Raw genomic sequence first — 57,671 nt, forward strand, 5'->3', positions numbered from 1 at the left:
AAAAATAGTTTCACTGTTCCCAGTAAACCTTGCGATTCTATCTATTCTAAAAGTCCGTTTTTCTTCTCTATCAAGACAATAGCCTTCTAAATATTCATCATCGCGATAGTAGGGCATGATTGCGCGCTCTTGTTTTGCGATGACTTTGCTAATATTATTCATTCATAAAATCCTTTATAAATTAATTTCATAATTATTCTTTTAAGTCGTTTAGTATTTGTTCAATAAATAAATTAGCCCCAAAATATGATAGATGAGATCCGCCGTTGTATAGTCCTCCAGCTTCACTAATCGTCATACATTCATTTTGATTGAGACACATTTTATTGTTTAGACTAATAAACTTTACATCGAGCCTATCTAATAAGGTGATAATTTCGTTATCAATATCTTGGGTCGATATAGCATTAAATTCGTTTTGGAATGTTAAATTGCCATGATTAACCTTTTTTTGGAGTTCTAAAGCAACATCTTGTTGTGGGATTGGCGGTTGTAAAATAATTATCGGGTGATGTCCTAGACTTAAGAGTTTTTCTATACTTTTTCGGAAGCTATTCATTACAGTTTCTTTAGGAACTATGTCTTGGATATTGGAATCTCCATCTTTTAAATTATTCACTGACTGTTTTGCTGCTCCAAAAAAATAAAAATTTGTGCCAATAAGAACATTCGCTGGAGGCATTTTTTCGAATTCCATCCATCTTTGTTTATTTATTTCCCAACAATTTTGTTTATCACCAAACCATATAGGCATTGACATGAGTGGGCATTGTTCATATTGAAAGATGCGTAAAGAGATATGTTGTTCCTTTAAAGCTCTTGTAAAAACTCCAGCAAAAGAGTCACCTACTACAATTAGTTCCTTCGTGTTTTTATTGAAAAAACACGCATTCTCTGGATTTCTCGAACTACATGAATTCCCATTTTCATCTGTTAATGCTCTATATTCTGGCTCATTAAAAAAGGTCATAATATCCCTTATCTCTTCTGGTTGTCTTTTAGAGTACCCACCAGTATTTAATGCTCCATTAATAAATGAACCAATGACTATAAAAATTAAAGCCAAAATAATGTATTTTGATTTTTTTTGACTACGACGGATTGGATTTTCAACAAAATAATATGAGCATACAGCTATAACAAGGGTTATTAAAAATAACAGGACAAAGGATTTTCCATTAACTTCAGCGAAAGTTACCCTGTAGAAAACTAAAATAGGCTGATGATATAAATATAATGAATATGAAATTATGCCTAGGAATACAACATATTTATATGACAATACTCTATAAACAATTGTGCCTTTTTGTGTGAAGAGTATAAATAAACTAGTGCCCATAATAGCTAATAAGCTAATCAGACCAGGTATATGATCTGTATCTTTAAAAAAGATAATTGAGTAAATCAGTAATGCTAAACCAAGTAGCGATAGATACTTACCATAATTTTTTTCAGAAAATTGTTTTGATACGGTATATGTAAGACTACCAGCAAATAATTCCCAAATTCGCGAAGGTGTTGAATAAAACGCCTCGGTACTGTCTATACTCATTAAATACAAGCAATAAACGAATGAAAGGCTAAATAGAACAGCGAATATCAAGTTACATTTTTTTATAAAATACTTTTTAATATAGTAAATTATAAAGGGAAATATCATGTAAAATTGCCATTCGATTCCTAATGTCCATGTATGTATTAATGGCTTGTATTTACTGGCATCAGAAATATATGCATCTTCATTCATAAAAATATAATTGGAATAAAACCCTAATGCACCTTTTAAAGAATCGATATAAGTCAATAAGCTTTTAGGAGATAAAAAGGCATATGCGGCAAAACAGGTTAAAAACAGCATTAACAATAACGCGGGATAAATGCGGTCTATACGAGATTTATAAAACGATAAGATAGGGATATTTTTCTCTAATAAAATTCCCGTAATAAGAAATCCTGATAGAACAAAGAAAATATCGACACCGAGAAATCCCCCTGAGAGGATGGGAAATCCTTTCCAGGTTAATTCTGCATGATAAATGAATACAGCAATGACAGCAAAGGCTCTCAAGCCATCAAGTTCAGGTCTATATTTTGACATTTGTACTTCTCTAAAACTGATACTTAAAAGCTCTGTGAACGCCTACTGTAAAGTAGTTGACATCATCCCTCAAATTTCGATATGTAAATGAAATGGCATTGGTACTCATGACTTTCCTTTAGGGGTAATTATTATTTTATTAGTGATGCATATCTTCTGAAATCAGTAAAACTGTAGTTTTCGTTCAAGAATTTTTTGCTGATTTCTTTCTATATATGCGATTAACTCTATATCGATCATTTTTGCGAAAATTTTATAGAGTTTTAGAGAAACGGCAATTGGTACAAAATTTACAATTAAAAGTAATAGAACGAATTCTAAATGGTTTTCAGTAGTTGGAATGGGTCCTATTTCTTTTATAGCCCAAACAGATAAGAGGATGGCTCCTAGCAATAAGAATTGTTTACAAAAGTTAGCAATAGTAATAGCCTTCTTAGAGATGCCTTTTATTTCATTATTTCTTTTTTCCTCTGCTACTCTTTTCTTTTCATCAAACTCCGCTTTTTCTTCTAGAGTTGGGGCCTTGACGTTGTAGTATTCATACTTAGTAATATTATTTTTATTGCTATCTACAGTAATATCACCTATAGAGCCAGCTGCCTTAATATTAGAAACATTATTTGAACTTCTTGATTTTGGCGGATCTTGATCATCTTTCTTTTTGTCGATTCGCCCTTTTGGTTTGTGTAGACTTGCTTTAGCGATTGATTCAAAAGCAGCTTTGTGATCTTCATCAGCATTTTCATAGGCATTAACTATTTCCATTGCTTTTGCTGAAATTAAATTTTCAGGAGTTTTTTCACCTGTTAAAAGGTAATGAATATCAACGCCATTTTTTTTGAGGTTTAGTAGATATTTAACATCTGGATATCGTCTATCTTCTTCATTTTCTCGTTCATAAGCTCCTTGAGTTGTTGCACTAACATCACCTAAGTCGCCAAACTCCCCCATAGTTAGGTTCATGGAAGTACGAATTTCTTTAATTCTTTTAGCAAAATCATTGAGCATAAAAAACCTCGTCAATCAACGAATATGAATTTAGTGGTTGATTATCACCGTTTTCGTTGATATATTTGATACAGTTAAACACTTAAATAGACTCTAAGAGTTTGTATAACCCTTAAAGAACCTATTAAACCCTTGTCAGTATATAAGGAAAGCCTTTGTATTTCATCCTTGTATAGAGGATTTTTAAATAATGAAAAAGAATAATACGAGAAAATATATTCAAGTAAGTATTCATCTAGAGCCGAAAACCCTTGAAAATTTAAAAACGATGGCTGAGCAGTCAGAGCGTAGCTTATCTGCACAAACTCGATTTTATATTGATAAAGGGTTGAGAGATGAACAGCAAAGATCGCAGAAGTAGGCTTAATTGCCACATGTGTGGGAATACGGCACGAATGATCTACAGCCGGCGAATTTCCCCAAAGACCCGAGAGAAAACTTACTACTGCAAACATTGCAATATGTACATCAAATCAATCGAAGAGATCGTACAAATAGCAACATTTAAACTCGCTTAATTCAATCAACATCAACAGTTAGAAAAAATGCAATTTCGGTTGCAGGGATTTTTTTAACCTTAAAAAAGGAGAACAAGTAATGGCAACACTCATTCAAATATCGGAGCGGAGGAATGCAATGCAACAAGAGATGAAGCAAGTCGCCGAGAAATCGGCAATTTCAGGGATGGAAATCCCGTATTCGCTTGCACAACGCTGGATTGAGATAGAGCGCGAATATCAAATCAAACTCGCAAATATCGAATCAGTGAAACAAGCAGCAATCATTAAAGACTTAACAGAACAAGTGAAAGATCTAAAACGAGGAGTAAGAGCATGATGCCCATCAAAAAGACTTTTAAATATCAGAAGATCACCGATGAAGGCTTAGAAACAATTGCGGTGGTCGAAGCACCAACAAAGCGAAGAGCAAATATGGTCGCGAACTTTCATCCGAAAATGAGCAAAGAGTTAAAACTCAAGATCACTGAAATCAAGCGATATCCATTCCACAGATATTCTCGCAAGCTCAACGGATTTAAGTTTCTATTCTTCTAAATAAAAAACGACTTCCGAAGAAGTCGCCACTGCGAGCCTTACACATCTTGGCAGATCGGCTCGCCAACAAAACTATTCTAAAGGATTCGACATGCAAAAGCTATTACAAACACTTAATTTTTCATCATTAGTACGTCAAAACATCTTTGATTTAGATGAACTTCTTAATTATGCAACAGCGCATAGTGATGTATTGCAAGTGAATCGTCGCATTCGTTACTTTCAAGATGAACTCAACATCCGCCGCCGTCAAAAAAATGGTTGGTGGAGCAAAATCGAACTCTATGCACTGCAAAAAGAACTTAACAGATTGCGTCGTAAAGTCGCTTCTTTAACTGTGAAATTCTTAAATGAGGCAGCGTAATGAAAAAGATGGATGAAACAACACGTCGCAATGTGATATCGGTTTTAACGAACCAATATCATATGCGGCCGCAAGGTGGGGGCGAACGCTATAAATATGGTGTTTGCCCAGGATGTGGTAAACGTGAGCTTTGGGCATTTGCGAATGACCCTTGGACGATTCAATGTGATCGTGAATCGAACTGCGGTTATAAGCAATCTGTAAGAGAGCTACATCCCGAGCTTTTTACGACCGTTACTGAACGAGCGTTAAAAATAGAATCAGCAGATCCAAAGATCATTGCTAAAACTTATTTGCAAGAAGAGCGTGGGCTAAACACGACACGTTGCGGTGAGTTTGAACAAGCAACTGCATTTAATCATAATAATAAGAAGAGCTCGGCAACTGTTCGATTTGCTCTTCCAAATGGTGGTTATTGGGAACGGATTATTGAGGATATCGATCTCCCAAAAGCACTTTTCTCAAAAGATTGTCCTTATAAGGGATTTGGTTGGACTTCGCCAGAGTTTGATCCTAAAGCAGAAGAGATATGGATCGTTGAAGGAATCTTTGATGCTTTAGCACTTCAGCAAAATGGGATCAATGCGATCTCGGCAATGACATGTCATAACTTCCCGAAAAAGACTTTGGAAGCTATCTATCAGGATAATCCATTCGCGACCGTTGTTATTGCGTTAGATAGTAATAAGGCCGGCAGAGTTGGCATGCGGAAAATGGCAAAGCAAGTCGAAGAGCTTGGTTTTAAAGTCCGCGCGGCACTCACCAATTCAAATGATGATTGGAATGATAAGCATATTAAAAAGCGCTTAACCGCTGATGATATCCGTACTTATAAATATTACGGAGCGCTTGAAATCGCAAAAACGCCGAGCAAGAAAGCCTTAATTATGTGGGCGAGAAATGGCGGTAGTCAGGGATTTTGGTTGGAACATGGCCACAAAACATATTGGTGCGATATCAATATGGAAGCATTACGAAAAGCAGAATCAGATTTAACGGAAGAAAAACTACTAGCAACAGGTGCTGGCGATGTGACCGAACTACGAGAGGAAGAGCTCGAGGAGATTCGCGAACAGGCATTTACCAAAAGTGGTTCGGTATTTCCGATTGCAACATGCATTATCGACTTTCTCTATGCAGAGAAGTCGATCGTTACTGATGAAACGCAATATTACGTCAAAATCAGTAATCATCGTGGATCAACTATGGGAACATTTAGCGGCCGTCATATTAAGTCAGCATCGGAATTTGGTGCGAGAATTATCGATACATTACCGGGTGCAAACTTCGATGGAACGCCGAAACAGCTCGGTAAAATCTATGATGATAAAACTTTCGATATTACAACTGTTAATACGATTGATTACGTCGGTTATTGTCCGGAAGCCAAAGCCTATATCTATCCAACATTTGCCGTTAAAAATGGCAAAGTGTATGAGAAAAATGAAGAAGATTATTTCACAATTGATGGTTATAGCATTAAATCAACGCTTAATGTTGCACGGTTTGCGCCAGAACTAGAATATCGAAACACTTGGACACAAGATTTTTTAAGCGCATTTGGTCCGCAAGGTTTAATCGTTTTAACGTACTTCTTTGGCTCGCTCTTTGCGGTACAAATTCGGGAGAAGTTTAAATCTTTTCCGTTCTTGGAATTCACAGGTGAAGCAGGATCGGGGAAAACTTCGGTGCTCGATTTCTGTTGGTTGCTCATGGGCCGTGAAAACTACGAAGGGATTAATCCTGTAACTTCAACTAAAGTTGCAAGAATGCGTACATTGCGCCAATTCTCCAATATGCCGACTGTTTACTTAGAGGGGCAAGGTGATGAAAAGGACGCAAAACAGGGACAAGCTGTTTGGTTAAGTGAAGCGAAACAGCTCTTCAATGGTATCTCACCACGAGCAACGGGGGTCATGAACTCCGGTAATGAAACGAGTGATGAGCCTTTCTACGGATCATTGATCGTTTCGCAAAACCGTAAAATATACGGTGAAAAAGCTATTCTCGGACGTTTCATCTATCTGCACATGACAAGAGAGCATCATAATGAAGCAGGGCGATTGGCATCAAAACGCCTAAATAGTTTAGGAGTAGAAGATGTATCGGGCATTTTGCTCCATGCAATTTCGAATGAGCAAGCGATCCTTGAACATCATGCCAATGTGTACGATCAATATCATAATGAAATTATGAATATTGACGGTATTAACACAACACGACTTGCAGACAATCATGCAACATTGCTTGCAATGCTCGATTCGCTCTGCAAATTACTCAATATTAATGATGTCTTTAAACAACAAACAAAAGATTACATCCTAAAAATCACCAAAGAGCGTGAGCAAGATCTCGACCAAGATCCAGAAGATGTGTTTGAGTTCTGGCAACTTTATGAGTTCCTCGAAAATAACACCGCTGCCAAAGTGAACCACAGTACGAATCAAGATCTTATTGCCATTAATCTCAATGAAATCGCCGAGATTGCAAGAAATCGAGGATCTGCATTGGGCGATATCGCACAGCTTCGAAAACTATTACCGCACTCTAAACGCTACAAATTTGTCGATAATAAAAACGTCTATTCACGATATGCCGAGAAAGCCGTTCGTTGTTATGTATTTATGCGGAGTTCAGGACAATGATCGATAAAGAGGACCTTTTTGGATTTCCCAACAACTGGGAGCAAGAGAACAAACCACCAACCTTTAAAGAAACGATCGTAGGTTTCATCATAACGATCACCGCATTATTAGCCTTAGTCAGTATCATCATAGTTATCGGAATAATCATCAAAATAATGAAGGGATAAGCAAATGCACGAACTTATCGAAGAAATAAAAGAAGTTTTAAAAAATGAACGTCGATACAGAGAAGCAAAAATCAAACTTCTATCATCCAACGAAGTTGCAGAAAAGCTCTCAATTTCACGCACTTATCTCGAAAAGAAAGTGATGTATAAAAAAGACTTCCCAAAACCAATCCAACTCGTCGAAGGTGGCCACAAACGTTGGTTAGAGCATGAGGTGGATGAGTATATTATGAGGAAGAAGGGGTAAAGAAAAAGGCTAGTGAGTATAACTAGCCTTTTGGGTTTTGAGCTTTTGTCAATAATAATATTATAATGTTACTAATTTTATGAAAATTATATGGAGAGATTATGCAAATAAAATTAGGGCTTGTAACATCATACAATTTACTCAACAATTCAAAATTCGCATGTAGTCCTATTCGTTTTGGTCGCCCTAGTTACTGGGTTTTGTTAGCTACTTCCTTATTTAATCAAGAAATTGACAAAGCAAAGCTAAATTTAAAAGATGATCAAGTAACGTACTTGCGCACTATAAATTTTTCAAAATATATTTTTAAAGAAGAACTACCATCTATTAATCGTACATATAAACATGGTCGATATTATTCAACTTTAGCCCCTTTAACTAGCGAAGAAGTTGTTAACGAGGCTAATGAAATAATTAATAGTTGTATACGTTTTAATATAGGTGAAATAGCTAAAAAGCCTACAAGTGCAGAAATTATCAGTAATATTGTTGGTGAGTTACATGACAATGTTTGGTCTCATGCTTTTTCTACTGGTTTTTCTTTATTTCAAAAAACACACAGTTGCGGTGAAGATTATTTAGAGTTTGCTATTGCTGATAGGGGATGTGGTTTTTTAAAGGAATTACAGCGAGTACAAATAGCAGTTAAAGATGATCAAGAAGCTATCCTATGGTGTTTAAAAGAAGGTAATACTTCTAAAAAAGCAAAAGAAGATGATGGATGGACGCAACAACTGCCACCAGATGTTATTGGTAATCCAATGGGTGGGAGTGCTGCTTATAATAATGGTAACCACCATCAAGGTTTAGGGTTAGCAAAACTAAAAGAGATGATAATGAATGCAGGAGGCACATTAAATATTGCTAGTGGTAATCAGCTATATACCCTAAATAAAGGCGTAGAGGAATGGGAGGATATTAGTAATTATCCTTGGGAAGGTGTAGCTATAAGTTTTGTTATTCCATTAAATAATCTTGAGAATTTAGAAAAAAAACGTAATATAGATGAAGAAGAGAGCAAATCTTTAGATGAGCTAGAGGAACTCTTCGAATAAATATTGGAGGTAAAAATGTTTACTTTTAATGATACAGATTTGTCATCGAGAAATTCTGCTGCTCAAGAGCGTGCACGCTTGATGGCCAGTATTTCTCAGAAACAAAAGATTGAGATAGATTTAATTAATGTTGAAAGTATGTCAGAGTCTTTTTCTGACGAATTTTTTGGCGTCATAGTTTTATCAAAAGGATATGACTATTTACGTGAAAATATTGTAATTAAAAATGCAAAACCAAATGTGAAAACAAGTATTGGAAGAGCTATTTTAAGACGTAAATAATAATTTAAGTTTTTTTGTTAAAGTAATTATCTTTTATAAGATAATTACTTTTTTTATCCCAAACGATTCGCAATCTCAGTTGCGGTTGGGTTGTAGTAAATCATTAATGATCGTGGATCTCTGTGCCCGATCATCTTTGCTAAATCAAGAACATCCAATTTTCTCGCTAAACGGGTACATGCTTCGTGACGCGTGTCATGAAAAGTTAGATCATTGATATTTGCCTGTTTTACATATTTTTTAAAAAGTGCAGATGCTTTATCAGCAGATGCTCGATAATCTTTATAAAAAACGGGCATAGCGCGGAAAACAGTTTTACGGCCAAACTCATCAATCACTTCTCGCTCATGGACCAGCGTTCTTGAATGGGCTTTCATCATTTCAAGCAATTCGATCGCACGAGTTGAGAGCGGTATATCCCGGGCATCACCATTTTTCGATACCAGGACTTTTAAATAACGTTCGTTGAGATAAATATTATTCCAATCTAAATCACATATTTCACCAATGCGCATTGCTGTTTCAAGTGCCAAGAGAAACATAATGGCAATACGATGCCGAGCCTGTGATGGTGGAATACCTTCTTCATACGTTAATGATTCCAAAATCCGAGCTTGTTCAGATTCGGAAATACGGCGCTTGCGAGATGGTGGCTCTTTCAATCGTTCAATTCCATCAAACGGATTATGATCGATCCATTTTTTCTTTCTGGCCACACGAATGGTCGATCGTAAAATCGAGATCTCTTTATTCACCGTCGATGTCATCACATCTTTTAATCGATATTCCATATACTTCTCGAAAAATTCAGGAGTGAGTGAACGTAGGCGAATATTCTCATTGAGAGCAGGGCAATTCAGAAAATATTTCATCCGTAATTTTTCAGTTCTAGCAGATCGTTTCTTAGGAGTTTCATTTTCAAGATAATATTCGATCGCATCTTTCAATGTTTTGTTATCATCTGTTTTATAAGCACGGCCATCCATGAGTTCTTTCTCACGCTGTGCTCCCCAAACCATTGCTTCAGCTTTTACATCAAAAGATTTGGATTCACGTACACGCTCACCATTTATAGTGAGTTCAATTTCTACAGTCCATTTTTTACCGCGCTTTCTTACATACATGCGCAAATCCTCCTGACGGGAAATTTGACGGGAAGATAGTTACTTTTATTACCTTTAATAACTACTTTTATGGATAGCATTATTAACGAAATAGCCGAAGATTACTAATTTTAACCTTGAAAAACTCAATATATTATTTTTAAAAATAACCAGCTATGTCCACCATATACAAGAATGAAAGCCCGCTAAACAGCGGGCTTTTTGTTTGTCTGAAATCCGATTAGTGAAGTTTGTTGCAGAAGATTCGTAATCTAAATAGTGGATAACGAATGGGGTAATTCGTCAATAACTTACGGATAGGTTATTTCTGTCTGTTTTTTTTCTTAGTTTTTTGATCGAGATAATACTCACTTAAGCAGACAATGAGAATGCCTATTATCACTAATACGAATATTATTAATATAAAAGCATCACTACTTGGGTCATGGGAGCTGTGGTATTTGCGTATTCGTATTGCATAAACAACTGGAGTGAAACTTATTAATATGATACTTATTAACAATCTTTTAATCATGATCTAACTTCATAGTTTTTTTATATAAATATTTGTTCGAAATAGCAGTTATCGAAATCTTTTATCTTAAAAAGTGTAAAGAGGATTCATAGATAAAAAAGTAGTAAACAATAACTAACCCATCAAGTATATAGTTGTTTGATTTAAAAGGAATTTATTTTAATCTTATTTTGATAAACACTTGATCCGACAAAAAGTGAATTGAAAAATCATTGATGATATTAGGCGTTTTAAAGTAATTTACGAAAGGCTTTATAAAATAAATTTACTTTTAAAATTAAATAGTTATAAAGGGCTATTAGAGAGGACAGACGAGAAGATTGTAATTATTAATGAGAGTAATGAAAAACCTAAAGGCTATAACGATACATTGTTAGTTTATATCCTGTATGGGTTAAGTTTGATTATCGGTATTACATGGATTGCAGCACTTATTTATGCGTATATCAAAAGAGATGATTTAAGAGATACAATCTATTACAGCCACATGAATTATGTAATCCGTACATGTTGGTGGTCTTTATTATGGATGGTTATTGGTATTTTAACATTAGCTTTTTTTATCGGTTTTTTTGTCATAATTGGCGCAGCTGTTTGGACAATATATCGTGTAGTTAGAGGCTTTATTAACTTTAAAGATGGTAAAGCAATTAACTAAAGTTTAAGATTTTGGGGAATTATTAACCGCTGATAAAGGCGGGTATTTATTCGTCTATAAGCTGTACGATGTTACACAATTAAAAGCACACTTTATTTTAAGTGTGCTTTGTTGCCTCTTTTAAGTAATTACGCTACTCATAATTACATAATTACATAATTACATAATTAATATTATGCTCACATTACTAAATTAATATTCAGATTGTAGGATTATGTTGAGATAGAACTTTATAGAAAGATCTTAGGCTAATGCTTTCTCCCAAAATGGATCTTTATCCCAGTTTTCAGGTATCCGCATCGCTTTATGAGGAATGTTGGGGTATTTTTCTAATAGAGACCTAAATCTTTTTGCCCATTCAGAACTCGGGCTTATTTGATACATAATAACTTGCAGAGCTACTAAAATACCATATAAACGCCTAGTAATGATCTCATTATCAAATTGTGAAGTTTTTTTAATCCAATTTATTTTTGCAGATGTAGGGATCGCGAGAGATGTTCCCAAAACGCGATTCCATAGCCTAGAGTGGTGGGCAACAATATTTCTAATGTCAGATAGTGATAATACCCAAGATCTTAATAATGGGGCATTAAGACCTAAATTCGTAGCGATAGCTTTTTGAATATTGTTATTTTTTAAATTTCTGTATAGATGACTAATTTGTCCAAATGTAAGTACCTCAAATGTCATCCAAACAGGAGGGTTAGGGTTTGTATAAGTATCTTTAAAATGCTGTATTGGTATTTTGAATATATTAGTTTTAGACTTGCTAGATTCATTGTTAATTTTATTTTGAAGTTTGCTTAATAAATATTGATGACTTTTTTTGTTAAAAAAATAAGATTCTTCAAAAATCCAAAAAGGGTCATTTGTTTCAGCACACATTAAATTGCATATTTGGGATTTTAGTGCGACTTCGATCCTTTCAAGAGCATCTAGTACTAATAATCTCAACTCTCTATCAAAGACATAAGTTTCTAAAATAGCATCGAAGTGAATATCATTGAGAAAGGTATGTGTTGGATCATTTTCAACCTGAAAGGGGATTATGTAGACAGAAAAACGATAGTAATTAATATAATTTAAATATTTGGCCGTTCGTTCTTCATCAGAAATTATAAACCTCTAGATTTCCATTGAGCTATTAAATCAGCTACTGACATCTGAGGTTTAGTAAATATTTTTTTAGTCATAAAAAAAGAGCTTTAAATATGCCAATAAAAAACCCGTCTATTTGTGCATTAAGCTACGAAGACGCAGAGTAAGAGGCATGACGGGCATGATGTTTATTATGACATCAATATTTATTACGAAAGTCTAAGTGAATTTAAAGATGCTCAATTCTAAATCTTTGACTATATAAATGTTCATTCATTATTTAGTATCCTACTAGTTAAAATTTGCATCTAGTTAAAGAGTTTTTTATGCTTTTTTATTTACAAACATGCATGCCTTCATTAATCCAAAATGACAATGATTTGTTAAGCCCCGTCTCCGGATTCTCTAACCATTTAGGAGAGATATCAGTATGTGCCATATTCTTATCAGCATGTGCTTTAGCTAGCCCATTTAGTGCATACCATTGATCTTTCTCAAACTCAACAACATGAAGCTGAGATCCATTTAAGCACCATATTGCAACCTCATCAACAGTAAATGCCCACTGATCAGGATAATCACTCTGTTCAAATGTTTTGGTGGGTACAGCGTAAGACATCGTTGCTATTGAGAATAATAAAATGAATATCTTTTTCATATTTACCTCTAATCTAAATCTGTTTGAACTTCACCAGTCTTTAAAAAATGCAAAAATTAATTATTCATCCATAATCTCAACTTTTATTGCACTAATCACAGCCCTTTCAATTTTTTTGGGCTAACATTGTATCCACATAACAATAGTCGTTAGTAATTATATATTTTATGATGATGTTTCTAGTATATAGATAAAACAAATAACTTCATTGAGCTAGATACTTTTAATAGCATCTAATACCTAGCTGATCAAATCAAAGATTTATTCATACAAGACATAAAATATAAAAAATAAAGAATCTAAACCCTTGGCACCTTACTAAAAACCAATTTACTATTACCGGTGAAGTACTCGATTTTATCAGTTCGGAAACGGCGTTCTGCTTTGCGGTCGAGATCAAAGCATACTAGATATTTATCGTGAATATATTTCCCCCGAACAGCGCGCTCTTGGGTGGTGACGTTGTTGCCGTAAATATCTGTGCGCCGGTAGATAAAGGTAATGATTTCAGGATCATCGCGGTATTTTTCGGCAACAGTTTCAATCTCATCAAAGAGTTCAATATCTTGCAATAATTGACTATTTTTCTTTTCGAGTTCAGCGCGATATTTGACACGATCAGCGTACCGTTTTTGTCGTCTTTGTTCCGATTTTTTTGCGTTTTCTTCTTGCTCATAACTCCATAGAATAAAACTTAGATAAGCAAAGATCGTAAAGAGAAACAAGATGAAAGATGTGGAGTTACCGCCCATATAAATCCTAAAGCTAGTTTTAAGAATTGATAAAGAGTCCTGTTATTGTGCCATATCTCTTTGTTTAGCGGCTAAAATTTTGTCTACATACAAAAGCCCATTCATATGAATGGGCTTTGTTAATTTATATGCATTAATAATGCTTAATTCGCAACGATGTTTACTAAGCGGTTTGGAACAACGATTACTCGGCGAATTTCCCCTTCGATAAACTTCTGGGCATTTTCATTCGCAAGCGCTGCTTTTTCGATTTCATCTTTGCTAGCTGAGGCAGGAAGAATCACTTCACCACGAAGTTTACCATTGACTTGAACCATATATTTCACCTCATCTGAGAGCAATGCTTTTTCATCAACTTTTGGTAGTGCATGTTCAAGGATATTATCCCCGAAAAGGGTACTCCAAATAGTATGAACGATATGCGGAACAATTGGGCTCAATAGGCGAAGAAGGATAGAGAAACCTTCACGCTTAACGGCTGCTTCATCACGAGAATCTCCAAGTTTTCCTAAGGTATTTAGGATGATCATATTCGCGGAAATTACAGTGTTAAAGTGGAAACGTTCGTAATCATAGAGAGCCTTTTTCAACTCTTGATGAATATCACGACGTGCATCCTTTGCGACTTTTTCCTCAATAACTTCTGTGCTTAAGGTTTCATCTTTTAAGATCGTCTGATTTTCATAAGCGAATGTCCAAACGCGGCGAAGGAAACGGTCAGCACCTTCTAAACCTGATGCAGACCATTCTAATGTTTGCTCAGGAGGTGAGGTAAACATCATGAATAAACGTGAGATATCAGCACCATATTCTTTAACGATGGCTTCAGGATCAACCCCGTTATTTTTCGATTTACCCATTTTTAGGATACCGTAATAATTTACAGGTTCACCATCGGCTTTAAGAAGATATGTCTTTTCGCCATTTTTATCAATAACTTCGAGGTCCTTGATGTTATACCACTCATATCCTTTACTGGTATGACGATAAAATGCTGGAGAAACCACCATCCCTTGAGTTAAAAGTGCCTTAAATGGTTCAGGGCCGACTTTCTCTTTATCGCCAAGTAGACCTTCATTACGCATTAATTTATGGAAGAAACGCGAATAGAGAAGATGCAAAATCGCATGCTCAACACCACCGATATATTGATCTACCGGCAACCATGCTTCCGCAGCAGCTGGATCCACCATGCCTTTATCAAAATTATTGCATGTAAAACGTGCGTAGTACCAAGATGATTCCACGAAAGTATCCATGGTGTCTGTCTCACGCTCAGCATCGCCACCACATGTTGGACATTTTACTTTCTTGAATGAATCAAGTTTATTCAGTGGGTTGCCAGATCCATCCGGAATACAATCAGTAGGTAAGACAACAGGCAAATCTTGTTCAGGAACAGGAACTTCGCCACAAGAAGGGCAGTTAATAATAGGAATTGGGCAGCCCCAATAACGTTGACGAGAAATTCCCCAGTCACGAAGACGATATTGTGTTTTCGCTTCGCCAAGGTTTTTAGCTTTGAGAGCCGCACCAATTTTTTCAAATGCTTGCTCAAAATTAAGACCCGTAAATTCTCCTGAATTAATCAGCGTTCCGTGTTCACCTAATGAATCATGCCATTTATCTAAGCTATTGTTGCCATCAATCGGTTCAATGACCATCTTCATAGGAAGGTTATATTTTTTCGCAAATCCAAAGTCGCGAGCATCATGGGCTGGTACTGCCATAACAGCCCCATCGCCGTAAGACATTAAGACGTAGTTTGCGACCCAAATAGGTACTTGTTCGCCCGTTAATGGATGTGTTGCAAATTCGCCAGTATCCATTCCTTTTGCTTCTTGCGTTGCAAAATCAGCTTCACTTGTACCTGTTTTTTGGCACTCTTTAATAAACTCGGTAAGTGCGGGATTATTTTCTGCTGCTTTTGTTGCAATAGGATGTTCAGGTGCAACAGCGACATACGTCACACCCATTAAGGTATCTGGGCGCGTAGTGAACACATTAAATTGCCCATCTTGATGATGGAATGTTACTTGCATTCCTTTCGATTTACCAATCCAATTCGCTTGCATTGTGCGAACTTGTTCCGGCCAATCTTCGAGCAATTCTAGATCATTTAGAAGCTCTTCAGCATAATCAGTGATTTTAAAGTAATACATCGGAATTTCACGACGTTCAACTAATGCATCTGAGCGCCAACCGCGACCATCAATGACTTGCTCATTTGCCAGAACTGTTTGGTCAACAGGATCCCAGTTCACCATCCCTTTTTTGCGATAGATAACCCCTTTTTTGTAGAGTTGTAGGAAGAACCATTGTTCCCAACGATAATATTCAGGATCACAGGTCGAAAACTCACGGGACCAATCAAAACCAAAGCCGAGTTCTTTAAATTGTTTACGCATATAAACAATATTTTTTTGCGTCCAATCGTTCGGTGAAACTTTATTATCAATCGCTGCATTCTCTGCCGGCATGCCGAAAGCATCCCAACCGATGGGTTGCATAACATTGAAACCGCTCATTTTCTTGTAACGAGTAATAACATCGCCGATGGTGTAGTTTCGAACATGCCCCATATGCAATCGTCCTGAAGGATAAGGGAACATGGAGAGGCAGTAGTAGTTCGGTTTACCCGTACTATTTTCAACTTTAAAAGAGTTATTCTTTTCCCAAAATTGTTGTGCAGCTGCTTCGATCACGGCAGCTTCGTAGGTTGGTTTCATCCTAAAAAAATCCTTTGTTTTCGCAAGAAGATTTAACAAATATTTGATTGTTGATTATCTTTTAATCATAGATTGTAATAAGACAGCGTACATTGGCCTATATGGCGAAAATTAGCTGTTTTTTAGCAACGTGATATTTAATAATCGTTTTAACTTCGCTAGTATACACCAACTTTTAGCGGAAATGTCTTATTGCTGTTTCACATTTATAAGAATTGTTCATCCGTTTAAGTGGAATATTGGTATAATGTTCCACTTGCTTTGAGTCACAAACCTGTAGGAATTTTCATATTATGCCAAGTCAGCCCACTCTGGTCGTTAACAATATCCATAAATCATTTGGTGATCGAGAGATTCTAAAAGGAATTTCATTGACCCTCAATAAAGGCGATGTTGTCTCGATGCTTGGAGCATCTGGTTCTGGGAAGAGTACATTCTTGCGCTGTATTAACCTCCTTGAAAACCCTGACCAAGGTGAAATTATCCTCAATGGTAAAAAACTAGAATTAGTGGATGGCGATAAAGGACTTGTGGCGAAGCATCCAAAAGAGCTTCAAAAAATGCGTTCAGAATTAGGGATGGTGTTCCAAAACTTCAATCTCTGGGGGCATATGACTGTTCTTGAGAATATGATTGAAGCGCCGATGCATGTCTTAGGGTTATCCAAAAAAGAAGCGAAAGAGCGTGCCTTAAAATTATTGGCAAAAGTTGGAATGAGTGAGCGTGTGAATGATTACCCTATTTCACTTTCTGGCGGTCAGCAACAACGAGTTGCGATTGCTAGGGCATTAGCGATGGAACCGAGCGTTATTTTATTTGATGAGCCAACCTCAGCACTTGATCCGGAATTAGTTCATGAGGTGTTGACTGTTATGCAAGATCTTGCGAAAGAGGGTATGACAATGATTGTGGTAACTCACGAGATGGATTTTGCCCGTAATGTTTCTAATCGAGTGGTCTTTTTTCATGAAGGGAGAATCGAAGAAGAGGGAGATCCACAAGAGCTCTTTACAAATCCAAAGTCAGAGCGATTTAAACAATTTATTCAACACTATAATCGTTAATTTGTACATCAATTATTCTGTATAAAGAGCTCTTTAGGAGCTCTTTTTCGTTATACTACTACTAATGAACATTAAATTATTAGAGCTTAGAGATGAAATCAATATTGGAAAGTTTAGGAATTGATCCTTTTAGTAATGAAACTGGAAAGAGAGAGGATGCTGAACTAAAACAGCAGCTACCTCAGAAACCACAATTTTCGAATATGATCTATCTCGACTATGCCGCGACAACACCGGTTGCACCGGAAGTGATAGAATCTATGGTGAGTGCAATGGAGAGCGATTGGGCAAATGTAAGTAGTCCACACGAGCTCGGTGTAATGGCAAATCAATCTATTGAAAAATCAATGGCAGAGATTGCCGCACACTTTAATGTGGCACGTGATGAAATTATTATTACGAGCGGTGCAACCGAATCGATTAATCATGCCTTAAAAGGGCTGTTAGCTGCACAAAAGAAAAAAGAGATTATTACAAGTACGATTGAGCATAAAGCAACAATAAATACCGTCCAAGCATTAATGAAAGAAGGATATCGGGGAAAGTTTATTGCACCTAATGAGGATAAAACGATTACACCAGAGATGATCCGAGATGCTATTACGGATGAAACCGCAATTATTTCATTAATATGGGTGAATAATGAAACTGGTGATAAATTGCCTGTTGAAGCAATTGCCAAAATTGCACGCGAGTATAAAATCCCTATCCATATTGATGCAACACAAGCTGCGCCTCATTTTCAGTTTGATGCATCACAATTTGATCTTGTTAGTCTTTCTGCTCATAAATGTTATGGCCCTAAGGGGATTGGTTTGTTATATCGCCGGAATTTCCCTAAATTACCGATGTTACCACTAATTGATGGTAGCGGTGGTCAGTTAGGATTGAGGGCAGGGACGATGGCAAATGAACAGGTCGTCGGTTTTGCTAAATCGCTGGATCTTATTGCTAAAAATTGGTCTGAGGAGCGTCATCGCTTAGTACGTTTAGAAAGTTTATTACTTAAAAGACTCTTACCTTACGGGGTAGAAGTCAATAGTGCAAGCCCCAAGGTAGAGCGAGAACCTGGTGTTTTAAATCTCTATATTCCAAATGTGCATGCTGATGCTTTGATGGCTTTGACCCCAAAACTTGGCATAGCCAAAGGATCTGCTTGCAATAGTGATGAGACGTTGCCGTCGTATGTTTTAACAGAAATGGGATATGATGATCGCCGGGCATTATCATCGATTCGTATTAGCGTTGGCCGCTATACCACTGAAGAACTTATTTTATCAGCTGGCGATCATCTCGCGGCTGCTATTGAGTTTTTGCAAAATATTGCAAATGGTAAAAAAACAGCATGGTATGGTGAATATAATCTTTATGATCGTTATATGGGATCATGTCTTGAGCCTAATTTTACTGAATGCGACCAAACAGAAACGGGGCATAATAAACGATTGTTGACTATTGATGAGCCCCATTTTTCATTTAAATTATGGGGAGAGAAAATAGCTCAAAACCTTGATGATGGAACGGTAACATGTTTTAAGAATTTATCTGTCGCTGCTTTTGGCGCACCTTTTTATCTAGCGCTGTTTAATGACTTAGTGATCGCTTTGAGAGATGAACCTATTAGTAAAGCGGTATCCATTGAAAAGCTTTTAGGTGTAAAAATCCCATCTAGTTATTTACGAGATGTAGTAGCTGTTGAAAAGGGATTAAGATCGTTGGTGTAAAGCGATAATTGAATGCAGTAGTAATCTCATATAAAAAGCCCATTCATCAATAGTATGGGCTTTTTATATGAGTATGTTCTTTTCATTTTTACGTTAGCGAACTTTCAATACTTTCCATGTTGAATAGAGATATTGCACCATTGACCAAAGAGTTAAAATAGTTGCAATTAATAGGAAGATCAGTCCTGTTTCATAAAGGGGTATTCCGAATAGTTTTTTACCATAGAGCAACAAGGTAATTGCAGTCATTTGAAAGGTTGTTTTCCATTTACCAATCCAAGAAACCGCAACAACTCCTCTTTCTCCCATACTAGCCATCCATTCGCGCAGCGCAGAAATTGTGATTTCTCTGGAGATAATAATCATGACAGCCACGGTCAAATACCAACGATGAGGATCATTATCAATAATAGCAATAAGGGCAACGGCAACTAATAATTTATCTGCAACCGGATCCAAAAAAGCCCCAAAACTTGAAGTTTGATTCCATTTCCGTGCTAGATAGCCATCAAGCCAATCTGTAAAAGAAGCTGCCATAAAAAGAAGTGCTAAAACTAAATTTTTATGGGGAGTCGGGAGGAAGTAACAGAGTACAAATACTGGTATCGCGACAACGCGAGCCCAAGTAATAAGGCTTGGAAGATTCATTGTTTGTTATACTCCTCAAGGATTTTTATAGGCGCCGTTGGTTATTATATCAAAAAAAAACAAACTCTCAAATCGCTGATAAAATCTATTCTCTCGAAAAATAAATGTGGTAAAATACAGCTCTTTTAAAATTGCGTTCTTGGAGAGAGATATATGCTTAGAATAATGGAGAAAGGTTTAACCTTTGATGATGTTTTATTAGTACCAGATTACTCTGAAGTTCTTCCTCGGGATGTGTCGCTTAAGACGCAATTAACAAAGAAAATCGCGCTGAATATTCCTCTTTTATCGGCAGCAATGGATACCGTTACAGAAAGTAAGATGGCAATTGCATTAGCACAACTTGGAGGAATGGGAATTATTCATAAAAATCTCACTCCCGCAGAGCAGGCGCGGCAAGTACGTAAAGTAAAAAATTATGAAAGCGGCGTATTGACGGATCCTATTACTGTAACAACAGAGTGCACATTAGAAGAAGTACGCAACATCATGCGTGGACGAAATATCTCAAGTGTCCCAGTTCTGACAACCGATGGAAAAGTGGCGGGAATTATCACGACACGTGACTTGCGATTCCAAACGGATTTATCTCAAAATATAACAAAGGCGATGACGAACCGTGATCGCCTTATTACTATCCATGAAGGAGCGACAAAGGATGAAATTATTGAGCGCCTTCGTGCGCATCGATTAGAACGCCTAGTTGTCGTAAATAGTAATAATGAACTACGTGGATTAATTACCGTAAAGGATCTCTCATTGACAGATGCATATCCCAATGCGATTACAGATGACCAAGATCGTTTATTGTGCGGTGCTGCTGTTGGTGGGGGTGAAGGGACAGAAGAACGTATTGAACAATTGGTTGATGTAGGTGTTGATGTTATTATCGTGGATACAGCGCATGGACATTCAAAGGGTGTGATTGATCGTGTTCGCTGGGTGAAAAAAACGTATCCAGAACTCCAAGTAATTAGTGGCAACATTGCAACCGCAGATGCTGCAAAAGCACTTTTAGCAGTGGGCACGGATGGGGTAAAAGTAGGGATTGGTCCGGGCTCAATCTGTACTACACGTATCGTTGCGGGGATTGGTTTTCCACAAGTAAGTGCCATTGCAAATGTTGCTGATGCGCTTAGAGGCACTGGTGTTCCTGTTATTGCCGATGGTGGTATTCGTTATTCGGGTGATATGGCAAAAGCTTTAGCTGCTGGAGCAAATTCTATTATGGTTGGTTCAATTCTTGCTGGTACAGATGAATCACCTGGCGATATTGAGTTTTACCAAGGTCGTGCCTATAAATCATATCGAGGTATGGGTTCAATTGGTGCAATGAATGCAGGCTCCTCCGATCGTTATTTCCAGGAAGGATCTAGTTCAGATAAGCTTGTTCCTGAAGGAATTGAGGGGCGGGTCGCATACAAAGGATCAGTGGCTCCAATTGTTCATCAATTGATGGGGGGGATTCGAGCTGGTATGGGATATGTTGGTTGTGGCACAATCGAAGAGATGAACACAAAACCACGTTTTGTAGAGATTACAAGCGCTGGCATGAGTGAATCACATGTTCACGATGTAACAATTACGAAAGAAGCGCCTAACTATTCTCGCTAATTTATTAAAAATAAAATTGCGTTATGTTTTATTCAGGAAAATCACTGCAAAATAGTGGATAATGAAGGAAAGTTAACGCTTAGAACGAATTAAAATCTCGGGAACAAGCATCCCGAGATTTTCTAGTTTTTATAAAAATATTGTTATTCAATATGTTATAACAATTATAGGGTAGAGTTTTAAACTCTAATAGTATTTAACAAGCATTTGAAGTAGATATCAATAATGACAAAAGAGACTGTAGTGAACGATCACGATCAAAACGAAAATCATCTTATTACAGAGCGCCGCGAAAAACTTGCAAAGATTCGTGAAGAAAATGAGGTCGCATTCCCAAACCATTTCCGAAAAGATAGTTACGCTAAAGATCTTCATCAAGAGATGGAAGGGTTAGACCGTGATGCACTGAAAGAGAAGGGAAAAATTGTAAAGCTTGCTGGTCGTATCGTTGCTAAGCGTCTCTTTGGTAAAGGTGGCTTTGTAAGCCTTCGTGACCAAACGGGTGATATTCAAATTTTTGTCAATACAGGGCTCATTGGCGTAGAAGCATTTGAGGATTTCACGACATGGGATGTAGGTGATATTATCGCCGTTGAAGGTCAAGTATCGCGTTCGGATAAAGGTGAATTAACAATCAGAGCACAGACACTCATACTTTTAACTAAATCACTTCGTCCTTTACCCGATAAGTTTCATGGATTGACAGATGTTGAAGCGCGCTACCGTCAACGTTATTTAGATCTTATTACTAATCAAGAATCTCGTGAAACATTCCGTAAACGCAATTTAATTGTGCGTACAATTCGTAATTTTATGGATAATCATGGATTTGAAGAAGTTGAAACGCCTATGATGCATTCAATTCCTGGTGGCGCAAATGCAAAGCCATTTATCACGCATCATAATGCGTTGGATATGGAGTTTTATCTTCGTATTGCGCCCGAGCTTTATTTAAAACGTCTTGTAGTTGGTGGCTTTGAACGAGTATATGAAATCAACCGTAATTTCCGTAATGAAGGTGTCTCTACTCGTCATAATCCAGAATTTACAATGATGGAGTGGTATTGGGCTTATGCTGATTATAATGACATGATGGATATGACTGATGCGATGATGAAAGAGATTGCATTGAAAGTTAATGGTTCTACGGAAGTTTCCTATCAAGATTATGTGATTGATTTTGGAAAACCGGCAGAGAGAATGACCGTGCAAGAATCAATTCTTAAGTTCTGTCCTGAGGCAAAAGATTATGATCTTTCAACACGTAAAGGTGTTGCTGCTTTAGCAGACAAGTTTCATATTAAATATGATAAAGAGAATGATTGTTGGGGCAAAATTCTTATGGAAATCTTTGATGAAAAAGTTGAAACAAACCTACTTCATCCAACATTTATTACAGGCTACCCACTAGCGGTGTCGCCACTTGCGCGCAAAAATGATGCAAATCCACTAATTACAGATCGATTTGAGTATTTTATCGGTGGTCGTGAAGTTGGAAATGGTTATTCGGAGTTAAATGATGCTGAGGATCAACATAAGCGCTTTATTGCTCAAGTTGAAGATAAAGATGCGGGTGATGATGAAGCAATGCATTATGATAAAGATTTTGTTACAGCTCTTGAGTTCGGTATGCCACCAACAGCAGGAGAAGGGATTGGCATTGATCGTTTGGTGATGATTTTTACGAATGCACCTTCAATTCGTGATGTACTTCTTTTCCCTCATATGCGCGTTAAAGACTAAGTTGAAAATTTTATTTTTATGAGTGATAAAAAAGGAAGCGATGAGGCTTCCTTTTTTATTGGTCTGACTGAGTAATTAACGATCTATTCTAGTTTTAGCAATCAAAAAAAGCTAAATTATTGTCCAGCTTTTAAGATACATTTGAAAGGAGTCTTATTTGTTACTCTCTTTTGTATTTTTTTCTGTATCGACAAAATCGAGCGGTTTACCACGGAGTATTCTCCAGATCACCATTTTTAGTGACCAGATATTAATTAATCCAACAATTAATAGTGCAATAATAATAAAGTAGAAGAAATAGAGCTCAGACATTTCAGGTACATTAGCTAAAAGACCTTTGAAGTGAATGACGAGAAGTGCAATAACTGAAATTATAAAAATAATTAAAAAGAGTACCAGCCAAAGTTTTTTAACCGATTCTTTCTTTAAACAGAAAAAAGAGACAACATAGCCAATAACTGCAATGGCAAAAAGACCAATAATTAAGACTAATTCCATAATACGCTTTCCTTTAGTAAAAATTTAATTAGGCATTTGTAGTTTTATTTTTTTCAGCAAGGTAATCAACGAGAAAGCTATGAAAGTCTTCTACTTTTTGAGCACCTTGAATCGCAACTTCATTATCAATAACAAAGAAGGGTACGCTTTGGATATTAATTCGATGAGCGATTGCCTCATCATCTCGAACAGCATTAACATATACTTCATCGTCAAGTGCTTTTTTCACATCTGTAAGATCAAGTTTTAGCTTATCTGCTACCTCAATAAGAGCAACCATATCACTGAGATTCAGCCCATCTTGGAAATAGCCTTTGAATAAAAGATCGGCACATGCTTTGATTTTACTAGGTGCTTTATTCGCTACATAATGCAGTAATTGGTGTGCTTTAAACGTATTTGTGGGAACAACTTTATCGTTATTGATTGTTAGTCCTACGGTTGCAGCCATTCCAGCAGAATTAGTCGTTAATTCCTTCGCTTTCTCTAATGATGTCTGGTAGCGCTCAGCTAAGACTTCTGCAAGTGATTGTTCAGTGAACAGTGGTGCATCAGGTGCGAGTTCAAAGCTCCGATATTGAATTGTAATTTGAGCCATTTCTTCTTCGGTCAATCGCATAATTGCTTGTTCGAGATTGTGTTTGCCAATATAGCAAAAAGGGCAGGAAAAATCGGACCAGATTTGAATATTCATAGATATATTTTCCTTTTTATAGGATCAATGAGAAGATTATTTATATCATTGTACCGTAAAAGCACTCAATAATGGAGGAGTTCTCCCCGCTTATTCAGGATAAAGTGGGAAGATCTTTGTAATGATCAAAGGTAATGATTAAATAAGTGTTATTTAAAACACTGAATTTCATAAAAATAAAAAGGAAATCAATATGTTAGGAGAAAGAACGGTTGAACGAATTAATAATTATCAAGACAAAAATTTGCTTCAAACTTTATCTATTAAAATACAGATACTTGATGATCGATATGCACAGGCTACCATGCCAGTAACCGAAAATCATCAGCAGACAATGGGGTATCTTCATGGTGGTGCGACAATAGCCTTAGCCGAAACAATAGCCGGTCTGGGTTCTTATGCAATATTGCCGGAAGATAAAGGATGTGTCGGAATGCAGATTAGCGCAAGCCATATTTCATCAGCTCGATTACATGATACTGTGATAGCAAAGGCAGATCTATTGCATCAAGGAAAACGGACTCATGTTTGGGGTGTTAATATATACTCCATAGAGAGTGAAAAATTAATATCAACAATAACGGTGACAAATGCAATCATTGATCTAAAAAAATAACTATTTTAAATTATACCCAAAACTAACACGGCCATAGACTTGGTTGCTGTAATCATTACGATAATGCATATTGGGGCTTGCAGATGAGCATGCTGTAATAGTAGAGATAATGAATACGATAAAGGTAATTTTTCGGAACATGGAGATCTCCTTTAAAGTTTAAAACAGTACATGTCTTTATATTACTATTAGACTAAGTTTTGGTTCTACTTATATATAATAAATATTATAGTCTTGTAGTTTTTGCTGCGTAAGCTATAACTTTATAGCTAATAAAAAAACCCTAGAAATAAATCTAGGGTTTTTACGTTACTCAATCGCTGAGTAGTTAAAAAACTAAGCAACAATTAGTAATAACGTATTCTACGGTTAGATTCGCGCATTATACGTTTATAATGGCGCTTCTGAGCCGCAGCCTTCTTACGCTTTCTTTCAGTTGTCGGTTTTTCATAGTACTCACGTGCACGCACCTCAGATACGATACCTGCTTTTTCGCAAGCACGTCTAAAACGACGCATAGCAACGTCAAATGGTTCATTCTCACGAATTTTGACGGAAGGCATTGAACATCACCTCAATTTATATAAAGTTTAAAAAATTGCCCTTTGAATAAAAGAGCACCAATCCATAATACTAACCTGTTTTATCTATTTTATCAATGAAAGCAGGTTAGTACTGATGAATAAAAATTATCGTTGAGATTGATTCATCAACTCATCGAAAGATTTCTTCTCTGTAACAATCGCTGCTTTTTCAGCTAAAAGATCGACGATTTGATCTTCTAAAGCGATGTTACGGATATTTTGCATTGTATTTTTGTCTTTTTTAAAGTGCTCAATAACTTCAGCAGGGTCTTCATATGTAGAAGCAATTAGTTCTAAACGTTGATCAACATATTTCTCGTCTGGAGCAACTTTATTGTCTTCAATAAACTGGCTAACAAGAAGGCTCAAGCGCACTTTTTGTTCAGCCTGCTTTGCAAAAATTTGTTTTACAAGTTCCATTAATTGATTCGCTTCTTCTTGCGATTTAGGCTGCGGGAAGTTCGATTGTTGCGCCATAGCTTGTGCTTCAGAAATAACCATCACTTCAGGAACTTCTAACTCATGATTTTTTTCTAATGACTCAAGTATCGATGCTTTAAAACGGCTATGGATAACGCTATTTAATTCACGTTCCATATTTTTGCGAAGTTCTGCGCGAAGTTTTTCAACATCACCACCCTCAATACCAAATCGCTCTGCAAATGTTGCATCAATTTCAGGTAGTTCACCTGTCTCAACACTGTTGACAGTGATATCAAACTCAGCTTCTTTACCTGCAAGATGTTCAGCTTGATATTCTGCTGGAAAAGTAACTTTAATGGTTTTTTTCTCGCCTTTTTTCATACCAACGATTTGGTCTTCAAAACCAGGAATCATTGAATTAGATCCGAGAAGAAGAGGAGTATTTTCAGCTTTACCGCCATCAAACTCTTCACCATCAACGCGACCAACAAAATCAATATTTACACGATCTTCTAATTGCGCAGCTTTGTCGCTCGCTTTCCAAGTTTGGCTCTGCTTTTGAAGTGTTTTGAGCATATTTTCAAGATCTGCCTCTGTAACTTCTGCTTCAAATTTGACAGCTTCTAATTTATCAAGATTATCGAGTTTAACCTCAGGCATTACTTCAAACTCAGCAGTAAATGAGTATTTATTATCATCTTTAGGCATGTCAATTACAGGTTGACCAGCAGGAGATAATTTTAATTCTTCAATGATTGATTGGTATTTTGCGCCAATAGCTTCACCGATTACTTCATTCTCAACTTCTGCACCATGCATACTGCGGACGACTTTCACTGGAACTTTACCAGGGCGGAATCCATCTACGCGGATACGACGAGCAAGGTTTTGAAGACGATTTTCTATATCTTCTTTAACTTTCTTCTCATCAAGTTCAATCACTACACGACGTTTAAGGCCTTCTAATGTTTCTACTGACATAATCTTATACCCGACTTTCATTAAAATTCTAATATTGCAAATATAAAAAAAGGTGCTATTTAGCACCTTCTTAATCTTATTAAGGTGAACGGTTGTCACCATAACTAAATATGGTGCGAGCGGAGAGACTCGAACTCTCACGGATGAACCACTAGATCCTAAGTCTAGCGCGTATACCAATTTCGCCACGCTCGCATAAGTTGTGAATTATACCGAATTATCAATTCTTGTCAAACATTATTCATGCTAGAAGAAAGTGTTTGAATTGTTGAACTCAGTAAAACTATGAATGAAATGATAATTGATTTTCATAAAAAAACAAGCCTTTTTATTGTAGAAATAATGCGCTATTAATTGTGAAGCATTTACCTTACGTAATTAAAGGATAGGTGGATGGGTGTGATATTGTATGGGTGTTTTATATTAATTTCTTGGTTCAAGAATGGTATCGTTATAACTAATTTACAAAGATTGTAATTAAAAATACTTTATACGCTTATAAAATTGTATAATTAGATCACTTATTGCTAATAAAAGTCGATATATGTCATCAGATTATAAAAAGCACCTTACCTATATACATAGCTTTTTAACTTCTCCAAGAAGTGTTGGTACATTAATTCCATCTTCGGTAGCGCTCTGTAAGGCTATGGTATCCGAAATAGATTGGAAGAGGGATAACTTACTTGTTGCAGAACTAGGTGCTGGTGATGGGGTCCTTACTAAACATATTTTGCGAGCGATGCCGAAAGATGCAAAACTTTTCGCTTATGAAATTAATTCCCTTTTTTTTAACTCACTCGAAAAAATCGATGATAAGCGGTTAGAAATTTGTAAAATATCTGCCGAGAAATTAGATAAACCCTTTGATGTAGTCTTTTCATGTTTGCCTTTTTTGTCATTGCCATTACGGATATCTTTGCGAATCCTTAAGGCAATTGTCGCAATTTTGGAACTATCTGGTGGTTCGTTGGTGCTGTTTCAATATACGCAAAAAATGGAACATGTTTTATCGCGTTATTTTGATTGGGAGCGCAAGCGAGTTTTTAAAAATTTACCTCCAGCATATGTTTATCATTGTAGAGTTAAAGGTTAAAGTGTCTTAATGATCTTAATGATGGAATCAATGAAGGTCTCTGGAAGCGTTGTTTTCAGCGGTACAGCCCATATATTCGGATTGTTAAATGTAGTACATTTAACAGCATCTTTTTCAGTCATTAATATAGGTGTCTCAATTGAAGAAAAATCACTTTCTATATATTGATGATGGTCTGGAAAAGCTTTAATTTGAAGTTCGAGTCCGTGAGCCTGAAGCATATCATAAAAATTTTCAGGATATGCAATTCCTGCAATAGCCGTTACTTTGATATTTTTCCAGTTTTGTAATGGTGATATCTCTTTTGTAACTAAGTTATAAGGGCTACCAAGTTGGTTTTTTATAGAGAAAATTGGCTTTTTGCTATATTGCTGAATGGTTTTTATGTCAAAACCATTGTTAATTAGAAAATCGGTGCTATTTAAACGGAATAGAGGTTCTCTTAAGGGGCCAGCAGGGAATAGGTAACCATTACCAAATCCTTGTTTACCAATTACTACAATCTCGATATCTCGTTTCAATTGCTGGTGCTGAAGGGCATCATCGCATATTAAAAGATCTAACTTTGAGAAAGCCTCTAATAGTGAAAGTCCAGCTTCGTAGCGGTTACTATATACCGCCATCGGTGCCTGAGTTTTTTGAAAAATTAACAATGGTTCATCCCCTATCTCGTTGACAGTATGTTCGGTGTTGACAATAATTTTATTATTGCTACTACGACCGAAACCGCGTGATAAAACACCGACATTGAGGCCTTTATTTTGAAGGGATTTAATTAAAGCAATGGTAACGGGGGTTTTCCCTGTTCCACCAATATTAATATTTCCAATGACAATAACAGGAACCGGTAACTGTGATGAGTTTTTACGCTTATGAGCTAGGTTAATAAAAGAGACAAAGTTATAAAGGGCAGAAATTGGAAGTAGTAAACGGGCTAAGAGCGTCTTTTTTTGCCAAAATTTAGGAGTGTGTAGCATTTTTTGTCTTATTTTAAATAGATGTATTTGATAAAAAAGATTGTTCGGCCAGATAGATAAGACCGTAAAAAATTAAATTTTCGTCATAAAAATGCGCATCAGTGACTTTATCTATGTAATAGTGGGCATTCCCTCCCGTAAATAGGATGTGATCTATTGTGTATATTTCACGCATTTTTGAAATTAACCCTTCAATCATATAGTAATGGCCATTGATTGTACCAATGCTCATTGATTCAAATGTATCAAAGCCTAACGGCTTTTCTAAATATTGATACTCCATTTCTGAAAGCAGCGCCGCTTGAGCAAATAAGCCATTTAAACTTGTTTTAATACCCGGTGAGATTGTGGTGCCTATAAAGTTCCCATTTTGAATAATAAAGATTGTCGTTGCGGTGCCTAACGCAATAACAGCGCAGTTTTCAAAACGATATTTCTTTTGTACCCCGTAAAAATTAGCAATAAAATCGGCCCCTAAGAGGTGAACATTCTTTAATTTAAAACGATCCCATTCAATTGGCAGATCTTGTCTAAGGCTATAAACAGGAATTTTAAGTAGGTTGCCTAATTCTCTGATAGTGTCATTAATCTTGGGTACAACTGAAACATAGGCAATAGCATTGAAAGAATAAGGGAATCTGCTAAGTTGCTGGGATATTTCTTGAGAGTTTTGAAGCTTTGTATCTTGGCTAAGAGGGCGAAATAATGGTACTAGAATTTTTGATTCGCTATCATAAAAACGAAAATCTGCGGTTGTATTGCCAATATCGACAAGAAGTAGCTTCATAGTTGTTTGCTCTGTTTCTTTGATTATCATAATTTCGCTATTATACTGTTTTTATTTTATTAGAGCGTAAGATCTATCGTTCGAATAATACAAGGATAGTTTTTAATAAAAATTTTAGTGATTGATGAATCATTTTAGGAGACCTGATGAAAATTTTGATACAACGCGTCACTCAAGCAAATGTGAAGGTCAATAATCAAATAACTGGAGAAATAACGAAGGGGGTTTTGGCATTGATAGGAATTGAACCTCATGATAATAAAGAGCTTGTCGAAAAAGGAATTGATAAGCTGGTTAAATATCGTCTTTTTTCAGATTCTGAAGGAAAGATGAATCTTTCATTGTTAGAAATGGATGCCCAATTATTATTAGTTTCTCAATTCACATTAGCAGCTAATACGGCTAAAGGACTACGTCCTAGTTTTACCAGTGCAGCTCCTCCGGTGTTAGGGCATGAGCTTTTTGAATATGCAGTTAATTATGCTCGAACAAAAGTTAAGAAAGTAGAGACAGGTCAATTTGGGGCAGAGATGCAAGTGACGCTTACCAATGATGGACCTGTAACCTTTCTTTTAGAGTTTTAGTCGTAATTTTTATTAAGCATTAATTTTTTTCATCACTTTGCTCAATAGCTCAAATGAGTAGAGGCGTTTCTCATTGTCGTAAATCATTCCTGAAAACATTAGCTCATCGACTTCGATATCTTCGAGTAATTCACGAATATATTCTTCTGCGTCTTCTTTCGTTCCTACGGTCGAAAGTTTTAACATCGTAGACGCATGGCGTTTTTCAAGAGGATTCCAGAAGCTTTCAATGTCATCAATCGGTGGGGGTGTTAATTTTCGTTCATCACGGATTAGCAATGAAAAACTTTGTTGCATAGTGGTAAAAAGATAATTCGCTTCTTCTCGAGTATCAGCAAGAACAGCATTCATACAGAGCATAGAATAGGGTCTATCAAGATATATAGATGGTTGGAATTTTTCTCGATAAATGCTTAATGCGGTTTTCATCTGAGCTGGCGCAAAATGACCTGCAAATGCATAAGGTAGCCCAAGGTATGCTGCTAGTTGTGCTCCGAAGAGACTAGAACCTAAAATCCATACAGGGATATCTAAATTCATTCCTGGAATAGCCTGAATACGTTGATTGTCTTGTGGATGAAAATAGGTGAGCAGCTCAGCAACTTCATTAGGAAATTGTTCAGCTCGTGAAGGATCGCGGCGAAGCGCGTAAGATGTTGCTTGATCTGTCCCTGGCGCTCGTCCAAGACCGAGATCAATACGGTTAGGGTAGAGTGTTTCTAGCGTACCAAATGCTTCGGCAACCATTAAAGGTGCATGATTAGGAAGCATAATACCTCCAGCACCTATACGAATTTTAGATGTTTTTTCGGCAATATGACCGATTAAAACGGCGGTAGCAGAGCTTGCAATATTAATCATATTATGATGTTCTGCAACCCAAAAACGAGTATAGCCACTGTTTTCGCCTAGTCGAGCAAGATCAACAGCACGATCAAAAGCGGATTTTGCAGTTTCATTTTGATTAATATTGGCTAAATCTAAAATTGAATATTTCATGCATTATCCTTTGATGAGTCTCATCGGTGATTATTAAGGGAGGGGAATTAATACCAAGCTTCTTGCATCTCCTCAATCAATAGAGTAAGTTGAGTGTCATTGAAGTAGAGTGGTCTAAAATTGAGAACAAAGCTTTTGATATCATCAAACTCTCCACGAAGCTCACAACTTTCTTTGTCTGGTTCGTAACTAAATTTTCCTTGAAGATCAGTTAGCTCATTTTCTAAGTAAAATTCGATAATATCGACCCAACTATAACCGCTGTTTTCAAGTTCGAGCTGGTCAAAAATCTCATATCGATCATCTGCTGGGAAGAAAAGACCAAAAAAGTTATTATCATACTTAATCAACTCAAATGGGTGTATTCGCTGAAGATCTTGCATATTGATTCCCTCCTGATAAAAATTGGTATTCTTATTCAGTAACAATATCTTACCAAATAAGTGCTCTAAAAAGTTATTTTACTTAGTGAGTTATATTTATCATATTCATTTAAAATGATTAAAGGCCTCATGATAGAGGCCTTTACATTATAGATTGATGATTCTGTCAACTATTGATCCGGTGTGCGTGAGCGACTTAAGAATTCTTTCGGATATTGCGTGAAGCCTTTAGTCACAAAGGCAAGATAAGCAATACCGATAATTCCCCAAACAAGGCCAATAATCAATGCTTGATATTCTAAGCTATACCAGAGATAGCTGATAAACGCCATGCCTAGCACTGGGAAGATTAAGTACTGTATATTGCTGTTAACGGAATACCGTTTTTTATCACGAATGTAATACTGGACAACAACACATAAATTAACAAAAAAGAATGCTGTTAGTGCCCCAAAGTTAACAAGATGCAAGGCAAAACTAAGATCAAAGAATCCAGCAGTTAGGCAGACAATTCCTACAATAATAATATTGATTGATGGGGTTTTGTATTTTGGATTAATGTATGCAAAAATCTTAGGGGGTAAAACACCATCACGCCCCATTACATACATCATTCGTGAAACTCCGGTGTGAGCAGCAATACCTGAAGCACAAACAGCTAATATTGCTAACCATAATCCTACTGATTGAAAAAATGTTGCTGCAACAAAGCTTGTCAATGAACGTTCACCTACATAGAACAGTACTTCTGGTTGGCTCTCTTCAGGGTTTTGAAAGACATAGCCTTCAAAATAGAGCTGCATAAAGTAAGTCATGCCGATGAAAATCAAACCGCCTATAAATGTGGTTAAAAAGATTGCGCGAGGCACAGTTTTAGCTGCATTTTTTGTTTCTTCAGATAGTGAGCTTAAGCCATCAAATCCTAAGAATGAAAAACATAGGATTGCAGATCCTGCTGCAACTGCACCTAACTGCATATCAGGTGTAAAAAATGGCGATGTACTTGCAATTGTTGCTTGCCCAATTCCATCGACCATAAGTCCTTTAATCACAAGTGCAAGGAAAATACCCATAAGTAACAGCTGACAGAAGACAATTAGTGTATTGACATTAGCCACTAATTCTACGCCACGATAGTTAATATAGGTCATAACAATGGCTAAAGGAACAACATAGAACCAGATGCTAATATCACTGCTAATTAATGTCTTAAGATAGATCGTTGCAAGTAAGATGTTAATCATCGGATTAAATAGATAATCAAGCATCGTACACCAGCCAATCACAAAGCCAAGATTAGGGTTGAGTGAACGTTGTGCATAAGTATATGCTGACCCCGCCGATGGATAATAGCGAACCATTTTTCCATAGCTAAGAGCAGTAAACATCATCGCGATAAGGGTGATGATATAGGCTGTTGGTACATGGCCACCAGATTGTTCGCTAACGATACCAAATGTATCGAAAACAGTCATGGGCTGCATGTATGCTAATCCAATCATAATCAATTGCCAGAGCACAAGTGTCTGTTGCAATTTTGCAGGCGAAGATGGTGTAGAAGTAGCGTTAGGAGATAACGCTCGAGATTTAAATAACATAAGTTTATTTCCCCCAGCCTTTGGGCATGTTAAGAGAGATAAATTAGCCGCGTTAATTCAGATGAATTATTGCCCCCTTGTATCAAATATGGAAATAGTATTTCCATAAAAAAACCCCATTTACTTTTGAGGTTTGGGGAATTTTACACTTTTTTTCAGAGATGGCTATCTTTTTTTAAATTAACTCATGTGAGATTGTCCTTAAATGTGGGAATCCATTCTCTTAAATCAACCATAAATAGCTTAAAATCAAAAAATTAACATTATTGTTATCAGTGGGCGTAAATTTTAGTCAAAGTGTGTTTATGTACTGTGTATCAAAGCTCTCCTAGAATTTTTAGAAATACCTATTTCTTCTTGGGGTAAAACCAGAAATATTATCTTTCCAAAGCTGCTGGGTGTTTTGTCCAAAGCTTCCCATACCATCAAGTTCAAATTCTAAATATAGGCGCCATTGTTTATTATTGTCATGTACGTTGTTACGGTAGTATCGTGCAGCAACACGGGTCGCAACACAACAATCTTGATACTCAAATCCAATGACACTTTCAATCATTTTAGACTCTGATAGTGCATAATTATAGCGTCCGGCAATTGCCCATTTGTTGTTGAGTTGCCAAAAAACAGAGGCATCGATGTAATCATTTTTAGTATCAATGTTCCATCTATCGTAACGATAGCTGATAGTAAACATTTTGCGAGGAGCAGGTCGATATTTAAGATCAATATTTCCATATGAAACGCGTTTAGTCGTAGGTGACCACTGAATATTGCTATCAAAGCGTAAACCAGAAATAATATCAAAGCCTAATTTCCCACTGAGATCAGAACGACGTATTTTTTCACGATTTTCATCTAAATCGTTGCCAAGTGTAATTCGTGGATTCTCAAAGTATTGAGTTTGGCCAATGGAAAAGTTGAATTTTTCTGCGCCAGTTTTTGCATTAAAAATTCTTGATGTTAATGCCGTTGTTACTTGATTGGCATTGGATTGTCTATCAGCACCATAAAAAGCATTATAAGTGAAGAGATTGTAAAAGTTATTGGATGCATTTGAGGTATCAAAAATTGGAATATCACTCTGTTTTCTGTAAGGTGCATATAGATAATAGAGTTCCGGCTCTATTGTTTGTATAAATTCCCCACCGCCAAACAGCTTGTCGAATTCAATATTTTTTTCAAAAAACATTCCAGTGCGAACACTAAATATTGGGAGTGAGCGTGTAATACTCGTCTCTTTACCTTCATTGTATCGTTCATTTTTATATGAGAGGTTGTAGTGTGTATAACGGAATCTTGCAATCGGTTCGATATAGCCCCAAGCATTTTCTAAGCGAGTGCCAATATATGGCATGATATCAATCCTTGTCGCTTTATAGGGTTTTCTTTTATCGAGTAGATGGTTATCTTTAGCCTTGAACTGTACAAATTCTGCATCAATGCCAATATCAAATCCTTTGAGATCCCAATTCCCTTTAAAAAGAAATTGTGGGGCTCGTCCATAGGGATTATTGGGGATAATTTCTCGATCTGTGACTACAAAATCTTGAAGGCGTAATTTGGCTGCCCAGTTTTCAGTGCGATAATTTAGCTCAGCATTACGATCTAATGTAATCTCTCTTAATAACCCGCTTTGGTCATTGACCTCTTCTTGGTAATGATCATCAGAAATTGCATGATAGAGAATATTACCGGTGAAGTTTTTTGTAAATCTTAAATCTTGTTGATATCTGAAAATCCATCGTTTTTTATCATCATACAAACGATCTTTAAAAAGATATGTTCCATCTAATTCTAATGTTTGCCATTCATTTAGATAGCGAAAATTTCCTTTAACAGCCAATCCTCGTTTTTGAATAATCCCTGGGGCTAGGATAGCATCCATATTAGGAGCGATATTAAAATAGTATGGGAGGAAGAAAATAAACCCATCGCTTTTACTCATCCCAATTTCAGGAGTTAATAATCCACTGTGGCGTTTACCATCAATCGGAAGTGATATGTAAGGTGTGTATAGAAGCGGGATACCGAATATATTTAACGTTGCATTATGTGCTTTAGCGCGACCAGCATTATGATCAACTTCTATGGTACTAGACTTCACTTTCCACACTTCATTATCGATGCTGCAGGTTGAATAGGTGGCATTTTCCATAATCGAAATTCGAGTATGTTCATTATGATCGATATGTGAGGCACGTCCTTGTATATTCGGCTCGGCCACCAAATAATATTGTGTGTCATTAAAAAACACTTCATTTTGATTAAGTAAATAGGTTCCCTTACGTCCCTGTAAAACAGCATTGGGTGTTGCGTATGTTACATTATCCCCGGTAGAGGTGACTATTTGGTCAATACGATTAAGGTGAAAGCCTTCACTCGTGAGTTCATCATTTCCGTAGATAAATTTTGCATTCCCCCATAGACGGCCTTCTATTGGTGTTAACTCACCATCATTAGCGATTGCCTTCACTTCTGCTTTTGAAGGGTTCTCTAAAGGTTTAGTGAGCAGTTTTGCAAGAGGCGATATTTCGCAAGCAATTGGTGATGCATTTCCTATAATAGGAAACGCAAATGCCATAGCTAAAATAATTCTATTGGGTTTCAATTTATATTTAGGCACGGGGATGCAAACTCGTAGTAGTTAATTTTGAATCGATTATTACATTAAATGAAGGGTAGAATCGCATTTTTTTACTTCTATTTCAATTGAAATGCTCGCAATAATTCATACGTAAATGGTATAATGGTGCAAATTCAGAGCGTTTCGCTTTGAGCATTTTTTTCAATATTTGTTGAAATATGATAACCCTAAGGAGTTATAACAGATGAATAATTATTATCAAACAGACGCAATGGGAGCGGTTCAAAGGCAGGGGATGAATAAAGTATTACGCCAAGCATATACTTTAGTTGCACTCTCTTTGATTCCAACGATTATTGGCGCATATCTCTCAATTCAGACAGGAATAGTATTTTCTTTGATGCAATCAAGTCCCATTCTATTCTTCGTAGGTTTTATGGTCGCTTTTTATGGTCTTTCATTTGCAATCGAAGCGAATAAGACCTCAAATGTTGGTCTTGCGCTTATGTTCGTTTTTACATTCTTAATGGGAATGATGCTTGGTCCACTTTTAACTGTCGCACTTTCTCATCCTAATGCATGGCAATATATTGGGATTGCTGCTGGTGGAACAGCAGCTTTGTTCTTAGTATTAGCAGCGCTAGGAAGTGATGCGACAAAAGATTTCTCAGCAATTGGAAAGTATGTTGGTGCATTGGGCTTAGTCATGATTGCGACGATCGCTTTAAACTTCTTTTTCTTGAAAATGCCGTTTATCAATTTATTACTATCGATGCTAATTATCCCTTTCTCTGGCGCAATTATTTTGTGGAGAATTAATAGTGTTGTTCGTGGTGGTGAAAATAACTATATCAGTGTGGCATTAGATATTTATATTGCGCTGTATAACATTTTCTCTAGCTTGTTACGTTTAATTTTAGCAAGTAACGATTAATAAAAAGAGATGACATTTCGTTCTATTATAAAAGGCACTAATCTTATTAGTGCCTTTTTATTGAGCTATAATTTGAGTGATAAATTTTAGAAAATAATGAGTGATAGATGACACATTACGACAAGAAAGAAGTTCTACAACGATTTGATAATTATTATATTTCACCGATCTCTCGGTTTTATGTTGAATTGGAATTTTTAAAACGAAAACTAATGGGGAGACCTCAAGGTATTCACATTAGCCAACCAAGTAGTTGGCGTTCATTGACGCTACAAAAAAAAGACTCGCCGGATGAGACTCAGAGTATTATTAAACGATTATTACTTTTGGAGTCATATTTACAAAATGCAACCGTTTCTCCTTTTGCGCAGAACGAACCGTTGCAACTGGGGAAATCGTTACCATATTTCGAAGGGTTGTTGCGACAAGATTTGATCGGTACACATCATCTTCTTGGTAAAAAAAATATTCTCTATTTTTATCAAGGTAACGAAGAGCTTCTATGGAGTGTTTTGGACAATGTGCGTGAAGCAGGAATACTGAAATGTTTGTATGTCATTGGAGGCTATACTGAATCTTTAAAACGATTATTGCAAGAAAACGATATATCCTTTATTGAGAATGTTTCAAGACATTCATTTTTAAATATGAATCGTAATCGTGGTTTAACAACATTTTTTAATCCCCAGATTGATCTTATTTTGTTAGATGAAGAAGGTGGCTACGTAAAGCACTTTTCTCGTCCAGACTTTTTAAAACAACTTCAAAATATCAAAAGTGAGCATTTTTCTACTTTATCTGACGATAAAACCCTTGATTTACTGTGATATATCCCTCTAACTCCAACGTCATTAAATGATTTGTAAGCGTTGCACTAGGTAGTTGTAGTTGTTCAACGAGTTGATTAATTGTTTTCGGGGAAGCGAGTTGATGATACGTATTGATGTAAGGATGATCATTTGCAATTGGTGGTAAAAGTATTGTTTCAGTTTCAGGTATTGATATTTCCTCATTTTGAGTAGATTTCGTTGAAAAAAGCGACAACTGTTCTATTGGTTCATTGGCCTTCTCGATTGATATCCCCCAGGAATGAATAATCGTGCGGATATCATCACAAGATTCAACTAAAGTTGCACCTTCCCGTATTAATTGATGGCATCCTCGTGATTGTGGTTTATGGATTGAGCCTGGAATCGCAAATACTTCACGGTTTTCTTCCATACTCAAGCGCGCCGTAATTAAGGAACCGGATTTAACCGTAGCTTCAACAACTAATGTACCAAAAGATAGACCTGAAATAATTCGGTTACGTCTCGGAAAATTTTGAGGTTTAGGGGGCATTGAAAGAGGGTATTCACTAATTACAGCTCCATAATTTTGAATAATCTCTTGATAGAGGTTTTGATGATTTTTTGGATAGATCTCATTAAGACCTGTTCCTAAAACTGCGATAGTGGGGTTATGAAGGTTGACCGCCGATTGATGGGCAATTTTATCAATTCCAAGTGCTAGCCCACTGGTAATAGTCAAACCTATTTTTGAAAGCTGGCGTGCAAAAATTTTAGCATTATATATCCCTTCTTCAGAAGGTTTTCGTGCGCCAACAATTGCAATTTGTGGACTTGAGAGTATTGTGCTGTTCCCTTTAATAAAAAGAAGCATCGGCGGAGCATAAGTTTCTTTTAAAAGCGCGGGATAGTGTTCATTATCATAAGCTATGATTTCTCCCTGATCACTGTCAAGCCATCGCATGGATTCACAAAAGTGTTGTTGGTTCATTTTGTTGCGGGATTCAATCACTAATTTTGGCATTTTTGCTCTATACCAATCGAGATCATCAGCTAACAATGCATTTTCTGCTGTTTCAAAATATTCTAGCAATTTTCTTAGTCGTTTCGGACCTATATGTGGTGTATGAAATAACCTTAACCAATGCTCAATCATCAAAATTTTCCTTTATGAATTTCATGCTAATATGAATAGAGTGATAAGATTTAGCTCATGTAATATGTTGCTTCAAATCTTCGTTCACTCATTAAAATATAGATAAAGGAGTAGCTGTTATGGAAAAAGTTGCAAAAGAGATACTGGATCAACAATTTGAAACGCAGACAGAAAAGAGTTCACTATCTAGCCAGAAAGGTGATTTTATTGTTGTTTATTTCTATCCAAAAGACAATACACCAGGATGTAGTAATGAGGCTGAAGATTTTAAAGATCATTTTGAAGAGTTTGAAAAGCACAGTTGTTCAATCGTAGGAGTATCTCGCGATAGTAAGAAATCTCACGAAAACTTTGCCGAAAAATTTAAATTACAATTTCCACTATTTGTAGATACAGATGAAATTCTCTGTAAAACATTTGATGTTATTAAAGAGAAAAACATGTTTGGCAAAATTGGGCTTGGAATTGAAAGAAGTACTTTTCTAATTGATAAAACAGGACAAGTTTTACAAGAGTGGCGTAAGGTAAAAGTTCCTGGGCATGTCTCGGAAGTATTAGCGTTTGTAAAAGCCTTTAAATAGAATTTAAAATAGGTAATAAAAAGGCGAGCATATATGCTCGCCTTTTGGTTATTTTGCATGTTTAATTTAAAAATGAATAAATGGTATTGCTTTGAGAACGACAAGAAATACTACTAATACCAATATTAGACTTGGAATTTCATTAAAATAACGATAAAACTTATGTGTATGGCTATTTTGATCTTTACGAAATACTAATACGTAATGGTAGCAAAAATAGTGATAGATTAGCAGTAAGAACACAAGCGTTAACTTAAAATGTAACCATCCCATCTTGAGTAAATCAGGATTTTTCATAATCAAGATAAGCCCAAAAATTACGGTCAAAGCACCACCAATATTAGTCATGATCATTAGTTTACGCTCCATGACTTTAAATGTTTCGCTTGTTTCAGGGGATTTATTCATCGCGTGATAAACAAAAATTCGTGGTAGATAGAAGAGTCCTGCGAACCATGTAACCATGAAGATAATATGCAGAGCTTTATAGACGAGATATGACATAATGTTCCTAATGTGTCGATAATGAATAGAAATTTTAAGAATATGAATGTTGCCGATTATATCAAAGAATCGGACTTATATCGCTCTTGTGATTAAACGTTCTTTTAGCGATAATAAGCTTCATTATTTTTTCGAAAAATAAAAGGAATACTTCATGGTTTTTACCATCAAACGCCGCCAAACTAGTCAAGTAATGGTTGGAAATATTGGCATAGGATCTGAGTATCCAGTTCGCGTACAGTCAATGACTAATACCAATACGGAAGATATTGATGCAACCGTTAAGCAAATTATTGAACTTGCAGATGCTGGTTCTGAGTTAGTGAGAGTCACCGTTAACAGTGAACTTGCGGCAAAAGCAGTGCCTTTTATTGTCGAAAAATTAGATATTGCAGGATATACAACACCAGTCGTTGGGGACTTTCATTTCAATGGTCATCGCCTTTTACAAGCAGAGCCTGAATGTGCAAAGGCGCTTGCGAAGCTGCGGATTAACCCTGGAAATGTTGGTCGCGGAGCTCGTAAAGATGAGCAGTTTTCCTCTATTGTCGAGGAAGCTTTAAAATACCAAAAACCTGTTCGAATTGGCGTCAATTGGGGAAGTCTTGATCCCGAAGTACTCAAGCGCCTTGTGGATCAAAATCTTAAGTGTGCTGTACCACTAACAAATGATGAGTTAATGTGTGATGCGATGATTGTTTCGGCATTAGAAAGCATTGCTTTTGCAAAAGAGATTGGGATGACGGATGAAGATATTATTTTGTCTGTAAAAGTAAGTCAAAGCCAGCAATTAATTCGCGTATATCGAGCGATCGCAGGGAAGATTAATCTCCCCCTTCATCTAGGATTAACGGAGGCTGGGATGGGAATGAAGGGAGTAGTAGCTTCAACAGCTTCGCTTGCCGTTCTGCTACAAGAAGGAATTGGTGATACAATTCGAATCTCTTTGACACCGGAACCAAATGCACCGAGAACTGAAGAAGTATTAGTAGGGAGAGAGATCTTACAGAGTTTACAAATTCGCGCATTTACCCCAAAAGTTGTTGCATGTCCCGGTTGTGGACGAACAAGTAGTGATGATTTTCAATATTTAGCACAAGAGATACAGGGTTACATTGATAACAATATGCCGATTTGGAAAAATCAATATGATGGTGTTGAAAAAATGGTAGTTGCAGTCATGGGGTGTATCGTCAATGGTCCTGGCGAATCCAAAATGGCTAATATTGGTATTAGTTTACCAGGAAATGGGGAAAAACCAGTCGCACCAGTTTATGTAGATGGAGAGCGATCGGTTACATTAAAAGGCGATAAGATCGCTGATGAGTTTAAACAAATTATAGCTGAATATATCGATGGAAAATACAAAAGACACAACACGCCCGCTTAGAACTATTAAATCGTTTGTAAAGCGCGAAGGCCGGTTAACGAAAGGGCAAGAGCGCGTTCTTACAGAAAGCCCCTATCTCGTTTCGCATGATCAAATTAATGAAAAGTGGGATCTAGACCAATTATTTGGACGTGTTAACAATAAGCGGACATTGGAAATTGGCTTTGGTGATGGAGCATCTTTATCCCAAATGGCGGAGCGTGAGCCTGAGCGGGATTTTTTGGGAATAGAAGTTCATCGCCCCGGTGTTGGAAGACTTTTATTAGATGTAGAAGAGAAAGAATTAACGAATATCCGTGCAATCGATTATGATGCAGTTCATGTGCTTAAAGAATGTATCCCTGATGAGAGTATTGATTGTATTCAGATTTTTTTTCCGGATCCTTGGCATAAAAAGAAACATAACAAGCGTCGAATTATTCAACAGGAATTTGTTTCTTTATTAGCAAAAAAATTGATCTCTGGAGGCCGTCTCTGCTTGGCAACCGATTGGGAACCTTATGCCGAGCATATGATGGAAGTGATGCTCGCATCAAACGACTATAAAAATAGTGTTGATGGATTTGTAGAAAATCAAACCCATCGTATGCCTACTAAATTTGAGGCGCGGGGTTTACGTTTAGGACATGGTGTTTGGGATCTAGTATTTCTTAAGCGATAAGAAAATTTCGTAGAAATCATTCCCCTATAACAGGTTTATAATCATAAAAACTATAAAGAATACTCTTTATAGTTTTTATTTTATTTACGGGAAATTGCATACAATAGCTTTCTTCTTTCAATTATGGAATAAATTATGTTATTAGCCATAGTCATCTTTATTTTTACTTTGACGCTTGTAATTTGGCAACCCAAAGGGCTTGGTATTGGGTATAGTGCTATTTTAGGTGCGTTACTTTCACTGACTTTTGGTGTGACCGATCTATCTGATATAGTTACAGTCTGGGGAATTATTTGGAATGCAGTGCTGACCTTTGTGGCAATTATCATCATTAGCTTAGTTCTAGATGAAACAGGTTTTTTTAGATGGGCAGCACTCTATATCACGCGTCTTGGGCAAGGAAGCGGTACACGCCTATTTATTTATATGATTATACTGGGCGCTACTATCTCGGCATTTTTTGCAAACGATGGTACTGCATTGATTCTTACACCCATCGTGATAGCGATTTTATTACAATTAGGTGCAAGCAGAGCCACAACTTTAGCATTTATTATGGGTGCAGGCTTCATTGCCGATACAGCTAGCCTTCCATTGACGGTTTCCAATCTTGTGAATATTGTTTCAGCAGATTATTTCTCGATAAGTTTTAGCCGTTATGCCTCGATAATGATACCGGTAAATGTAGTATCAGTTTTTACAACCCTATCTGTCCTTTTACTCTTTTTTCGAAGAGATATCCCATTTCAATACCAATTAGCAGCGATGCCTGAAGTCATTAATCCTTCATTGGCAATTCAGGATCGGGCGGTCTTTTTCATTGGCTGGGGGATTTTAATAAGTCTATTATTAGGTTTTTTTGTATCTGATATCATCGGCATTCCCGTAAGCTTCATTGCAATGATCGGTGCACTAATATTGTTAATTGCATCTAAAAATAGTTCCAAAATCTCTTCTAAAAAAGTATTAAAAGCAGCGCCTTGGCAAATTGTCATCTTTGCATTAGGTATGTATCTAGTTGTTTTTGGACTACGAAATGCTGGAATAATGACGTATTTAGTCTTAATATTAGATAAATTATCGCTGCAAAATCTTGGGATTAGTACTATCGGTACAGGATTTATCATGGCGATCCTATCGTCTATTATGAATAATTTACCAACCGTTTTAATGGGCGTACTCTCTATTGAGACATCATATGCTAGTGGTGTCATTAAAGAAGGGATGGTCTATGCAAACGTTATCGGGAGTGATTTGGGACCGAAATTCACGCCAATAGGAAGTTTAGCAACACTTTTATGGCTACATGTACTGGCAGCCAAAAATTTGAAAATTTCTTGGGGCTACTACTTTAGTGTTGGAGTTATTTTAACAACTCCGGTGCTTTTAGTGACATTGATTGCTTTAGTGATTCGTTTATCAATTTAGATATAGTCATCTAGAAAAAACATAATTCCATGAAAATGCTAAAATATTTCATTAATCGTTAATGGTTGGGAGGAGTAATAATGATTAACAACAGGGGAGATGATTTACTACTAAAAAAGTTTGGTGAGAGATTGCTTTTTGAACGAGGCGCAAGCGCTAAAACAGACGATTCTTACACTCATGATCTTAAAAAGCTTCAGTTTTTTGCTGCATCAAACAATACGGCATTAATTAATCTTACTCATGATCAATTAAATCATTTTTTCGCTCAAGAACTTGAAAAGCAAGTCAATCCACGAAGTCTTGCGCGTTATCTTTCCTGTTATCGGCATTTTTTCCGATTCCTCATTCAAGAAAAACTTCGTAGTGATGATCCAACTGATGCGATTAAACTTCCCAAATTCCATAAACCGCTTCCTGTTACATTATCTCCTGAGCAAGTAGAGGCACTCTTAAATGCACCTGATTTAAATACCACATTAGGGCTAAGAGATTACGCTATGCTAGAGTTGCTCTATTCTTGTGGTTTTCGGGTATCAGAATTGATCTCGTTAGAATATAGTCAGATTAACTTTGAACGAGGATGTATACGAGTAGTGGGTAAGGGGGATAAAGAGCGTTTAGTCCCCATTGGAGAGGTTGCGATGGAGGCGGTAATGGATTATATTCAGCAATCACGCCCACAATTATTGAAAGGTTTCTCGAGTGATATTCTATTTGTGAGTAACCGTGGTGGTGCAATGAGTCGCCAGGCATTTTGGTATATTATTAAAAAATATGCTAAATCGATTGGTGTTGCGGGGGAAATTTCTCCGCATACATTACGCCATGCATTTGCAACCCACTTAGTAAATAATGGGGCTGATCTACGTGTTGTGCAGGTGTTACTTGGGCATAGTAGCCTTTCTACAACGCAAATTTATACTCATGTTGCTAAGGAACGATTGAAGAAATTACATGCACTTAACCATCCTCGTGGCTAGAGCTTTTAATTAATGCTTGTTAAAATTGATTATCACTGTTTACGAATTAAAACACTCTATTTAATTTGTAAATGAAAAAAACTAAATTATCGTCATTCACGTATAATGACGCTTACTTCTTAAATAATTAATAGAGGACTTTATGAAAAAATCGCTCTTATCTGGGCTTGTACTCTTAGGGATGACGAATATTGCTTTAGCAGAAGCAGATTTAACGCACTTTAATAATCTTATTACAGGTGTGACGATTGAAAAAACTCAACCTTCAGAAATAGAAGGTTTTTATGAGATTTTTCTAAAAGAGAGTCCTTATCCTATCTTCCTTTCTAAAGATGGGCGTTACATGCTCGAAGGCAATGCCATTGATTTGGTAAAAGGGATTAATCTAAGTGATAATTATGTCAATGAACGTAATAAAGAGAAGATTGCTGGAGTCGATGAAAAAGATATGACGATCTATCGTTCTCCGAACGAGAAGCATGTGATCACAGTATTCACGACTACGGATTGTCCTTTTTGTCGTATGCTTCATTCGCAGCTTGATGATTATCTTGCAAGTGGGATAACTGTTCGATATTTAGCATTTCCTTATCGAGGGTTAAACTCCAAAGGCTATGAAGATATGGTTTCGGTGTGGTGTTCACCAGATCGTAATGCGGCGTTAGATCAAGCTGTTCAATTAGCTGAAGCTAAAAGTAGCGAATCTATTGAGACTCATTCTTGTAAAAATCCTATTGCAGATCAATACAAACTCGCAATAGAGATGGGAGTACAAGGTACCCCTGCAATTATTTTGGAAGATGGTTCAATGATTCCTGGCTATGTTTCGCCGAAAGATCTACTGCAAAGAATAGAATCTCGCGGTCTATAATCTAAGATTTTGTTGGTAACTTTTTGTGCATATAGAGCGTTGACAGATTTTAATTTCACTCTATAATGTATTTCTGTCTAGCGGGAATAGCTCAGTTGGTAGAGCACGACCTTGCCAAGGTCGGGGTCGCGAGTTCGAGTCTCGTTTCCCGCTCCAAATATTAAACCGAACTTTAATAAGTTCGGTTTTTTGTTGCCTTAAATTTTTGATACTTCAAAATCTAGAAAAATCTATTTCAGGGTATAATAGTGAGAATAATATAATTTAAAGATTGTAAGGAAAGCATGAATTCTGAAGAGATTATCCAAGATTTAATCGCACGTGTTACTGAACTTGAAAGTCGAGAAGCTTTCCATGAGTACAATATTGAACTATTAAATCAAACAATTATTGAACAACAAGGGAAAATTGAATGTTTAATGCGAATCTCTCAGCAGTTGATCAATAAAGTTAAAGAAATTCCTGGTAATGATGATAAAGAGTGGACGTTAGAAGAAGAAATTCCTCCTCATTATTAAAAGAGGCAACGTTCTAGATACATTTTCTTTTGACAATATTCTCGATTAGAAATTATAAAATATGGATGCACGTAATAAAATAGCACAATTAGAAGCATTACTCCCTTTTACGCAAACGAAAGATTACTTTTTCTTAAATAGAGAATTGATGCGTCTTAAGAAAATGCTAGCTCCTTTTCCTGAGCAACAGTTTGAGATTATTAAGCAAAAAATTGTTGATTCAGCCTCCAAAACCGATGAAATTCGTGCACAATTCCCTGATTTAAATTATCAAGAAGACCTCCCGATCTATCAGGCTCGAGAATCAATACTTGAAGCATTAAAGAAATATCAAGTCTTAATTGTCTGTGGTGAAACGGGGTCGGGTAAAACTACACAATTAGCGAAATTTTGCTTAGAGCTCGGAATGGGTTCACGAGGGCTTATTGGTCATACTCAACCGCGAAGACTTGCTGCACTTTCCGTAGCTGAGCGCATTGCTGAAGAGTTTGAGCGTCCATTAGGCGAATTTGTTGGTTATAAAATGCGTTTTAATGATAAGACGGATGACAAAACTGTCTTAAAATTAATGACGGATGGAATTTTATTAACGGAATTAACCCATGACCGTTTCTTGAATCAATATGAAGTCATTATTATAGATGAGGCTCACGAACGAAGTCTTAATATCGATTTTCTATTGGGGATACTAAAAAATATTCTTCCTCGCAGGCCTGATCTCAAACTCATTATTACTTCGGCGACGATTGATCCAGAAAAATTCTCAAATTATTTTGGTGGCCCAGATAAAGCACCGATTATTGAAGTATCAGGGAGAACTTTCCCGGTTGAAATACGATACAGGCCACTCCATTTAGAAGAAGAAAATGACCCAATTGATATAGAAGAAGGTATTATTCGAGCAGTAGATGAGCTTCAAGCTGAACCTGCCGGCGATATACTAGTGTTCTTGCCTGGTGAGCGAGAAATTTTAGAGACGGCGGATCTATTGCGTAAAACATTTCACGATTATGATGTTTTGCCTCTTTTTTCTCGATTGAGTCAGGCCGAGCAGAAAAAAATCTTTAACCCATCTGGGCGTAAACGCATTGTACTTTCAACTAATGTGGCTGAAACCTCGATCACTGTCCCGCGTATTCGTTATGTAATTGATACAGGTGTTGCAAGAATCAGTCGTTATAATCCCCGAAGTCGTTTACAAAGTCTCTTGATTGAGCCTATTGCGCAAGCATCGGCTAATCAGCGTTCAGGACGTTGTGGACGAGTTGCTGAAGGGATTGCTATCCGTCTATATAGTGAAGAGGATTTTAATTTACGACCGGAGTTTTTGGATCCTGAAATATTACGAACTCATTTAGCAGCAGTAATTTTGCAAATGGGGCATTTACGACTCGGTAATCCTGAAAACTTTCCATTTATTGAGATTCCGGAACAGCGACAAATAAAAGAGGGTTTTCAAACACTTAAAGAGCTCAAAGCTGTCAAAGACAATGGGCAATTAACGCCGCTTGGAAAGACGCTAGCGCGAATTCCAATTGATCCAAAATTTGGAGCTATGTTAATTTATGGGGCAAATAGTGGAGTTGGACATGAAATATTGGTATTAGTTTCAGGTTTATCGATCCAAGATCCCCGTGAACGGCCTTTGGAATTGCAGCAGCAAGCAGATGAAAAACATCGTATCTTCAAAGCAAACAATTCGGATTATATAGCGCTTTTGAATATTTGGTCTTGGTATCAAGGGAAAGTAAAAGAGGAGAGCCAAAATCAGATGCGAAAAATTAGTCGCCAGCATTTTCTTAATTTTATGCGGATGCGCGAGTGGTTCGATCTCTATCAACAGTTAAAAACGATTTTTAAAAAGCAGAAACTAAATTTAAACGATTTCCCTAAATCTGATGCGAATAATCAACCTTCAGGTGTTAAAGAGGGGGCGTATTGTTTTCCACTATTTAATGAAGAAAAAATTCATCAATCAGTATTGGTAGGTATTTTGGATCAGATTGGTGAGATCGGTGATGATAAAATTTATACTGGGGCTAATGGTCGAAAATTCCGTATATTTCCAGGTTCATCGCTCTTTAAAAAACCACCTAAGTGGCTAATGTCATTAGAAATTATTGAAACAAGCCAAGTATTTGCGAGAACGAATGCCGCTATTAATCCTGAATGGCTGGAAAAACTTGGAAGTCATCTTTTAAAACGTGAATATACTGAGCCATATTGGAGTAAGCAACAAGGTCAGGCAGCTGCCCATGAAAGCGTACGACTTTTCAATCTTGCATTTATTAAAAATCGAGTGGTTTCATTCGGTAAAATAAAACCTTCATTATCTCGAGAATTACTCATTCGTGAGGGATTAGTTGAAGGGGAGATTCATACACGAGCTGATTTTTATCGTAAAAATCGTAAGACTATTGAACGTGTTGCTGAGATGGAAGAAAAAACACGTCGACGTGATATTCTAGTAGAGGAGTGGAAGTTATTTGAGTGGTATAACAGACGTCTTCCTGCAGATATTTTTTCTGTTGCTGCACTCGAGAAGTGGTGCAAGAATCAACAGAACAATGATTCCTTAATTTTCACAGAGCAAGATATTCTTGCGAATGATGATGCGCTGAACTTAGAAGATTTTCCAGCGGTAATCAATTTTGGACAATTGCAATTAAATGCTGTTTACCTTTTTGATCCAGCTTCTGAGCACGATGGAATGACTCTTTTAGTACCATTAGCCGCACTGAATTTACTCGATAAGACGCGGTTAGATTGGCTTGTTCCGGGGTTACTCAAAGAAAAAGTCACTGAAATTATCCGTTCCTTACCCCGTGCTATTCGTAAAAACTTTGTGCCTTTACCGAATGTTGTTGAAGAAATTTTGACAAAATTAACGTTTGCAGATGGAAATCTCTATTATCAAATCGCGCAATTTTTGAGTAGAAAATCAGGATTGGAGATCGAACCACATCTCTTCAATGATGAATCACTTGATCGGCATTTGAAGATGAATATTCGAGTCATTGATACCGGCGGTAAAACAATTGCTGAAGGACGTGATGTATCATTGTTAACTCAAAAGTTAAAAGGTCAAGCTGAGTCTGCATTTAACAAATTAGCAGGTTACTTTGGTAATGAGAAAAACCAGCAACGTAATCAAAAAAACAATCAAAGAAATAACACTTTTAATCATAAAAAAGAACAGCATAATTCAATAGTAGAATCAGCAAAGAATGAAGTTTTTACGCCAGATAACTGGCATATTGATCAAGAAGAGCGATTTATTCGTAATGGAATTGAGTTAAAAGGGTATCCCGCTTTAGTAATTGTTTCACAACATCCTTTAGAACTTAAAAAACAACTCTTTGATAGACCGCACCTGGCTGAAACAACACATCTAAAAACATTAACAACTTTAACAATTAAGGTTCTCAATGAGCAGGTAAAATATCTACGCAAACAATGGCCACAATTTGGAAAGCTTGCATTAATGTTTCGTCAAGTAGGCAATGAAACTTTGCTCCGTGAAGATCTCATGCATGCAATTATTCAAGACTTTTTAGAGTTAAAGTCTTTACCTAGAAGTGCAGAAATATTTAATCAGCAAATAGAATCCATTCGAAAGCAAATTATCTCTGCTGCAAATGATCTTAGCCAGTTGCTCGTTGAGATATTTGAGGCTGTTAAAGAGGTTCGTAATGAGCTTAATACATTGCATCCCATGAATAGAGCTTTAATTGAAAAACAAGTTCAACAAACAATTGATCGTCTTGTGTATATCAATTTTATTAGTCAAACACCTAAAGAATGGCGAAAAGAATTGCCAAGGTTTCTCGAAGCCTTGAGAGTGCGTATTGAACGTTTCCCAAAAAATATTTCTCGAGATCGTGAGCAAAATTCTGTGATTGAAACACACTGGTCAAATTATCAAAATGCTATGGATTTCTTTACAAGAAGAGATGAAATGCCGGGAGATTTAACGGAGTATCGCTGGATGATTGAGGAGATGGCTGTCTCTTTTTTCGCACAACCGATGAAAACTAAAATTACAATTTCCGAAAAACGATTAGATCAAATTTGGTCTGATATTGACTTACGAATGAAGAATAGCGCGCATCGCTAATTGAAAATTATATACAGTGATACCCACTATAATATTTTGTACAGTCAAGTAAATTATATGTAGTATTCTCTAAATTTGAGTAAAAATTGATTATTATCAAATTGACAATTATGTGCTATCATTCGCACTTGTAAATTTTTTATAACAATTATCAATTTTTATAACTGGGGTTTTATATGGGAATTTCTCGTAGAAAGTTTCTCTTAGGAGCTGGAGCGGTTGGAGTAGTTGCTGCAGGTGCAGCCGTTACACCAATGATAAGACGCGAAGGGACTTTGGTTCAGTCGACATCAAGAGCACTACATGTTAATGGGACAGAAGGGCCATTACCAAAAGAATCGAATGTTGTCATTATTGGTGGCGGCATTCAAGGAATTATGACAGCAATTAATCTTTGCGAACGTGGTTTAAGTGTCACAGTTTGTGAAAAAGGAGAGATTGCCGGAGAACAATCTGGTCGAGCTTATAGCCAAATTGTCAGTTATAAAACATCTCCAGAAATTTTCCCATTACATCATTACGGCAAAAAATTATGGCGTGGTATGAATGAGAAAGTTGGAGCTGACACTAGCTATCGTACTCAAGGACGAGTCGAGGCTATTGTCTCTGAAGATGAGTTAATGAATGTGCAAAAATGGATTGATCTTAATTCAGAGGATCCAGGATTTGCAACACCTCTTAAAACTCGTATTATTCAAGGTTCGGAATTAGCTGCGCGTTTACCAAATGCACAAACAGCATGGGAAGTTGCTGGATTTGAAGAGGATTCTGGGTCTGTGGATCCTGAGACTGGTGTTCCTGTGTTAGCTGATTATGCCAAAAAAATTGGCGTAAAAATCTTCACAAATTGTGCGGTACGCGGTATTGAAACCGAAGCAGGAAGAATCTCGGACGTTGTTACAGAGAAGGGGAGTATCAAGACAAACCTTGTAGTACTTGCTGGTGGTATCTGGTCTCGTCTTTTTATGGGAAATCTTGGGGTTGATTTACCTACGTTAAATGTCTATCTTTCTCAGCAGCGTGTTTCAGGAGTTCCTGGGGCACCCAAGGGAAATGTGCATTTACCTAATGGAATTCATTTCCGTGAGCAAGCAGATGGAACATACGCCGTTGCACCACGTATTTTTACAAGCTCTATTGTAAAAGATAGTTTATTACTTGGCCCTCAGTTTATGCACTTATTGGGTGGTGGTGAATTACCGCTTGAGTTTAAATTAGGACCGGACTTTTTCAGTTCATTTCAGATACCGACTTCATGGGATCTTGATGAAGTATCGCCTTTTGAAAACAATCGTATTGTAACTGCGACTCAGAATAATGAGCATTTAGATGCCGTATTTAATAGAATGAAAAAGGAATTCCCGCAATTTGAATCGTCACAAGTAGTTGAGCGTTGGGGAGCAATTGTAAGCCCAACTGCTGATGAATTACCAGTGATTTCAGCAGTTGAGCAATATCCAGGTCTCTTTATTAACACTGCCACTGTTTGGGGAATGACTGAAGGGCCAGCAGCGGGAGAACTTACAGCAGATTTAGTGATGGGACGTCAGCCCGTTATTAACCCTACACCGTTTAGTCTTTCACGATTTAGCTAAGTTAATTATTAATTCATAAAAGGAGTATAAGCTATGAAAAAAACATTGTTATTAGCACTTCCAATGATGTTCGGTCTTGCTTTGGCAGATGAAGCAATTATCTATAAAAAACTCGAAGGAATGCCAATCTCTGAATCGGTAGAGATTCCAGCAGGCCATAATCTTGTTTTTTTAAGCGGGAAAGTACCTATGCCGATCAATGCAGATGCACCGGCAAACTCATTAGAAGCGTATGGTGATACGGAAGCACAAACAATCAATATTCTTGAACAGATCGAAAAAAATCTTCAAGCACTCGATTTGACTATGGATGATGTTGTGAAAATGCAGGTTTTTTTAGTAGGTGGCGAAGAGACTGATGGCATGATGGATTTTCAGGGCTTTATGAAAGGTTACAGTAAATTCTATAATCCAGAAAAATCGCTAAAATTACCAGCCCGTTCTGCATTTCAGGTAGCGAAGTTAGCGCATCCTGCTTGGAGAGTTGAAATCGAGGTAACAGCTGTTCGACCAGAAAAATAAAAAATAATGATAATAATTTTGTTCCACTGAAGTAGAGCAGAATAGAGTACTAATTATTTTTTAAGGAGCCTTTAAGTCCTTTCCCTCTCTTATAATTTAAAACATTTTTTAGATTTATAAGAGAGGGTTTTTTTATTCGTTAAAAAGAAGCATTCAGGAGGAAAGCCTCATTCATTCTAGGAGCAAATTTGCGGATACGTTCCATCTCCGCAGGGATTTTGATTAATTCATTTGTCATTTCAACGACACATCGATCTAAACCATCGTTACCACTACTGCGAAAAATTCCTGTACGAAGTGGGTTCTCAAATATCATTACTGCTACTTGGAAACGTCTATTTTGTCCCTTAATATAACGCTCATAACATTGACTTGATTTTAGAGCAACATTATATTCTAAGCGCTTAATTTGGCTATTAGCAGCATTCAAAATATTCGTTGAAAACTGTTTTTCTAACGCTTCTTCATTTTTAGCGGCTTCATTTTCTATGACGGATTCTTCTTTTGCCATGTCAATGAATGTCGCAATCAGCGTAACTGGCTCATGACTTTCAAAAATAGTCGTTTCTGTAATTTCTTCTGTCTCAGGGACGGGAACTTCCGTTTCTTCAAAAATCTCTTTTTGAATCGGTTCTTGAGGATTATATTTTTTTATAAGATCAATAAATTCAGATGAGTAATATGTAGGAGCTTCTTCATCCTCTTGGCTATCATTCCATTCTCTGTCGAGAAATGGTGTATCTTGCAGCAGATGAACTGCATTTTCAACCATCTTTTGATAGGGATCATTATCTGTTGTCACGACTCGGCGATATTCCCCATCTTCTTTTGGCGGAAGAATATTTTGCTGCATTAAATCACCACCAGCTGTTAAATTTTGTTTATAAGCGGGTTCCTGTGAATATTCTGATTCCTCATTATCAGTTTTTTCTAAATTATCTGCACTATTTTCTTCTTTATTTGAATCATTTTGCTGCGACCCTACTTCTTCAGTAACAGATTCTTCAGTAATAGATTCTTCAGTAACAGATTCTTCAGTAACAGATTCTTCTGCTTCTAAGTTATCTGCTATTGATACTTCATCTATGGCGATATCAGCATTTTCTTCGACTAACTCTGCAATTTCCGGTATAGAAACTAATGTTACCGGTACTAATTCATCAGTCTGATATTCAATGATACGATTTTTCTCATCACGAACAAGCAATAGGCCAATACTAATATGTAGTATTAACGCAATTACTAAAGCGATTAGAAGAAGACGATTAAATTTCATAAGAGTGATATCTAATTAGATGTTAAATCAATGGAAAACTATTTTAGCTTATTTTTGCTTTTTCGATGAGATATATGAATGGTGGATTGTTTTTTTGATTCACAAATGCTTCTTGCAATACATGAAAATACTTTTGATCGAGAGATTGTAGATAATTTTCGATAACTACTTTTTCTGTTTTTCCTGCCTCATGACCATGATAAACGGTAATTAACATTACACCATGTTCTGTTAAGAGTTCTAAACCCACTTGAATACTCTTCAAAGTGGAGTCGGCAACCGTTGTAATCATTTTATTACCACCGGCAAATAACCTAAATTATAAATAATAAAATCAACAGGTTCAGTGATGTATTGTTTGAAATTTTCATGGCTATCGTGAATCAGGGTGATTTGGGGTTGTACATTTTTGATTGCGGCAAGCTTTTCTTCTGTTTTGTGAATCGCTGCTACTTGGATGTCAAATCCATATATTTTTCCTTGGGGGGAAAGATGATCGGCTATTCGAAGTAGATCGTAACCATTTCCAAGCGTTGCATCAATAACAGTAGCATTCTGTTTTATAAAATAGTGTAGATGCCGCTCAATTATAGGATGGATTGAATTTAAATATTGATAATGCATAAAGTATTCTAAATATCGGGTTTTATCTAATCATTCGACTGATTTAAGTAACAATATTAGGTATTATTACGTAGTTTTATAGGGTGAAAATAAATTTTTAGAATCGTTGTTAACAAAGAATATAGGCTTATTATTAAATCAATAAATTTAGATAGCAAATTGTCATGCAATAAATGAGGGTTATTTCAATGAAAAAAATACGTATTACCGATCTTCAACTTAAAAAGGAAGAAGGTGAAAAAATTGCTATGTTGACTTGTTACGAAGCCGCTTTTGCAAGTGAGATGGAGCGAGCAGAAGTCGATACGATTTTGGTCGGTGATTCTTTAGGAATGGTTGTACAAGGTTATCAGTCAACTTTGCCAGTAACGTTGTCGGAGATGGTTTATCATACTAAAAATGTCGTCAGAGGTAATAAAGTGGCCTTTATTATAGCAGATCTTCCCTTTGGTACTTATGAAGCAGATTTAAAAGAAGCATTTTTAGCAGCTGCACAATTAATGAAAGCCGGCGCTGAAATGGTGAAGTTAGAAGGAGGACTAGAAGCGGTCGAATTAACAAAGTTCTTAAGTAGTCGTGGGATCCCTGTATGTGCTCATATTGGTTTAATGCCACAATCCGTGAATCAATTAGGGGGGTATAAAGTTCAAGGACGCGATTTACAGATGGCTGCTAAACTCATTGATGAAGCGAAAGCCCATCAAGATGCTGGAGCTCAATTACTTGTAGTTGAATGTGTCCCAGCAGAAGTTGGTGAGGCTCTATCGATTGCACTGACAATTCCTGTCATTGGTATTGGTGCAGGTCCAAATACAGACGGTCAGGTATTAGTTATGCATGATATGCTCGGTCTGTCTGGTAAAGTCTCGCCAAAATTTGTGAAGAATTTTTTAAAAGCAAGTATTGATAATGGAGATGCTTCGATTCTCAACGCATTTAAGCGATATGTCATGGAAGTGAAGAAACAAAGCTTTCCTGCTGATGAACACTCTTTTTTAAGCACCATAAATTAGGGAGTATAAAAATGCAGATTTTAAAAACAATCAATGATGTTCGTAAATGGCGGAAACAGTACCAGAATATTGCATTTGTACCAACAATGGGAAATCTTCATAACGGTCATCTGTCTTTAGTAAAAGAAGCACAGAAATATTCTGAAAATGTGATTGTCTCGATTTTTGTGAATCCACTACAATTTGGGGCCGGAGAAGATCTTGATAATTACCCGAGAACATTAGATCAAGATAGAGAAAAATTAATAAATGCCGGTGTGAAGGCACTTTTTTTACCGACAGAAGCGGTACTTTATGGTGATAGAGAACCTTTTATAATTACGCCACCAAAGTCTTTGATTGGTGATCTTTGTGGTAAAGACCGCCCAGGACATTTTGAAGGTGTTGCAACGGTTGTCGCAAAATTTTTTAACATTATCACTCCCACATATGCGTGCTTTGGAAGAAAAGATTATCAGCAATTAAAAGTTATTGAGAATATGGTTCAAGCGCTTAATTTTGATGTAGAAATAATCTCCGTAGCGATAGAACGAAGCGAGGAAGGTTTAGCATTATCAAGTCGTAATGGCTATCTTTCGGCAGATGAAAAAAAGGATGCATTGTTATTAAACCGTGTACTTCGAGAGATGAAAAGTGAGATTGAGCGGGCATATCAAGCCCATATGATTCATGATTTAAGTTTTAAAGCGCTTGAAGAACATTACAGTGTTTTGTTAACAAAGAAGGGATTTATTGTGGATTATCTCTCTATCCGAGAGCAGTCGACTCTCAAAGTAGCAGAGAAGGAGGATAGTCGCTTAGTGATCTTAATCGCCGCAAAGATCGGTAAAACAAGGCTCTTGGATAATATTGAAATCATTTTGCAATGAATGATTTTGTAGTTTTTTCATACAATTTCCCAAAAAAAGTTTTTTGTTACAAAGTTGTCATAATTGATTTGTATACTTTCAATCAGTCGCGGGAATGAAATAAAACTTACCCGTCTCCTTAAATCATAAACTTTTACTTTGTACACTTAGGAGCGTTAAATGAAAACATTAACTACTAAAATCGCAAAATTAACAGCGGCGATAGCATTAGGTGCAGCAATCACTGCTACCACAGCAGCTGCACAAACACCAGTGACTGTAACAGGTGCGGGCGCATCATTCCCAGCTCCAGTCTATGCAAAATGGGCAGCAGAATACGAAAAAGAGACTGGCAATCGAATTAACTACCAATCGATTGGTTCATCAGCAGGTGTTAAGCAAATCGAAGCTGGAACTGTTGATTTTGGTGCTTCAGATGCTCCATTATCTGAAGAACAACTTGCACAAAAAGGACTTATCCAGTTTCCAACAGTAATCGGTGGTGTTGTTCTAGCGATTAATGTAGAAGGCATTAAAACTAATGAATTAGTTTTAAATGGAGAAGTTTTAGGGGATATCTATCTTGGAAAAATTAAAAAATGGAATGATCCAGCAATTGCAAAACTAAATCCATCATTAACGCTCCCAGATCAAGCAATTTCAGTGGTGCGTCGTGCAGATGGTTCCGGTACATCTTTCATCTTCACTGGTTATCTTTCAAAAGTTAACAGTGAATGGAAAGATAAAGTAGGCAGTGGTTCAACTGTTAACTGGCCTGTCGGTATTGGTGGCAAAGGTAACGATGGCGTTACAGCATTTGTGCAACGTGTTGAAGGGTCAATTGGTTATGTTGAGTATGCATATGCTAAACAAAATAACCTTAGTTATACAAAATTAGTTTCTAAAGATGGTGAGATCGTAAGCCCAGGCATTGATTCATTTAGTGCTGCGGCAAAAGAAGTGAAATGGAATGAGTCATTTGTACAAGATATGACTGATAAACCAGGTTCTAATGCATGGCCTTTAGCTTCAACAACATTTGTTCTTCTTCATAAAGATCAAAAAGATGCAACGATTGCGAATGAAATCGTAAACTTCTTTAATTGGGGCTATGGTAAACAAGGTCAAGAGATCGTTATCGGTCTAGACTATGCACCACTCCCAGCGAATGTTGTAGAAATTATTCAAAATACTTTAAAAACAGATCTTAAAATCAAGTAATTTGATGAAAGATTCACTGAAGATTTTGTATCAATAGTGTGACATTAGAAGACCCAATCGTAATAGAGAGTAGTACGATTGGGTTTTCGTCTTACCCTAAATAACAAAATCAATCATAAAATGTTACTCAAAACGACTTTTAAAGTAGAGATTCTATGAATAGTATTAAAACTCCACAATCAGCCGTTCCCGATAAGATATTCGCGTTTAGTGTGAAAGCCGCTGCCATATTTGTGTTGCTTCTTCTCACGGGAATTATTGGATCTTTGATTATTGCTTCAATGCCTAGTATTAAGGAATTTGGCCTTAGTTTCCTTTGGAAGAAAACATGGGACGCCCCGATGGATGAATTTGGCGCGTTAGTACCGATTTACGGCACTATCGTTACCTCTATAATTGCCCTTCTTATTGCAGTGCCTGTCAGTTTTGGGATTGCAATTTTTCTTACAGAGCTATCACCCCCTTGGCTTCGTCGTCCGATAGGGGTTGCGATTGAACTCTTAGCTGCCATTCCAAGTATTGTTTATGGAATGTGGGGGCTTTTTGTTTTTGCACCACTTTTTGCTAAATATTTTCAACGACCACTT

55 protein-coding genes, 2 tRNA genes and 1 pseudogene (2 of these 58 cut by a window edge) are annotated in these 57,671 nt (G+C 36.7%); 33 read left to right on the plus strand and 25 right to left on the minus strand.

Annotated elements, in window-relative coordinates; all coding sequences use genetic code 11:
- From ACPF7B_RS02265 to ACPF7B_RS02275, 3 genes are all read right to left on the minus strand, one after another.
- Positions 1 to 162, minus strand: partial view of a WYL domain-containing protein gene (locus ACPF7B_RS02265; RefSeq protein WP_490506018.1) — the 5' portion only. It extends 15 nt beyond the left edge of the window; the window shows 162 of its 177 coding nt (coding positions 1-162); it begins with the start codon at positions 160 to 162; its stop codon lies off the left edge, out of view.
- A 31-nt stretch (positions 163 to 193) separates the two neighbouring features.
- The gene (locus ACPF7B_RS02270) at positions 194 to 2,098 is read right to left on the minus strand and encodes an acyltransferase family protein (RefSeq protein ID WP_490506019.1); all 1,905 of its coding nucleotides are present in this window, start codon (positions 2,096 to 2,098) and stop codon (positions 194 to 196) included.
- Between the two features lie 162 nt (positions 2,099 to 2,260).
- On the minus strand, positions 2,261 to 3,106 hold the full coding sequence (locus ACPF7B_RS02275) for a helix-turn-helix domain-containing protein (protein WP_490506020.1): 846 nt from the start codon (positions 3,104 to 3,106) through the stop codon (positions 2,261 to 2,263).
- A 190-nt stretch (positions 3,107 to 3,296) separates the two neighbouring features.
- Between ACPF7B_RS02275 and ACPF7B_RS02280 the strand changes: the two genes are divergently transcribed.
- From ACPF7B_RS02280 to ACPF7B_RS02315, 8 genes are all read left to right on the plus strand, one after another.
- On the plus strand, positions 3,297 to 3,467 hold the full coding sequence (locus ACPF7B_RS02280) for a hypothetical protein (RefSeq protein WP_490506021.1): 171 nt from the start codon (positions 3,297 to 3,299) through the stop codon (positions 3,465 to 3,467).
- 236 nt (positions 3,468 to 3,703) lie between these two features.
- Positions 3,704 to 3,943, plus strand: coding sequence for a hypothetical protein (locus ACPF7B_RS02285; RefSeq protein ID WP_490506022.1), 240 nt, complete (start codon positions 3,704 to 3,706; stop codon positions 3,941 to 3,943).
- Positions 3,940 to 4,161 (plus strand): hypothetical protein, encoded by a 222-nt coding sequence (locus ACPF7B_RS02290; RefSeq protein WP_490506023.1) that lies wholly within the window; start codon positions 3,940 to 3,942, stop codon positions 4,159 to 4,161. The genes ACPF7B_RS02285 and ACPF7B_RS02290 overlap by 4 nt, the downstream gene beginning before the upstream one ends.
- A gap of 91 nt (positions 4,162 to 4,252) precedes the next feature.
- Complete coding sequence (locus tag ACPF7B_RS02295; RefSeq protein ID WP_490506024.1) at positions 4,253 to 4,525, plus strand: hypothetical protein; 273 nt, start codon at positions 4,253 to 4,255, stop codon at positions 4,523 to 4,525.
- A complete protein-coding gene (locus ACPF7B_RS02300) occupies positions 4,525 to 7,170 on the plus strand; it encodes a toprim domain-containing protein (RefSeq protein WP_490506025.1) in 2,646 nt (881 codons plus the stop codon). Before ACPF7B_RS02295 ends, ACPF7B_RS02300 begins: the two co-directional genes overlap by 1 nt.
- Before the next feature lie 171 nt (positions 7,171 to 7,341).
- Positions 7,342 to 7,584 carry a helix-turn-helix transcriptional regulator gene (locus ACPF7B_RS02305; protein ID WP_490506026.1) on the plus strand — a complete coding sequence of 81 codons (243 nt, stop codon included), beginning with the start codon at positions 7,342 to 7,344 and terminating at the stop codon, positions 7,582 to 7,584.
- Positions 7,585 to 7,685: 101 nt separating this feature from the next.
- Entirely contained in the window at positions 7,686 to 8,639 is a 954-nt protein-coding gene (locus ACPF7B_RS02310; protein ID WP_490506027.1) for a hypothetical protein, read from the plus strand.
- Between the two features lie 15 nt (positions 8,640 to 8,654).
- On the plus strand, positions 8,655 to 8,921 hold the full coding sequence (locus ACPF7B_RS02315) for an STAS-like domain-containing protein (RefSeq protein ID WP_490506028.1): 267 nt from the start codon (positions 8,655 to 8,657) through the stop codon (positions 8,919 to 8,921).
- A 53-nt stretch (positions 8,922 to 8,974) separates the two neighbouring features.
- Here the strand turns inward: ACPF7B_RS02315 and ACPF7B_RS02320 are convergent, their stop codons facing one another.
- Positions 8,975 to 10,045 carry a tyrosine-type recombinase/integrase gene (locus ACPF7B_RS02320; RefSeq protein WP_490506029.1) on the minus strand — a complete coding sequence of 357 codons (1,071 nt, stop codon included), beginning with the start codon at positions 10,043 to 10,045 and terminating at the stop codon, positions 8,975 to 8,977.
- 884 nt (positions 10,046 to 10,929) lie between these two features.
- Between ACPF7B_RS02320 and ACPF7B_RS02325 the strand changes: the two genes are divergently transcribed.
- Entirely contained in the window at positions 10,930 to 11,217 is a 288-nt protein-coding gene (locus ACPF7B_RS02325; RefSeq protein ID WP_490506030.1) for a DUF4870 family protein, read from the plus strand.
- A 243-nt stretch (positions 11,218 to 11,460) separates the two neighbouring features.
- On the opposite strand, the gene ACPF7B_RS02330 is transcribed toward ACPF7B_RS02325, so the two are convergent.
- From ACPF7B_RS02330 to leuS, 4 genes are all read right to left on the minus strand, one after another.
- Positions 11,461 to 12,339, minus strand: coding sequence for an Abi family protein (locus tag ACPF7B_RS02330; RefSeq protein WP_490506485.1), 879 nt, complete (start codon positions 12,337 to 12,339; stop codon positions 11,461 to 11,463).
- A 313-nt stretch (positions 12,340 to 12,652) separates the two neighbouring features.
- The gene (locus tag ACPF7B_RS02335; RefSeq protein WP_490506031.1) at positions 12,653 to 12,976 is read right to left on the minus strand and encodes a DUF2511 domain-containing protein; all 324 of its coding nucleotides are present in this window, start codon (positions 12,974 to 12,976) and stop codon (positions 12,653 to 12,655) included.
- Positions 12,977 to 13,275: 299 nt separating this feature from the next.
- On the minus strand, positions 13,276 to 13,728 hold the full coding sequence (locus ACPF7B_RS02340; protein WP_490506032.1) for a hypothetical protein: 453 nt from the start codon (positions 13,726 to 13,728) through the stop codon (positions 13,276 to 13,278).
- A 143-nt stretch (positions 13,729 to 13,871) separates the two neighbouring features.
- Positions 13,872 to 16,457: a leucine--tRNA ligase gene (gene leuS / locus ACPF7B_RS02345; RefSeq protein WP_490506033.1), complete on the minus strand. Its 2,586-nt coding sequence runs from the start codon at positions 16,455 to 16,457 to the stop codon at positions 13,872 to 13,874.
- Between the two features lie 293 nt (positions 16,458 to 16,750).
- Here leuS and ACPF7B_RS02350 point away from each other — a divergent pair, with 293 nt between their 5' ends.
- The gene (locus ACPF7B_RS02350; RefSeq protein WP_490506034.1) at positions 16,751 to 17,521 is read left to right on the plus strand and encodes an ABC transporter ATP-binding protein; all 771 of its coding nucleotides are present in this window, start codon (positions 16,751 to 16,753) and stop codon (positions 17,519 to 17,521) included.
- Positions 17,522 to 17,613: 92 nt separating this feature from the next.
- A complete protein-coding gene (locus ACPF7B_RS02355; protein WP_490506035.1) occupies positions 17,614 to 19,245 on the plus strand; it encodes a cysteine desulfurase family protein in 1,632 nt (543 codons plus the stop codon).
- Positions 19,246 to 19,338: 93 nt separating this feature from the next.
- Here the strand turns inward: ACPF7B_RS02355 and pgsA are convergent, their stop codons facing one another.
- Positions 19,339 to 19,893: a CDP-diacylglycerol--glycerol-3-phosphate 3-phosphatidyltransferase gene (gene pgsA / locus ACPF7B_RS02360; protein WP_490506036.1), complete on the minus strand. Its 555-nt coding sequence runs from the start codon at positions 19,891 to 19,893 to the stop codon at positions 19,339 to 19,341.
- A 153-nt stretch (positions 19,894 to 20,046) separates the two neighbouring features.
- On the opposite strand from pgsA, the gene guaB reads away from it, so the two are divergent.
- Positions 20,047 to 21,507 carry an IMP dehydrogenase gene (gene guaB / locus ACPF7B_RS02365; RefSeq protein WP_490506037.1) on the plus strand — a complete coding sequence of 487 codons (1,461 nt, stop codon included), beginning with the start codon at positions 20,047 to 20,049 and terminating at the stop codon, positions 21,505 to 21,507.
- Between the two features lie 225 nt (positions 21,508 to 21,732).
- A complete protein-coding gene (lysS, locus tag ACPF7B_RS02370; RefSeq protein WP_490506038.1) occupies positions 21,733 to 23,250 on the plus strand; it encodes a lysine--tRNA ligase in 1,518 nt (505 codons plus the stop codon).
- Positions 23,251 to 23,403: 153 nt separating this feature from the next.
- Here lysS and ACPF7B_RS02375 read toward each other — a convergent pair whose 3' ends face one another.
- Positions 23,404 to 23,748 carry a hypothetical protein gene (locus ACPF7B_RS02375; protein ID WP_490506039.1) on the minus strand — a complete coding sequence of 115 codons (345 nt, stop codon included), beginning with the start codon at positions 23,746 to 23,748 and terminating at the stop codon, positions 23,404 to 23,406.
- Between the two features lie 28 nt (positions 23,749 to 23,776).
- Positions 23,777 to 24,442, minus strand: a complete 666-nt coding sequence (locus tag ACPF7B_RS02380) for a DsbA family oxidoreductase (protein ID WP_490506040.1) — start codon at positions 24,440 to 24,442, stop codon at positions 23,777 to 23,779.
- Between the two features lie 193 nt (positions 24,443 to 24,635).
- Here ACPF7B_RS02380 and ACPF7B_RS02385 point away from each other — a divergent pair, with 193 nt between their 5' ends.
- Positions 24,636 to 25,058, plus strand: a complete 423-nt coding sequence (locus ACPF7B_RS02385; protein WP_490506041.1) for a PaaI family thioesterase — start codon at positions 24,636 to 24,638, stop codon at positions 25,056 to 25,058.
- Here ACPF7B_RS02385 and ACPF7B_RS02390 read toward each other — a convergent pair whose 3' ends face one another.
- From ACPF7B_RS02390 to ACPF7B_RS02405, 4 genes are all read right to left on the minus strand, one after another.
- Complete coding sequence (locus tag ACPF7B_RS02390; protein ID WP_490506042.1) at positions 25,059 to 25,199, minus strand: hypothetical protein; 141 nt, start codon at positions 25,197 to 25,199, stop codon at positions 25,059 to 25,061. It abuts the gene before it with no gap.
- A 206-nt stretch (positions 25,200 to 25,405) separates the two neighbouring features.
- Positions 25,406 to 25,621, minus strand: coding sequence for a 30S ribosomal protein S21 (rpsU, locus tag ACPF7B_RS02395; protein WP_242152456.1), 216 nt, complete (start codon positions 25,619 to 25,621; stop codon positions 25,406 to 25,408).
- A 126-nt stretch (positions 25,622 to 25,747) separates the two neighbouring features.
- Positions 25,748 to 27,046: a trigger factor gene (gene tig / locus ACPF7B_RS02400; RefSeq protein ID WP_490506043.1), complete on the minus strand. Its 1,299-nt coding sequence runs from the start codon at positions 27,044 to 27,046 to the stop codon at positions 25,748 to 25,750.
- A 111-nt stretch (positions 27,047 to 27,157) separates the two neighbouring features.
- Positions 27,158 to 27,241: transfer RNA gene (locus ACPF7B_RS02405), tRNA-Leu, on the minus strand.
- Positions 27,242 to 27,590: 349 nt separating this feature from the next.
- Here ACPF7B_RS02405 and ACPF7B_RS02410 point away from each other — a divergent pair.
- The gene (locus ACPF7B_RS02410; protein WP_490506044.1) at positions 27,591 to 28,142 is read left to right on the plus strand and encodes a class I SAM-dependent methyltransferase; all 552 of its coding nucleotides are present in this window, start codon (positions 27,591 to 27,593) and stop codon (positions 28,140 to 28,142) included.
- On the opposite strand, the gene lpxK is transcribed toward ACPF7B_RS02410, so the two are convergent.
- A complete protein-coding gene (lpxK, locus tag ACPF7B_RS02415) occupies positions 28,139 to 29,119 on the minus strand; it encodes a tetraacyldisaccharide 4'-kinase (RefSeq protein WP_490506045.1) in 981 nt (326 codons plus the stop codon). The genes ACPF7B_RS02410 and lpxK overlap by 4 nt on opposite strands.
- Positions 29,120 to 29,132: 13 nt before the next feature.
- Positions 29,133 to 29,936, minus strand: a complete 804-nt coding sequence (locus ACPF7B_RS02420) for a type III pantothenate kinase (protein ID WP_490506046.1) — start codon at positions 29,934 to 29,936, stop codon at positions 29,133 to 29,135.
- A 116-nt stretch (positions 29,937 to 30,052) separates the two neighbouring features.
- Between ACPF7B_RS02420 and dtd the strand changes: the two genes are divergently transcribed.
- The gene (gene dtd, locus ACPF7B_RS02425; RefSeq protein WP_490506047.1) at positions 30,053 to 30,490 is read left to right on the plus strand and encodes a D-aminoacyl-tRNA deacylase; all 438 of its coding nucleotides are present in this window, start codon (positions 30,053 to 30,055) and stop codon (positions 30,488 to 30,490) included.
- 12 nt (positions 30,491 to 30,502) lie between these two features.
- On the opposite strand, the gene ACPF7B_RS02430 is transcribed toward dtd, so the two are convergent.
- The 4 genes from ACPF7B_RS02430 to ACPF7B_RS02445 all read right to left on the minus strand — a co-directional run bounded on the left by ACPF7B_RS02430 (position 30,503) and on the right by ACPF7B_RS02445 (position 36,051).
- Positions 30,503 to 31,489, minus strand: a complete 987-nt coding sequence (locus ACPF7B_RS02430) for an LLM class flavin-dependent oxidoreductase (RefSeq protein WP_490506048.1) — start codon at positions 31,487 to 31,489, stop codon at positions 30,503 to 30,505.
- 47 nt (positions 31,490 to 31,536) lie between these two features.
- Positions 31,537 to 31,872 (minus strand): hypothetical protein, encoded by a 336-nt coding sequence (locus ACPF7B_RS02435; RefSeq protein WP_490506049.1) that lies wholly within the window; start codon positions 31,870 to 31,872, stop codon positions 31,537 to 31,539.
- Positions 31,873 to 32,042: 170 nt separating this feature from the next.
- A complete protein-coding gene (locus tag ACPF7B_RS02440; protein ID WP_490506050.1) occupies positions 32,043 to 33,470 on the minus strand; it encodes an APC family permease in 1,428 nt (475 codons plus the stop codon).
- Between the two features lie 337 nt (positions 33,471 to 33,807).
- Positions 33,808 to 36,051: an LPS-assembly protein LptD gene (locus ACPF7B_RS02445; protein WP_490506051.1), complete on the minus strand. Its 2,244-nt coding sequence runs from the start codon at positions 36,049 to 36,051 to the stop codon at positions 33,808 to 33,810.
- 247 nt (positions 36,052 to 36,298) lie between these two features.
- Between ACPF7B_RS02445 and ACPF7B_RS02450 the strand changes: the two genes are divergently transcribed.
- Together ACPF7B_RS02450 and ACPF7B_RS02455 are read left to right on the plus strand one after the other, a co-directional pair.
- The gene (locus ACPF7B_RS02450) at positions 36,299 to 36,988 is read left to right on the plus strand and encodes a Bax inhibitor-1 family protein (RefSeq protein WP_490506052.1); all 690 of its coding nucleotides are present in this window, start codon (positions 36,299 to 36,301) and stop codon (positions 36,986 to 36,988) included.
- 107 nt (positions 36,989 to 37,095) lie between these two features.
- On the plus strand, positions 37,096 to 37,815 hold the full coding sequence (locus ACPF7B_RS02455) for a hypothetical protein (RefSeq protein WP_490506053.1): 720 nt from the start codon (positions 37,096 to 37,098) through the stop codon (positions 37,813 to 37,815).
- Here ACPF7B_RS02455 and dprA read toward each other — a convergent pair.
- Positions 37,778 to 38,932 (minus strand): DNA-processing protein DprA, encoded by a 1,155-nt coding sequence (dprA, locus tag ACPF7B_RS02460; protein ID WP_490506054.1) that lies wholly within the window; start codon positions 38,930 to 38,932, stop codon positions 37,778 to 37,780. The genes ACPF7B_RS02455 and dprA overlap by 38 nt on opposite strands.
- 119 nt (positions 38,933 to 39,051) lie before the next feature.
- Here dprA and ACPF7B_RS02465 point away from each other — a divergent pair, with 119 nt between their 5' ends.
- Positions 39,052 to 39,513 (plus strand): peroxiredoxin, encoded by a 462-nt coding sequence (locus ACPF7B_RS02465; protein WP_490506055.1) that lies wholly within the window; start codon positions 39,052 to 39,054, stop codon positions 39,511 to 39,513.
- Positions 39,514 to 39,579: 66 nt separating this feature from the next.
- Here the strand turns inward: ACPF7B_RS02465 and hemJ are convergent, their stop codons facing one another.
- The gene (gene hemJ / locus ACPF7B_RS02470) at positions 39,580 to 40,017 is read right to left on the minus strand and encodes a protoporphyrinogen oxidase HemJ (RefSeq protein ID WP_490506056.1); all 438 of its coding nucleotides are present in this window, start codon (positions 40,015 to 40,017) and stop codon (positions 39,580 to 39,582) included.
- A gap of 154 nt (positions 40,018 to 40,171) precedes the next feature.
- Here hemJ and ispG point away from each other — a divergent pair, with 154 nt between their 5' ends.
- The 10 genes from ispG (at position 40,172) to ACPF7B_RS02520 (ending at position 52,102) form a co-directional block, all read left to right on the plus strand.
- Positions 40,172 to 41,407 carry a flavodoxin-dependent (E)-4-hydroxy-3-methylbut-2-enyl-diphosphate synthase gene (gene ispG / locus ACPF7B_RS02475; RefSeq protein ID WP_490506057.1) on the plus strand — a complete coding sequence of 412 codons (1,236 nt, stop codon included), beginning with the start codon at positions 40,172 to 40,174 and terminating at the stop codon, positions 41,405 to 41,407.
- Complete coding sequence (trmB, locus tag ACPF7B_RS02480) at positions 41,373 to 42,068, plus strand: tRNA (guanosine(46)-N7)-methyltransferase TrmB (RefSeq protein ID WP_490506058.1); 696 nt, start codon at positions 41,373 to 41,375, stop codon at positions 42,066 to 42,068. Before ispG ends, trmB begins: the two co-directional genes overlap by 35 nt.
- A 135-nt stretch (positions 42,069 to 42,203) precedes the next feature.
- Positions 42,204 to 43,496 carry an arsenic transporter gene (locus ACPF7B_RS02485; RefSeq protein WP_490506059.1) on the plus strand — a complete coding sequence of 431 codons (1,293 nt, stop codon included), beginning with the start codon at positions 42,204 to 42,206 and terminating at the stop codon, positions 43,494 to 43,496.
- A gap of 80 nt (positions 43,497 to 43,576) precedes the next feature.
- Entirely contained in the window at positions 43,577 to 44,479 is a 903-nt protein-coding gene (gene xerD, locus ACPF7B_RS02490) for a site-specific tyrosine recombinase XerD (protein ID WP_490506060.1), read from the plus strand.
- Between the two features lie 142 nt (positions 44,480 to 44,621).
- Positions 44,622 to 45,350: a thioredoxin fold domain-containing protein gene (locus tag ACPF7B_RS02495; protein ID WP_490506061.1), complete on the plus strand. Its 729-nt coding sequence runs from the start codon at positions 44,622 to 44,624 to the stop codon at positions 45,348 to 45,350.
- 80 nt (positions 45,351 to 45,430) lie between these two features.
- Positions 45,431 to 45,506: transfer RNA gene (locus ACPF7B_RS02500), tRNA-Gly, on the plus strand.
- Positions 45,507 to 45,634: 128 nt separating this feature from the next.
- Positions 45,635 to 45,868, plus strand: coding sequence for a SlyX family protein (locus tag ACPF7B_RS02505; protein ID WP_490506062.1), 234 nt, complete (start codon positions 45,635 to 45,637; stop codon positions 45,866 to 45,868).
- Between the two features lie 61 nt (positions 45,869 to 45,929).
- Positions 45,930 to 49,985: an ATP-dependent RNA helicase HrpA gene (hrpA, locus tag ACPF7B_RS02510; protein ID WP_490506063.1), complete on the plus strand. Its 4,056-nt coding sequence runs from the start codon at positions 45,930 to 45,932 to the stop codon at positions 49,983 to 49,985.
- Positions 49,986 to 50,161: 176 nt separating this feature from the next.
- On the plus strand, positions 50,162 to 51,580 hold the full coding sequence (locus tag ACPF7B_RS02515; protein WP_490506064.1) for an NAD(P)/FAD-dependent oxidoreductase: 1,419 nt from the start codon (positions 50,162 to 50,164) through the stop codon (positions 51,578 to 51,580).
- 33 nt (positions 51,581 to 51,613) lie between these two features.
- Positions 51,614 to 52,102, plus strand: a complete 489-nt coding sequence (locus ACPF7B_RS02520; RefSeq protein ID WP_490506065.1) for a RidA family protein — start codon at positions 51,614 to 51,616, stop codon at positions 52,100 to 52,102.
- A gap of 139 nt (positions 52,103 to 52,241) precedes the next feature.
- Here the strand turns inward: ACPF7B_RS02520 and ACPF7B_RS02525 are convergent, their stop codons facing one another.
- Together ACPF7B_RS02525 and mnmM are read right to left on the minus strand one after the other, a co-directional pair.
- Positions 52,242 to 53,378, minus strand: a complete 1,137-nt coding sequence (locus ACPF7B_RS02525; RefSeq protein ID WP_490506066.1) for a hypothetical protein — start codon at positions 53,376 to 53,378, stop codon at positions 52,242 to 52,244.
- A 43-nt stretch (positions 53,379 to 53,421) separates the two neighbouring features.
- Positions 53,422 to 54,002, minus strand: a pseudogene (gene mnmM / locus ACPF7B_RS02530) (tRNA 5-(aminomethyl)-2-thiouridylate-methyltransferase MnmM).
- A gap of 188 nt (positions 54,003 to 54,190) precedes the next feature.
- On the opposite strand from mnmM, the gene panB reads away from it, so the two are divergent.
- The 4 genes from panB to pstC form a co-directional block, all read left to right on the plus strand.
- On the plus strand, positions 54,191 to 55,015 hold the full coding sequence (gene panB, locus ACPF7B_RS02535; RefSeq protein ID WP_490506067.1) for a 3-methyl-2-oxobutanoate hydroxymethyltransferase: 825 nt from the start codon (positions 54,191 to 54,193) through the stop codon (positions 55,013 to 55,015).
- An 11-nt stretch (positions 55,016 to 55,026) separates the two neighbouring features.
- Positions 55,027 to 55,884: a pantoate--beta-alanine ligase gene (panC, locus tag ACPF7B_RS02540; RefSeq protein ID WP_490506068.1), complete on the plus strand. Its 858-nt coding sequence runs from the start codon at positions 55,027 to 55,029 to the stop codon at positions 55,882 to 55,884.
- Between the two features lie 159 nt (positions 55,885 to 56,043).
- Complete coding sequence (gene pstS / locus ACPF7B_RS02545) at positions 56,044 to 57,084, plus strand: phosphate ABC transporter substrate-binding protein PstS (protein ID WP_490506069.1); 1,041 nt, start codon at positions 56,044 to 56,046, stop codon at positions 57,082 to 57,084.
- A 155-nt stretch (positions 57,085 to 57,239) separates the two neighbouring features.
- A protein-coding gene (pstC, locus tag ACPF7B_RS02550) for a phosphate ABC transporter permease PstC (protein ID WP_490506070.1) crosses the window boundary here: on the plus strand, positions 57,240 to 57,671 show its 5' end (the start). 504 nt of this gene lie beyond the right edge of the window; the window shows 432 of its 936 coding nt (coding positions 1-432); it begins with the start codon at positions 57,240 to 57,242; the stop codon falls past the right edge of the window.

This window comes from Ignatzschineria sp. 22MB058224 (assembly GCF_058188435.1).

Coding starts and splice junctions, on each gene's coding strand:
- ACPF7B_RS02450 (WP_490506052.1), top strand. CDS start 36,299: ATGAATAATTATTATCAAACAGACGCAATGGGAGCGGTTCAAAGGCAG.
- ACPF7B_RS02420 (WP_490506046.1), bottom strand. CDS start 29,936: ATGATAATCAAAGAAACAGAGCAAACAACTATGAAGCTACTTCTTGTC.
- tig (WP_490506043.1), bottom strand. CDS start 27,046: ATGTCAGTAGAAACATTAGAAGGCCTTAAACGTCGTGTAGTGATTGAA.
- ACPF7B_RS02525 (WP_490506066.1), bottom strand. CDS start 53,378: ATGAAATTTAATCGTCTTCTTCTAATCGCTTTAGTAATTGCGTTAATA.
- ACPF7B_RS02285 (WP_490506022.1), top strand. CDS start 3,704: ATGGCAACACTCATTCAAATATCGGAGCGGAGGAATGCAATGCAACAA.
- guaB (WP_490506037.1), top strand. CDS start 20,047: ATGCTTAGAATAATGGAGAAAGGTTTAACCTTTGATGATGTTTTATTA.
- rpsU (WP_242152456.1), bottom strand. CDS start 25,621: ATGCCTTCCGTCAAAATTCGTGAGAATGAACCATTTGACGTTGCTATG.
- trmB (WP_490506058.1), top strand. CDS start 41,373: ATGGAAAATACAAAAGACACAACACGCCCGCTTAGAACTATTAAATCG.
- ACPF7B_RS02465 (WP_490506055.1), top strand. CDS start 39,052: ATGGAAAAAGTTGCAAAAGAGATACTGGATCAACAATTTGAAACGCAG.
- ACPF7B_RS02300 (WP_490506025.1), top strand. CDS start 4,525: ATGAAAAAGATGGATGAAACAACACGTCGCAATGTGATATCGGTTTTA.
- panB (WP_490506067.1), top strand. CDS start 54,191: ATGAAAAAAATACGTATTACCGATCTTCAACTTAAAAAGGAAGAAGGT.
- hemJ (WP_490506056.1), bottom strand. CDS start 40,017: ATGTCATATCTCGTCTATAAAGCTCTGCATATTATCTTCATGGTTACA.
- ACPF7B_RS02275 (WP_490506020.1), bottom strand. CDS start 3,106: ATGCTCAATGATTTTGCTAAAAGAATTAAAGAAATTCGTACTTCCATG.
- ACPF7B_RS02495 (WP_490506061.1), top strand. CDS start 44,622: ATGAAAAAATCGCTCTTATCTGGGCTTGTACTCTTAGGGATGACGAAT.
- hrpA (WP_490506063.1), top strand. CDS start 45,930: ATGGATGCACGTAATAAAATAGCACAATTAGAAGCATTACTCCCTTTT.
- ACPF7B_RS02270 (WP_490506019.1), bottom strand. CDS start 2,098: ATGTCAAAATATAGACCTGAACTTGATGGCTTGAGAGCCTTTGCTGTC.
- ACPF7B_RS02440 (WP_490506050.1), bottom strand. CDS start 33,470: ATGTTATTTAAATCTCGAGCGTTATCTCCTAACGCTACTTCTACACCA.
- ACPF7B_RS02430 (WP_490506048.1), bottom strand. CDS start 31,489: ATGAAATATTCAATTTTAGATTTAGCCAATATTAATCAAAATGAAACT.
- ACPF7B_RS02485 (WP_490506059.1), top strand. CDS start 42,204: ATGTTATTAGCCATAGTCATCTTTATTTTTACTTTGACGCTTGTAATT.
- ACPF7B_RS02355 (WP_490506035.1), top strand. CDS start 17,614: ATGAAATCAATATTGGAAAGTTTAGGAATTGATCCTTTTAGTAATGAA.
- ACPF7B_RS02320 (WP_490506029.1), bottom strand. CDS start 10,045: ATGTATGTAAGAAAGCGCGGTAAAAAATGGACTGTAGAAATTGAACTC.
- ACPF7B_RS02455 (WP_490506053.1), top strand. CDS start 37,096: ATGACACATTACGACAAGAAAGAAGTTCTACAACGATTTGATAATTAT.
- ACPF7B_RS02290 (WP_490506023.1), top strand. CDS start 3,940: ATGATGCCCATCAAAAAGACTTTTAAATATCAGAAGATCACCGATGAA.
- lysS (WP_490506038.1), top strand. CDS start 21,733: ATGACAAAAGAGACTGTAGTGAACGATCACGATCAAAACGAAAATCAT.
- ACPF7B_RS02280 (WP_490506021.1), top strand. CDS start 3,297: ATGAAAAAGAATAATACGAGAAAATATATTCAAGTAAGTATTCATCTA.
- ACPF7B_RS02520 (WP_490506065.1), top strand. CDS start 51,614: ATGAAAAAAACATTGTTATTAGCACTTCCAATGATGTTCGGTCTTGCT.
- ACPF7B_RS02295 (WP_490506024.1), top strand. CDS start 4,253: ATGCAAAAGCTATTACAAACACTTAATTTTTCATCATTAGTACGTCAA.
- ispG (WP_490506057.1), top strand. CDS start 40,172: ATGGTTTTTACCATCAAACGCCGCCAAACTAGTCAAGTAATGGTTGGA.
- ACPF7B_RS02390 (WP_490506042.1), bottom strand. CDS start 25,199: ATGTTCCGAAAAATTACCTTTATCGTATTCATTATCTCTACTATTACA.
- panC (WP_490506068.1), top strand. CDS start 55,027: ATGCAGATTTTAAAAACAATCAATGATGTTCGTAAATGGCGGAAACAG.
- ACPF7B_RS02505 (WP_490506062.1), top strand. CDS start 45,635: ATGAATTCTGAAGAGATTATCCAAGATTTAATCGCACGTGTTACTGAA.
- ACPF7B_RS02435 (WP_490506049.1), bottom strand. CDS start 31,872: ATGCAAGATCTTCAGCGAATACACCCATTTGAGTTGATTAAGTATGAT.
- lpxK (WP_490506045.1), bottom strand. CDS start 29,119: ATGCTACACACTCCTAAATTTTGGCAAAAAAAGACGCTCTTAGCCCGT.
- ACPF7B_RS02335 (WP_490506031.1), bottom strand. CDS start 12,976: ATGAAAAAGATATTCATTTTATTATTCTCAATAGCAACGATGTCTTAC.
- pstS (WP_490506069.1), top strand. CDS start 56,044: ATGAAAACATTAACTACTAAAATCGCAAAATTAACAGCGGCGATAGCA.
- ACPF7B_RS02385 (WP_490506041.1), top strand. CDS start 24,636: ATGTTAGGAGAAAGAACGGTTGAACGAATTAATAATTATCAAGACAAA.
- ACPF7B_RS02315 (WP_490506028.1), top strand. CDS start 8,655: ATGTTTACTTTTAATGATACAGATTTGTCATCGAGAAATTCTGCTGCT.
- ACPF7B_RS02410 (WP_490506044.1), top strand. CDS start 27,591: ATGTCATCAGATTATAAAAAGCACCTTACCTATATACATAGCTTTTTA.
- ACPF7B_RS02445 (WP_490506051.1), bottom strand. CDS start 36,051: ATGGCATTTGCGTTTCCTATTATAGGAAATGCATCACCAATTGCTTGC.
- xerD (WP_490506060.1), top strand. CDS start 43,577: ATGATTAACAACAGGGGAGATGATTTACTACTAAAAAAGTTTGGTGAG.
- ACPF7B_RS02310 (WP_490506027.1), top strand. CDS start 7,686: ATGCAAATAAAATTAGGGCTTGTAACATCATACAATTTACTCAACAAT.
- pgsA (WP_490506036.1), bottom strand. CDS start 19,893: ATGAATCTTCCAAGCCTTATTACTTGGGCTCGCGTTGTCGCGATACCA.
- ACPF7B_RS02350 (WP_490506034.1), top strand. CDS start 16,751: ATGCCAAGTCAGCCCACTCTGGTCGTTAACAATATCCATAAATCATTT.
- ACPF7B_RS02515 (WP_490506064.1), top strand. CDS start 50,162: ATGGGAATTTCTCGTAGAAAGTTTCTCTTAGGAGCTGGAGCGGTTGGA.
- ACPF7B_RS02340 (WP_490506032.1), bottom strand. CDS start 13,728: ATGGGCGGTAACTCCACATCTTTCATCTTGTTTCTCTTTACGATCTTT.
- ACPF7B_RS02380 (WP_490506040.1), bottom strand. CDS start 24,442: ATGAATATTCAAATCTGGTCCGATTTTTCCTGCCCTTTTTGCTATATT.
- dprA (WP_490506054.1), bottom strand. CDS start 38,932: ATGATTGAGCATTGGTTAAGGTTATTTCATACACCACATATAGGTCCG.
- dtd (WP_490506047.1), top strand. CDS start 30,053: ATGAAAATTTTGATACAACGCGTCACTCAAGCAAATGTGAAGGTCAAT.
- leuS (WP_490506033.1), bottom strand. CDS start 16,457: ATGAAACCAACCTACGAAGCTGCCGTGATCGAAGCAGCTGCACAACAA.
- ACPF7B_RS02375 (WP_490506039.1), bottom strand. CDS start 23,748: ATGGAATTAGTCTTAATTATTGGTCTTTTTGCCATTGCAGTTATTGGC.
- ACPF7B_RS02305 (WP_490506026.1), top strand. CDS start 7,342: ATGCACGAACTTATCGAAGAAATAAAAGAAGTTTTAAAAAATGAACGT.